Source organism: Desulforamulus aquiferis (assembly GCF_030577015.1).
Taxonomy (GTDB): domain Bacteria; phylum Bacillota; class Desulfotomaculia; order Desulfotomaculales; family Desulfotomaculaceae; genus Desulfotomaculum; species Desulfotomaculum aquiferis.
Genome location: NZ_JARPTC010000006.1, coordinates 1 through 57671, shown reverse-complemented (window position 1 = coordinate 57671; position 57671 = coordinate 1). Strand labels below are relative to the sequence as shown.

The 57671-nt window shown below is 43.3% G+C and carries 54 protein-coding genes and 1 other annotated feature (1 of these 55 running past the window's edge); of the genes, 11 read left to right on the top strand and 43 right to left on the bottom strand.

The annotated features are described in order from the left end of the window. From P6N53_RS05065 to P6N53_RS05045, 7 genes are all read right to left on the bottom strand, one after another. Window positions 1-131: the 5' end (the start) of a helix-turn-helix domain-containing protein gene (locus P6N53_RS05065; protein WP_304541659.1), read on the bottom strand. Its footprint begins 451 nt before the window's first position; the window shows 131 of its 582 coding nt (coding positions 1-131); the start codon lies at window positions 129-131; its stop codon lies beyond the left edge, outside the window. Window positions 132-200: 69 nt separating this feature from the next. Further along, window positions 201-389: an aspartyl-phosphate phosphatase Spo0E family protein gene (locus tag P6N53_RS18715; RefSeq protein ID WP_315988659.1), complete on the bottom strand. Its 189-nt coding sequence runs from the start codon at window positions 387-389 to the stop codon at window positions 201-203. A gap of 200 nt (window positions 390-589) precedes the next feature. After that, window positions 590-883, bottom strand: coding sequence for a cytochrome c biogenesis protein CcdA (locus P6N53_RS18815; protein ID WP_441315719.1), 294 nt, complete (start codon window positions 881-883; stop codon window positions 590-592). Next, window positions 883-1260 carry a cytochrome c biogenesis protein CcdA gene (locus tag P6N53_RS18810; RefSeq protein WP_441315718.1) on the bottom strand — a complete coding sequence of 126 codons (378 nt, stop codon included), beginning with the start codon at window positions 1258-1260 and terminating at the stop codon, window positions 883-885. Before P6N53_RS18810 ends, P6N53_RS18815 begins: the two co-directional genes overlap by 1 nt. A gap of 1 nt (window position 1261) precedes the next feature. Beyond that, window positions 1262-1522: a thioredoxin family protein gene (locus P6N53_RS05055; RefSeq protein ID WP_304541658.1), complete on the bottom strand. Its 261-nt coding sequence runs from the start codon at window positions 1520-1522 to the stop codon at window positions 1262-1264. Window positions 1523-1531: 9 nt separating this feature from the next. After that, window positions 1532-1795 (bottom strand): hypothetical protein, encoded by a 264-nt coding sequence (locus P6N53_RS05050; RefSeq protein WP_304541657.1) that lies wholly within the window; start codon window positions 1793-1795, stop codon window positions 1532-1534. Between the two features lie 132 nt (window positions 1796-1927). Beyond that, on the bottom strand, window positions 1928-3604 hold the full coding sequence (locus P6N53_RS05045; protein WP_304541656.1) for a Na/Pi cotransporter family protein: 1677 nt from the start codon (window positions 3602-3604) through the stop codon (window positions 1928-1930). A 666-nt stretch (window positions 3605-4270) separates the two neighbouring features. Here P6N53_RS05045 and P6N53_RS05040 point away from each other — a divergent pair. After that, entirely contained in the window at window positions 4271-5734 is a 1464-nt protein-coding gene (locus tag P6N53_RS05040) for a catalase (protein ID WP_304541654.1), read from the top strand. An 87-nt stretch (window positions 5735-5821) separates the two neighbouring features. On the opposite strand, the gene P6N53_RS05035 is transcribed toward P6N53_RS05040, so the two are convergent. Genes P6N53_RS05035 through P6N53_RS05025 form a run of 3 tightly spaced genes read right to left on the bottom strand, consistent with a single transcriptional unit; the run spans window position 5822 to window position 9126 of the window. Beyond that, complete coding sequence (locus P6N53_RS05035; protein WP_304541652.1) at window positions 5822-7267, bottom strand: DEAD/DEAH box helicase; 1446 nt, start codon at window positions 7265-7267, stop codon at window positions 5822-5824. A gap of 22 nt (window positions 7268-7289) precedes the next feature. Beyond that, on the bottom strand, window positions 7290-8603 hold the full coding sequence (locus P6N53_RS05030) for a DUF4179 domain-containing protein (protein WP_304541651.1): 1314 nt from the start codon (window positions 8601-8603) through the stop codon (window positions 7290-7292). Beyond that, on the bottom strand, window positions 8587-9126 hold the full coding sequence (locus P6N53_RS05025) for an RNA polymerase sigma factor (RefSeq protein WP_304541650.1): 540 nt from the start codon (window positions 9124-9126) through the stop codon (window positions 8587-8589). Before P6N53_RS05025 ends, P6N53_RS05030 begins: the two co-directional genes overlap by 17 nt. 328 nt (window positions 9127-9454) lie before the next feature. Between P6N53_RS05025 and P6N53_RS05020 the strand changes: the two genes are divergently transcribed. The 3 genes from P6N53_RS05020 to P6N53_RS05010 all read left to right on the top strand — a co-directional run bounded on the left by P6N53_RS05020 (window position 9455) and on the right by P6N53_RS05010 (window position 10915). Beyond that, a complete protein-coding gene (locus P6N53_RS05020; RefSeq protein WP_373322984.1) occupies window positions 9455-9847 on the top strand; it encodes a DUF2089 domain-containing protein in 393 nt (130 codons plus the stop codon). Between the two features lie 26 nt (window positions 9848-9873). Further along, window positions 9874-10290, top strand: a complete 417-nt coding sequence (locus P6N53_RS05015; protein WP_304541649.1) for an SHOCT-like domain-containing protein — start codon at window positions 9874-9876, stop codon at window positions 10288-10290. Window positions 10291-10567: 277 nt separating this feature from the next. Continuing rightward, window positions 10568-10915 carry a phage holin family protein gene (locus tag P6N53_RS05010; RefSeq protein WP_304541648.1) on the top strand — a complete coding sequence of 116 codons (348 nt, stop codon included), beginning with the start codon at window positions 10568-10570 and terminating at the stop codon, window positions 10913-10915. Window positions 10916-11306: 391 nt separating this feature from the next. Here the strand turns inward: P6N53_RS05010 and P6N53_RS05005 are convergent, their stop codons facing one another. From P6N53_RS05005 to P6N53_RS04995, 3 genes are all read right to left on the bottom strand, one after another. Then, entirely contained in the window at window positions 11307-11642 is a 336-nt protein-coding gene (locus P6N53_RS05005; RefSeq protein ID WP_304541646.1) for a YmaF family protein, read from the bottom strand. 72 nt (window positions 11643-11714) lie between these two features. Then, window positions 11715-11981, bottom strand: coding sequence for an EscU/YscU/HrcU family type III secretion system export apparatus switch protein (locus P6N53_RS05000; protein ID WP_304541735.1), 267 nt, complete (start codon window positions 11979-11981; stop codon window positions 11715-11717). Between the two features lie 34 nt (window positions 11982-12015). Further along, window positions 12016-13455 carry a hypothetical protein gene (locus P6N53_RS04995; protein ID WP_304541645.1) on the bottom strand — a complete coding sequence of 480 codons (1440 nt, stop codon included), beginning with the start codon at window positions 13453-13455 and terminating at the stop codon, window positions 12016-12018. A 298-nt stretch (window positions 13456-13753) separates the two neighbouring features. Here P6N53_RS04995 and P6N53_RS04990 point away from each other — a divergent pair, with 298 nt between their 5' ends. Then, window positions 13754-14266: a GNAT family N-acetyltransferase gene (locus P6N53_RS04990; RefSeq protein ID WP_304541644.1), complete on the top strand. Its 513-nt coding sequence runs from the start codon at window positions 13754-13756 to the stop codon at window positions 14264-14266. Window positions 14267-14556: 290 nt separating this feature from the next. Here the strand turns inward: P6N53_RS04990 and P6N53_RS04985 are convergent, their stop codons facing one another. Continuing rightward, entirely contained in the window at window positions 14557-15483 is a 927-nt protein-coding gene (locus P6N53_RS04985) for a DMT family transporter (RefSeq protein WP_304541643.1), read from the bottom strand. 129 nt (window positions 15484-15612) lie between these two features. Between P6N53_RS04985 and P6N53_RS04980 the strand changes: the two genes are divergently transcribed. Both P6N53_RS04980 and P6N53_RS04975 read left to right on the top strand, forming a co-directional pair. Further along, entirely contained in the window at window positions 15613-16278 is a 666-nt protein-coding gene (locus P6N53_RS04980) for a GntR family transcriptional regulator (RefSeq protein ID WP_304541642.1), read from the top strand. Window positions 16279-16318: 40 nt separating this feature from the next. Next, window positions 16319-17017 carry a polysaccharide deacetylase family protein gene (locus tag P6N53_RS04975; protein ID WP_304541641.1) on the top strand — a complete coding sequence of 233 codons (699 nt, stop codon included), beginning with the start codon at window positions 16319-16321 and terminating at the stop codon, window positions 17015-17017. Window positions 17018-17140: 123 nt separating this feature from the next. Here the strand turns inward: P6N53_RS04975 and P6N53_RS04970 are convergent, their stop codons facing one another. The 5 genes from P6N53_RS04970 to P6N53_RS04950 form a co-directional block, all read right to left on the bottom strand. Next, the gene (locus P6N53_RS04970) at window positions 17141-18460 is read right to left on the bottom strand and encodes an FtsW/RodA/SpoVE family cell cycle protein (protein WP_304541640.1); all 1320 of its coding nucleotides are present in this window, start codon (window positions 18458-18460) and stop codon (window positions 17141-17143) included. Next, window positions 18451-18792, bottom strand: a complete 342-nt coding sequence (locus P6N53_RS04965; RefSeq protein WP_304541639.1) for a PadR family transcriptional regulator — start codon at window positions 18790-18792, stop codon at window positions 18451-18453. The genes P6N53_RS04970 and P6N53_RS04965 overlap by 10 nt, the downstream gene beginning before the upstream one ends. Window positions 18793-19082: 290 nt before the next feature. Continuing rightward, window positions 19083-19229: a hypothetical protein gene (locus tag P6N53_RS04960; protein ID WP_304541637.1), complete on the bottom strand. Its 147-nt coding sequence runs from the start codon at window positions 19227-19229 to the stop codon at window positions 19083-19085. Window positions 19230-19466: 237 nt separating this feature from the next. Next, window positions 19467-20489, bottom strand: a complete 1023-nt coding sequence (locus P6N53_RS04955; protein ID WP_304541636.1) for an arsenic resistance protein — start codon at window positions 20487-20489, stop codon at window positions 19467-19469. A gap of 223 nt (window positions 20490-20712) precedes the next feature. Further along, window positions 20713-21258, bottom strand: coding sequence for a GNAT family N-acetyltransferase (locus P6N53_RS04950; protein ID WP_304541635.1), 546 nt, complete (start codon window positions 21256-21258; stop codon window positions 20713-20715). Window positions 21259-21535: 277 nt separating this feature from the next. Here P6N53_RS04950 and P6N53_RS04945 point away from each other — a divergent pair, with 277 nt between their 5' ends. Then, window positions 21536-21781, top strand: a complete 246-nt coding sequence (locus tag P6N53_RS04945) for an NAD(P)-binding protein (RefSeq protein WP_304541633.1) — start codon at window positions 21536-21538, stop codon at window positions 21779-21781. A gap of 309 nt (window positions 21782-22090) precedes the next feature. Here the strand turns inward: P6N53_RS04945 and P6N53_RS04940 are convergent, their stop codons facing one another. The 4 genes from P6N53_RS04940 to P6N53_RS04925 all read right to left on the bottom strand — a co-directional run bounded on the left by P6N53_RS04940 (window position 22091) and on the right by P6N53_RS04925 (window position 26593). Then, window positions 22091-24034 (bottom strand): FtsX-like permease family protein, encoded by a 1944-nt coding sequence (locus P6N53_RS04940; protein ID WP_304541632.1) that lies wholly within the window; start codon window positions 24032-24034, stop codon window positions 22091-22093. Next, the gene (locus tag P6N53_RS04935; protein ID WP_304541630.1) at window positions 24027-24794 is read right to left on the bottom strand and encodes an ABC transporter ATP-binding protein; all 768 of its coding nucleotides are present in this window, start codon (window positions 24792-24794) and stop codon (window positions 24027-24029) included. Before P6N53_RS04935 ends, P6N53_RS04940 begins: the two co-directional genes overlap by 8 nt. Before the next feature lie 112 nt (window positions 24795-24906). Continuing rightward, the gene (locus P6N53_RS04930) at window positions 24907-25920 is read right to left on the bottom strand and encodes a sensor histidine kinase (RefSeq protein ID WP_304541629.1); all 1014 of its coding nucleotides are present in this window, start codon (window positions 25918-25920) and stop codon (window positions 24907-24909) included. A gap of 1 nt (window position 25921) precedes the next feature. Continuing rightward, window positions 25922-26593: a response regulator transcription factor gene (locus P6N53_RS04925; protein ID WP_304541628.1), complete on the bottom strand. Its 672-nt coding sequence runs from the start codon at window positions 26591-26593 to the stop codon at window positions 25922-25924. Between the two features lie 967 nt (window positions 26594-27560). On the opposite strand from P6N53_RS04925, the gene P6N53_RS04920 reads away from it, so the two are divergent. Continuing rightward, window positions 27561-28088, top strand: a complete 528-nt coding sequence (locus P6N53_RS04920; protein ID WP_304541627.1) for a hypothetical protein — start codon at window positions 27561-27563, stop codon at window positions 28086-28088. Window positions 28089-28740: 652 nt separating this feature from the next. Here the strand turns inward: P6N53_RS04920 and P6N53_RS04915 are convergent. The 16 genes from P6N53_RS04915 to ilvD form a co-directional block, all read right to left on the bottom strand. Next, complete coding sequence (locus tag P6N53_RS04915; RefSeq protein ID WP_304541626.1) at window positions 28741-29040, bottom strand: hypothetical protein; 300 nt, start codon at window positions 29038-29040, stop codon at window positions 28741-28743. Continuing rightward, on the bottom strand, window positions 29021-31045 hold the full coding sequence (locus P6N53_RS04910) for a histidinol-phosphatase (RefSeq protein ID WP_304541625.1): 2025 nt from the start codon (window positions 31043-31045) through the stop codon (window positions 29021-29023). Before P6N53_RS04910 ends, P6N53_RS04915 begins: the two co-directional genes overlap by 20 nt. Before the next feature lie 582 nt (window positions 31046-31627). Then, complete coding sequence (glmS, locus tag P6N53_RS04905; RefSeq protein ID WP_304541624.1) at window positions 31628-33457, bottom strand: glutamine--fructose-6-phosphate transaminase (isomerizing); 1830 nt, start codon at window positions 33455-33457, stop codon at window positions 31628-31630. 342 nt (window positions 33458-33799) lie between these two features. Beyond that, window positions 33800-35134, bottom strand: coding sequence for a phosphoglucosamine mutase (gene glmM / locus P6N53_RS04900; protein ID WP_304541623.1), 1335 nt, complete (start codon window positions 35132-35134; stop codon window positions 33800-33802). Window positions 35135-35340: 206 nt separating this feature from the next. Continuing rightward, complete coding sequence (locus P6N53_RS04895) at window positions 35341-36336, bottom strand: CdaR family protein (protein WP_304541621.1); 996 nt, start codon at window positions 36334-36336, stop codon at window positions 35341-35343. Further along, on the bottom strand, window positions 36333-37157 hold the full coding sequence (cdaA, locus tag P6N53_RS04890; protein WP_304541620.1) for a diadenylate cyclase CdaA: 825 nt from the start codon (window positions 37155-37157) through the stop codon (window positions 36333-36335). Before cdaA ends, P6N53_RS04895 begins: the two co-directional genes overlap by 4 nt. Before the next feature lie 306 nt (window positions 37158-37463). Next, the gene (gene cimA / locus P6N53_RS04885; protein ID WP_304541619.1) at window positions 37464-39044 is read right to left on the bottom strand and encodes a citramalate synthase; all 1581 of its coding nucleotides are present in this window, start codon (window positions 39042-39044) and stop codon (window positions 37464-37466) included. A 22-nt stretch (window positions 39045-39066) separates the two neighbouring features. Continuing rightward, complete coding sequence (gene leuB, locus P6N53_RS04880) at window positions 39067-40137, bottom strand: 3-isopropylmalate dehydrogenase (RefSeq protein WP_304541618.1); 1071 nt, start codon at window positions 40135-40137, stop codon at window positions 39067-39069. Further along, entirely contained in the window at window positions 40130-40630 is a 501-nt protein-coding gene (locus tag P6N53_RS04875; RefSeq protein ID WP_304541617.1) for a 3-isopropylmalate dehydratase small subunit, read from the bottom strand. The genes leuB and P6N53_RS04875 overlap by 8 nt, the downstream gene beginning before the upstream one ends. Beyond that, window positions 40630-41892, bottom strand: a complete 1263-nt coding sequence (leuC, locus tag P6N53_RS04870) for a 3-isopropylmalate dehydratase large subunit (RefSeq protein WP_304541615.1) — start codon at window positions 41890-41892, stop codon at window positions 40630-40632. Before leuC ends, P6N53_RS04875 begins: the two co-directional genes overlap by 1 nt. A 21-nt stretch (window positions 41893-41913) precedes the next feature. Further along, the gene (locus P6N53_RS04865) at window positions 41914-43440 is read right to left on the bottom strand and encodes a 2-isopropylmalate synthase (RefSeq protein ID WP_304541614.1); all 1527 of its coding nucleotides are present in this window, start codon (window positions 43438-43440) and stop codon (window positions 41914-41916) included. Window positions 43441-43460: 20 nt separating this feature from the next. Beyond that, window positions 43461-45131 carry a biosynthetic-type acetolactate synthase large subunit gene (gene ilvB, locus P6N53_RS04860; RefSeq protein ID WP_304541613.1) on the bottom strand — a complete coding sequence of 557 codons (1671 nt, stop codon included), beginning with the start codon at window positions 45129-45131 and terminating at the stop codon, window positions 43461-43463. Between the two features lie 24 nt (window positions 45132-45155). Further along, window positions 45156-46148: a ketol-acid reductoisomerase gene (gene ilvC / locus P6N53_RS04855; RefSeq protein WP_304541612.1), complete on the bottom strand. Its 993-nt coding sequence runs from the start codon at window positions 46146-46148 to the stop codon at window positions 45156-45158. Between the two features lie 3 nt (window positions 46149-46151). Continuing rightward, entirely contained in the window at window positions 46152-46664 is a 513-nt protein-coding gene (gene ilvN / locus P6N53_RS04850; RefSeq protein WP_304541611.1) for an acetolactate synthase small subunit, read from the bottom strand. 15 nt (window positions 46665-46679) lie between these two features. After that, window positions 46680-48341: a biosynthetic-type acetolactate synthase large subunit gene (gene ilvB, locus P6N53_RS04845; RefSeq protein ID WP_304541610.1), complete on the bottom strand. Its 1662-nt coding sequence runs from the start codon at window positions 48339-48341 to the stop codon at window positions 46680-46682. A 34-nt stretch (window positions 48342-48375) separates the two neighbouring features. Then, a complete protein-coding gene (ilvD, locus tag P6N53_RS04840) occupies window positions 48376-50034 on the bottom strand; it encodes a dihydroxy-acid dehydratase (protein ID WP_304541608.1) in 1659 nt (552 codons plus the stop codon). A 57-nt stretch (window positions 50035-50091) separates the two neighbouring features. After that, window positions 50092-50346 (bottom strand) — a binding site (T-box leader). A 165-nt stretch (window positions 50347-50511) separates the two neighbouring features. On the opposite strand from ilvD, the gene P6N53_RS04835 reads away from it, so the two are divergent. Together P6N53_RS04835 and P6N53_RS04830 are read left to right on the top strand one after the other, a co-directional pair. Next, window positions 50512-50904, top strand: coding sequence for a YueI family protein (locus P6N53_RS04835; RefSeq protein ID WP_304541606.1), 393 nt, complete (start codon window positions 50512-50514; stop codon window positions 50902-50904). A 103-nt stretch (window positions 50905-51007) separates the two neighbouring features. After that, the gene (locus P6N53_RS04830) at window positions 51008-51556 is read left to right on the top strand and encodes a DUF3231 family protein (protein ID WP_304541605.1); all 549 of its coding nucleotides are present in this window, start codon (window positions 51008-51010) and stop codon (window positions 51554-51556) included. A gap of 67 nt (window positions 51557-51623) precedes the next feature. Here the strand turns inward: P6N53_RS04830 and argH are convergent, their stop codons facing one another. The 4 genes from argH to carB form a co-directional block, all read right to left on the bottom strand. After that, window positions 51624-53000 (bottom strand): argininosuccinate lyase, encoded by a 1377-nt coding sequence (gene argH, locus P6N53_RS04825; protein WP_304541604.1) that lies wholly within the window; start codon window positions 52998-53000, stop codon window positions 51624-51626. Between the two features lie 30 nt (window positions 53001-53030). Continuing rightward, window positions 53031-54236, bottom strand: a complete 1206-nt coding sequence (locus tag P6N53_RS04820) for an argininosuccinate synthase (RefSeq protein ID WP_304541603.1) — start codon at window positions 54234-54236, stop codon at window positions 53031-53033. A 168-nt stretch (window positions 54237-54404) separates the two neighbouring features. Continuing rightward, window positions 54405-55346, bottom strand: a complete 942-nt coding sequence (gene argF, locus P6N53_RS04815) for an ornithine carbamoyltransferase (protein WP_304541602.1) — start codon at window positions 55344-55346, stop codon at window positions 54405-54407. Between the two features lie 21 nt (window positions 55347-55367). Further along, window positions 55368-57671: carbamoyl-phosphate synthase large subunit (gene carB / locus P6N53_RS04810; protein WP_304541601.1), on the bottom strand; the 2304-nt coding region annotated here is incomplete at its 5' end.

Sequence of the window (57671 nt, the reverse complement as noted above, 5' to 3'; positions counted from 1 at the left end):
TCTCCTACTTCCCAATGACTAATCGCTCCCCTAGAAACATTCAACATAGTAGCTAGTTTTTCCTGAGTTAATTTTCTTTCTAATCGTAGCTTTCTTAACCTCTTAATAAAAAGTGATTTATTAAAAAACATAGGGTTTTTCACCAACTTTAATCTATTATTACTGATTATTGTTGATTTAACAACCGAGATTCACTAATGCTATATTTGAACATTAGTTCTGTTTTTATGTTTATAATACTCATTTATTAGTTTCATTAGTTTGGTACTTGCTTCTATAAACTGGGGATCTTTAATATCAATATTTTTTGATATTAGCAGATACAATTCATCCTTTAGCCTGTTTATTTCATCTAATAATTGCTCAGGTTCTTTATTAATTTTTATCACTTCTTTCAAGAAAAGTAAAACAACAAATATTTACTGACAATATAAATATTAACATAACCTAAAGACAATAATTATTTACTTTAACTAATATATACAAAATGGATCATAAAATGGTATTTGCCCCATTATGTTGTATCACTGTCTGGAAATAAAAACAGGTTACCCTTAGGGCAACCTGTTTTTTATTACCAGTAGCAAAACTAGTTAACTATGGTGTAAAGAAGGTAAAAGCCTAGAATAATCAGAGCTAAACCACTAATCTTTTGTATTGACCGAGTTAACACACCAAATCGTGAATAATTCTTTAAAATTGATGTAAATGTTCCCGCAGCCAATAGTGGTATACTTCTTCCCATTGCAAAGATAAAGAGAAGTAAAAATCCGTACCAGGCACTACCTTTAGCAGCAGCATATGCCAAAACTGTTGCGGTTATAGGGACGGTACAAGGGGAAGCTATTATGGCAAAGGGAATTCCAAGCAAAAAAGCACCCACTACACCGCTGCCCTTTTTGATCCCGGTGGGATTAAACCCCAGACTTGGCAGCTTATAAAGCCCAGCAGGTTGGCACCCATCAGCACCGCTATAAGTGCGGCCAAGTACCACACCAGCGTGTTTTCTAAAAACAAACCTCCTATAGCTGAAACAACTGCTCCCACGGTGGCCAAGGTCAGAGACAATCCCAGCACAAAGGCCAGTGACAGGGTAAAACCCTGGTAGCGGGAGCTATTATCATATCCCCCAACATAGGCAACCACCATAACCGCAGTAGGTAGAGTACATGGGCTAAGGCTGCTCAACAAGCCGGCTGATAGGGCTGCCAGCAGGGAAATAATTAGAGAACCACCCAGGAGGGCTTCAAGAGAAGGCATATTACTTCAACACCTTTTCGATAATTTTGTTCACCTCGTCTTTATCCACTTCTCCATACCAGGTCTGCACCAATGTACCCTTATTATCCATCAGTACTAGGGCAGGAATAGTTTGAACCTTCATTTCTCTAGCCGTTTTCATTAAAAGATCAGCTTCCGTCTCCTGGTAGATTGAAACATCAATCCAAGCAAAGGTCACTTGAGCACTATATTCCCTCTCAATTTGCTGCACCACCGACCGGTGGGCGGAAATATATTCCATGGTGCTGGGTCAACAGTCCGCATTGTATGTATAGACAACCATTACCGGCTTACCCGTGGCAAAGCTGTCATCAAGCAATTGAGCCAAGGATTTTATGCCAGCTTTATTGCCTTCTGGAAGCTCTTTTATAACTGGTTCTCCCTGTATGCTTTCCATTTTTGACACTTCCTCAGCAGTTTCTAGACCATTCCCAAGCCATAAAGGTTTGGTTCCTAGTGCTAAAAAGGCTAGAATAATGAATGCCAGTACTGCTGTCTTGACGCCTTTGTTCATGACATATCCCCTTTTGACACCTAATTTATTGCTTATATTATAAATTTATTATAGATTACCACTTATATACCTAAGCATCAAGTATTTGTTAAAATTTTACATTTTAACCAGGATTGTTAGGGTCTTAGCCATTTACCTAAACCTTAGCCCTTGCTTATAAGTCAAGAAATTTGCTTCCTTATGCCAGGTGCTAGTTGAGTCCTGGTTGATGTGCAGGATAATTTGATTTAAATGCTCACTTATTCTTAGATAGGAATTTATTAAATCCATATGGATGAAGCTGGTATTCTCAGTCTTTGGAGTTCCCTTTCGCATACGGGCTATGTGGCTCATTCTCAAACGGAATTCTAAATCAACAATATCCTCATATGATAACTTGGCCTTATCTACCAGGGTGTTGCTATTAGTAGCTACAGCAGTGTTAACAATTTGTAAATGCTCCACCACTTTTCCGTGTAATGTCCTAATCTCTTCTCTACCAGAAGAAGAAAATTCAAGATTTCTTATATTCAAATTTTCTGCCTTACTCAAGATGTTCCTTTCCACAATGTCACCTATAAATTCGTATTCACGAACAATGTTTACTAAGCTCATGGTTCTATTTAAATCACCTTTTACTAATTGTTGCCTTAATAATTGGGTTAGGTATTTATTCGTAGCTCTAGACAGCAGGTCAACCTGCTCCTCTTTCTCCCTCAATGCATCAGCATGGTCCTGATTGTAAGACTCAAAAAGCGTATATATAGGTTTAATCATATCTGACACAAAATCTGATATCCTTACTGCTTCTTTTGTTGCCATACCAATTGCAATTTCAGGACTTGATAAAAGTGTTTCATCTAAATATTTTGGTACCATACCCACCCCTGCATTATTTTTATTTGGAATTATGAATTCAAGTAGTTTAGCAAACTGCCGTGTAAAAGGAAGAAATAGTATTGCTATCATTATATTAAAAAATGTGTGGATGTTGGCCACCTGAAAACCCCTTGACTGTGTGATTAGCTGCATAATATTACCTATGCGCGAAATAAACGGCAAGAATAATAATACTCCGGTTACCTTAAACAGTAAATGAGCCAGTGCAACCCTTTGTGCTTCTTTTGATGAACCTAAGCTTGATAGTATCGCCGTAAAGGCGGTTCCAATATTGGCCCCTAATATCATATATAAGGCCGCTTCAAGGGTAATAAGATTTTGCATAGCAAGTAACATTATAATTCCTATAGTTGCAGCACTGCTGGCTATAAGGAAGGTAAACACCGCCGCAATCAATATATCTAAAGCCGGGTAGGAGCTAACCTTAAGCAGCAATGCACTGACCGAAGGATCATTCTTTAGCGGGTACATTGTGTCGGCCATTAGTTTAAGTCCTAGGAAAAGGAGACCAAATCCTAAAAATATTAAAGAAAAACGTTTAATCCTAGCCGTTTTCGAAAAAACAAACGCAAAGGCACTAACACATATTATTGGTAATGACAATTCAGTTGCCTTTAATGCTATGAGTTGTGCTGTTACGGTACTACCAATGTCAGCACCTAAAATAACAGGAAGGGTTTCTATCAGGGTAATTATTCCAGCACTAGTTAGCCCTACCAGCAAGACCATGGTTGCTGTACTGCTTTGGAAAAGCAGCGTAATTGAAGCTCCCAGAGCTACACCCATGAGTTTATTTCTAGTGACCCATAGCAGTATTTCACGTAGCTTTTTTCCTGCAACTTTTTGAAGGTTATCTTTAAGTAAAGACATACCATAAAGCAATAACCCTACTCCACCAATCATACTTAAAATTGCCTCGCTCCAGTTCAATTCGGCTCACCTTCTTACTTGAAGACTTTTAGCTAATGTTAACGTTTCTTTACAAATAAATAAAGTGGTTTATTTGCATACAATTATTTAATATTATTTAAAACAATTCTCTTCAGAAATAAAAAAACTGTTAAATCTCCCTCTAAATTTTTCATTTCCAGCTCTATTGTTCTTATATAGCCCCCAAAGAGTTCCCTGTAAAAACGTTGGAATCCGCCATTACTCTAGCTTTAGTAAGAATATATTTAAATAATGTTAAATTCTTACTATTTCAGTAAATCATATCCATATTATGGTTTGTTCTGCTGAAATTGTCTTTGAGGTCAATGTCGTAGGTGGTACAATGTGGTCAAGGGTTGAATCAGCTTTAAACCCTTTTTGGCAACACGTTAGAGGATATAAAGCTCTGACCTTTTCCTTTCAACTGATTTATTAATCAGACCTCCTTACCCCTGTCATTTGTAGTGTATGCCGCTCCATCCATACATCTATGTGTAAATCATCATCTCTTAAATTAAGTTGTAGGTATGCCAGAGTGTAATAGCTAATAGTAATAAGAATGAATTATTAAAGGGGATGTAGCAGTCCTCTTTATCTATATATCTGACACCAAAGGTGCCTATCCAGGATCTTTTTGATAAAAAACAAATCTAAGGAGGTACAACCATGGTTCAGGAAAATAAGAAAGGGCTGACTACTGTTGCCGGAGCCCCAGTCGCAGATAATCAAAATGCTATGACTGCCGGTTCAAGAGGCCCGATGCTGCTGCAGGATGTATGGTTTTTGGAAAAGCTTGCCCATTTTGACAGGGAAGTGATCCCCGAAAGAAGAATGCATGCCAAAGGCTCCGGTGCCTATGGCAGTTTTACTGTAACAAATGACATTACAAAATATTCAAAGGCCAGGATCTTCTCCGAGATAGGTAAGAAAACTGAGCTGTTTGTTCGTTTTTCAACCGTCGCCGGCGAGCGTGGTGCTGCAGATGCTGAGCGTGATATCCGCGGCTTCGCTATAAAGTTTTATACAGAAGAGGGCAACTGGGATCTGGTCGGGAACAATACTCCCGTGTTTTTCCTTCGTGATCCTCTAAAGTTTCCTGACCTAAATCATGCTGTAAAGCGTGACCCCCATACAAATATGAGAAGTGCCAAAAACAACTGGGACTTTTGGACTTCCCTTCCGGAAGCACTCCATCAGGTCACTATCACCATGAGCGATCGGGGAATCTCAAAATCTTACAGGCACATGCACGGTTTTGGCAGCCATGCCTACAGCATGATCAATGCCAATAATGAGCGTGTATGGGTCAAGTTTCACCTTGTTTGCCAGCAGGGGATCGAAAATTTGACTGACGCTGAAGCAGAAGCCATTATTGCCAAGGATCGTGAAAGTCACCAAAGAGATTTGTTCCAAAGTATTGAGTCTGGTAACTTCCCACGGTGGAAGATGTTTATCCAGGTAATGACTGACGAGCAGGCAGCCAATATGCCCTACAATCCTTTTGATTTGACAAAGGTATGGTACAAGAAGGACTTCCCCTTAATAGAGGTTGGCTATCTTGAGCTCGATCATAATCCCGAAAACTATTTTGCAGAGGTTGAGCAGGCAGCCTTCAACCCTGTTAACATTGTTCCTGGTATAGGTTTTTCCCCTGATAAAATGCTCCAGGGGAGATTATTCTCCTATGGGGATGCTCAGCGCTACAGATTAGGAGTTAACCATCACCAGATACCTGTTAATGCACCTCGTTGTCCAGTTAACAGCTATCACCGTGATGGTCAAATGAGGGTTAATAACAATGCCGGCAGCACTATAGGGTATGAACCTAATAGCTATGGTAAATGGCAAGAACAGCCGGAATTCAGGGAACCCCCACTTGCTTTAAATGGCGCCGCAGACCATTGGGATTTTAGAGAAGATGACAATGATTACTACACTCAGCCAGGTAAATTATTTAGACTGATGAATCCTGAACAGCAAAAAGCCCTATTTGAAAATACCGCCCGTGCTATGGGAGATGCTCCAAAGGAAATCAAAATCAGACATATCGGGAATTGCCTTAAAGCTGATCCTGCCTATGGCAAAGGAGTGGCAGACGCCCTCGGAATTTCCCTTAATGAAGTGGAGTAAACACATTATTAAAGGAGTGGCACTTGCTGCCACTCCTTTTTTTATAAGAGCTAATTGCCCGGAATTTAAGGTTCTGCTCCCGTCCTTTTACTTGGATGCTTTATGAACCTTTAACAGCTTACCTTTAATTGTGGTATTCTTCATAGCCTTAAGAACTAGGGGGCCTTTACCATTTAAGATATCAACATACGAAATATTGTCTTGTATTGTAATAATTCCAATATCCTCTGCAGTTATCCCTTCAATTTTAGCAAGGGTCCCAACAAAGTCAATTGCTCTAATCTTCTTTTTCTTGCCACCATTGAAATAAAGCTTCATGATCTTTTTATTTAATTGCTCACCTTTATCCTTTTTGATAGTTGGCCTAAGGTTCATTTTTTCTTCAAAGGCAGCCTTACCAATAGCCACTTCTTGTTTGGTGGGTATGTCCCTTCTAGGGATTTTAAACCCGATGTATTTTTCTATTTCACTCAAGAATTTTTCTTCCTGGGGTGTAACAAAGGTAATGGCCTTTCCTCTTTTACCTGCACGTCCAGTTCTTCCTGTCCGGTGGACATAGCTTTCCTTCTCTAATGGAAGGTCATAGTTGATTACTAGTGAAATGCTATCTATATCAATCCCCCTAGCAGCCACGTCCGTTGCCACTAAGTAACGGAATTCACCCCTCTTAAATTCATTCATAACATTAAAACGATCTTCCTGAATCATCCCCCCATGAATTTTGTCACAATTATAGCCAAGACGATCTAGCTGTGCAGCCATATGGTCTACTTGTTCTTGAGTTCGACAGAAAATAATGCAGCTATCAGGATTAGCAGTAATAGTCACATCCTTAAGCAGCTCAAATTTATCGTCTTCATTTACCATGATAAGAGAATGTTCAATTTGCTCCATCGTATGTCCAGTTGCCTCTATCTCGATGTTGATTAGGTTCTTCATGTATTGCTGACATAGATTTTCTACACCCTTGGGTAAGGTTGCAGAAAACAACATTGTAACTCTATCTCCCGGCAGTTCCCGGATAATAGCCTCAACTTGATCAATAAAACCCATTTTCAACATCTCGTCAGCTTCGTCTATAACAAGATATTTCACTCGTTCTAAGTTAAAGGTTGCTTTTTGGATATGATCCAGAACACGTCCTGGTGTGCCAATTACAACATGGCACTTTTGCTTTAATTCTGCTTTTTGCCTGGCAAAGGGTGCTTTACCATAAATGGCTGTGGCCTTAATTCTTTTTATTCTTCCAATATTTGTTATGTCTTCCTTCACTTGAGCAGCAAGCTCTCGGGTTGGTGTTAATACTAAAGCTTGAGGTTTATTCTCTTCCCACTGAATCATTTCACAAAGAGGGATACCGAATGCACCTGTTTTACCGCTTCCCGTTTCTGCTTTGACAGCAACATCTTTGTGTTGAAGGACCATGGGTATTACTTCAGCCTGAACTTCTGTTGGATGCTTATAACCCAAACTTTCCAGCGCTTGAAGGATTTTTTCACTTAATTGATAATCTTTGAAGCTTCTAATGCTCATATATGGCTCCTTTTATTTTTACCTATTCATTAACAGGGATATCAATAATCTTATTATAGCTTTTCAAAAAGGTCATTCTCTCGATTTCTAGCTTATAGTCTTGGCCTGTTGCTGGGAAATTTAATGTTCTAGTATGCAAAACTCTACCATCACCTAGTTTGCTGTAGTCATCCGTTATAGTTTCCTTTAGCTCGACTTTTTTTCCATCTATCATCAGGTACACCCTTGTAAGGGTAGTTGTTTCGTCCGTAGTAATCGTGACATAGGTGCTTTCTTGGGATTGGTAGAGTTTATTTATCTCAATCTTTTGATCTAAGACCTCTAGATTTAGCTTCTCCATATCTTTCTTTAAACTAACTTCCTCTTTAACATCATAGTCCGCAGAAATGCTATCAATCTCTATTTGAACTGATTGTATATTTTCCGGCAAAGGCTCGAAATAATATTCAAATGTTATCCCTTTCATATCTGTACTCATCCCTGCCCCTTGCTCCGGTACATATTTACCATTTGCAATTAGCTTAATAGATAAGTTTTTAGGCCTTATCCGCTCGTCCCTAAGCTGGTCGATGGCTAATTCTAAAATGTTTTGTATGGTTCCGGTTATGGCAGTGCGGGTAGGGGAAGCTAAGATAGATTCAAGATGAATTTTAGTGCCATCTACCTTTATAGTTTGGTTGATATTCTTTTTTAATGTGTTCTTCATAGCCTTATCCCTATCCAAGTGAAAGACTATCTCACCCTCTTTGGTCATACCACCCTCCGAAATCCCAACCTTTAAGTGCAGCTTTTTTTCAAAGAATTGTGGAACCTCGAAGCTTGCCATCCATTTCATATCTCCTGTTTCCTCATCTAATTCCCCTTGGCCACTTTTCATATAATATCGACCCAAAAATCCTTCGATTTCGATATGATGATGTAGTTGCTGCAAGTCTACTTTCTCAGTTGGGTCCTTAATACGATAAAAGGCTAGTAATTGGTTGTCATCCAGCATAATTCCATCTAAGGTGATAGTTAATCCATTTTCGAAAGTAAAGCTGGTTCCAATTATCTGCCCCTTGCCTAACTCGTTAAGTTCCTTTAAAGCTCCGTTCATAACGTTATCATATCCTACAAGGTTTTTACCATAGTAAGCGAATGTACTGAAATTATAGCTAATAACCAAAACCGCAAGGCAGGCAACAGCTACCCTAATGGCCCAGCCCCTTATCCTTGGTTTTTTTGATTTCACTAAGGCACTGCGCAGTTTAGTTTCTAATTCTTCCGGAACCTCTAATTGGTCTAGCTGATCTTTCCTTTTTTTAAGAAGTTCTTCAATGTTATTCAGAAGTCTCACCTCCAAAACATTCCTTTAATCTCTCGATTCCATAGGCAATCCGGGATTTTACCGTTCCCAAGGGTATCTTTAATATATCTGCGATAACTTGATATTCCAAGTCTAAAAAATACCGTAATCGAATGACTTCTTGGTGCTTATCACTTAATTGCGACAGATATTTTTCTAACAATATTTGATTATCTTTATGTTCAATGCCATCTTCAGCCACAATTTCTTCGATGGTTTCTATTGATACTGTTTTCCTATTATTTTTGAGTATCTTTTTACAGCAGTTTACTAATATGGTTTTACTCCAAGTGGAAAAAGCTTCGTCTTTTTTTAACCTAGAAATGTTTTCGTATAAGATTACAATCATATCTTCCATGGCATCTAAAGCATCTTCTTTATTGCCTAGAAAGACATAGGCCAATTTATAATATTCCTGCTTCCGCAGCATAACCAACTCAATTAATGCATCCCTATTCCCTTGTTTTGCTTTTCTGACAAGTTCGTCTACTCCCACCTCAGCACCTCTCTTCACTTATAAGAGTATATCACCATAGGAAAAGTTCATTTAACTATACAGTTTATTTTAAATGTTTTCAGCAAAGGAATAATCGGAGTACCTTAAAAAAGAAAGTCTACCCCCTTTGTCAATGATAATAAAAATGGCAGCATAAATGCTGCTCAATGGTATATTCGCCCTATAACTATATGCTTTCTTCTCGCCTGGCAGGTGGGCTGCCTGATTTTATAATTTATATCTTTAAGCTTCTTATTAATAAAATTAATTATTTTTAATTATTTCTTTGATTTGTTTAAAATATAAATTGATTTATTTCAATAGGCCTGATATATTAATACTCGAGGTGATAATTATCAACAATAAAATATTAAATCGGTGCCCCGTCTGTGAACATGAAATGATTGTCACTAACTTAGCTTGCAATCACTGTCGTACCAAAATCGAAGGTGAGTTTCTACCTTCCAAGTTTTGCCGTTTACCACAAGAGCAGCTAGAATTTATTGAAGTCTTTCTTAAGTGCAGGGGCAGTATTAAAGATGTAGAGAAGGAACTAGGCATATCCTATCCCACTGTCCGTAATCGCCTGGATAATGTTTTACAAAGTCTGGGTTACGGAGTCGACAGAACCGAAAACCTTCCGGAATCAACTGACCGCCAAAAAATATTGGACGCTCTGGAAAAAGGGCAAATTACCCTTGAAGAAGCTACCCAGCAAATAAGAAGAGCAAAAAGGTAATATAAAAATATTAGGACGGTGTACACATGAATAATGAGAAGATTAAGATCTTGGAAATGGTCCAGAATGGTACCATAACAGCCACTGAAGGTTTAGAATTATTAAAGGCAATCGAAGAACCCGATGTTAAAGCAGTTAACCCTTCAAATACGAGCGAACGTTTCTTAAGAGTTCGTGTTACCAGTGGCGATCATACCAAGGTAAATGTTAATGTCCCCTTAAGCTTATTAAAAGTAGCTACAAAATTAGCGGATGTTGGGTTAAAATTAATCCCTGAGGAAGCTCGCAATCAAATGCAGAAAAATGGTATTAACCTGGATGAGATTAATATCGAGGAAATGGTGCAATTGATTGACGCCGGCTTGGTAGATGGCAAATTGGTGGATGTAGATACCGATGACCCGAAGGAAGGTCACACTAAGGTAGAAATATATGTGGAATAAGCACAAGAGTAATTTCGCTTTATTTAAAATTAATCATCTGAACTGGCATTTTACTCTCCCCGTACCTTTATATATTTTTGATGATTTACTTAGATCCTTATTAGATTTACTAATCGTTGGAGAATGTTTAACTACCCGTCTGAAACTACCCAGAATAGCAATTAGTACACTTTTACAATTACTAACCGAATTACGTCAACTTGGCCGCTGGCAAATGGCAGACATAACTCTAGGCAGAGATTACATCAGTATTTCATTTTATTAATAAGGTGAAATCATGAAAAACTATATTCTCATTACATTGACCAACGCCTTAGGCTTATATATTGCAAGTTTACTTTTCCCTGCCATAACTTTATCCTCAATAGCGGCCGTGCTTTGGGCTGGTTTGCTCCTAGCTACGATATCATTATTTTTAAAACCATTACTACTTCTTATTTCACTGCCTATAAATTTTATAACTTTTGGTTTATTTACATTATTGATTAATGCCTGGCTTATACAGTTATCAGCATACCTTGCAAAAGGTGTCAGTATTCCTAATTTTAAATATGCACTTATCCCAGCTATTATTATATTTGCCCTTAACAGAGCCAGACTTTCATTAATACATGACAAGTCTTAGATGCTTAACTTATAAAGATGGCAAAGACCAGTGGTCCTTGTTCTCACAAAATAAAGATAATTACCCGGCTAAATGCGAACAGGCGCAAAAAGTACAAGCTTTGATACCCCAAATCCGTTGTGCCGGGCCATATAGCTAAAGACAATTGCTCCCACCCACAGAGTGGCCTGCAATGTAAAATTCTGTACTCTAAGTGATTCCAAATCACCTGCCAGTAGATAATTGGTCACATAAAGACTAAGGCCCGGTACTAAGACCAGGCCTCAACGGAGAGAGTTATTTTCCAAGCTGGCAATATTATTTTCTCCATTTGGAGAAGTTACATTCTAATTTAAATTAACATACCACATAATACCAAAACAATATCTTGATGTCTAAAGAATTTGTCATTTTAATAACCAATGTCATCAGGGGCCTCTGCAGTTAAAGCATTAAATGTATGAGTGTGGGGAGTTCTTCCAGCGATTGTAACTCTACCACTATACCTATGTACGTGGTAGCCTGGTCTTGTTGGTATTGCTGGGCCGGTAACCGTTCTGTAATTATGACTGTGACCTTGGTCAAATGTAGTGACTCCATTCAAGCTATGCACATGACTTGTTCCAGTCCTTATAGTAGGACCAGTAATACCATTCATTCCATGTTTATGTCCGACATCAAGGCTAGTTATATTATTATAACGATGAACATGAGTTCTTCTTCCTATTCCTCCATATCCAAAGCCCATTGTTCTCACCCTCCTGCATTTTTAGTATTATATGGTAATTTAATCCATTTAGTTACAGGAGTAGTTATTGATTTATTTATCCCTGGTCTCTTTGTCAAGGGAGTATACGAACGTTAGTACTTCGGCGATTATATTATATAGTTCCGGTGGGATTTCTTCTCCAACATTTAAATGTGAGAGCATTTCCACTAGAACAGGATCTTTATAAACAGGTACAGATTTCTCTTCGGCAATCTGCAAAATTTTTTCTGCTAGATAACTATGACCTGCAGCAATAACCTCCGGGACATGGTCTTCTTCTTTGTCGTACCGAAGTGCTACCGCTTTTTTTCTTGTTATCTCCTTTGTAATTGTTGCTCACCTTCCCTTATCTCTAAACAGTAACATCAACTGATTGCAAGTAACCCTCAGAGTTGTCATTCATGAGTCCCTTTGGTTGAAGATCCACCATAAAGGAATCGACTTTCCAGGAGCACAAGTGTAAATTATATCCCATTTTCTCAAAGGTTTTTTGAAGTTTTGGCCATGAAGCTTTAAACAAATCCGATACCCACTCTTTTGTGACTTTACCCCCTGCCATAATATCCTTGTTTCTTACCTTAAGCTCTAAAAGCACCGGTCCAAAACTTAGGGTATTTAGCATTAATGACATACTAAAATGATTAAGATCAATAGTTTTCTGCTCACTATTATCCTTTATAATTTTTAACTGCCCCCAGGTCTCAGTTTCATCTTGTTTAATAAAGGGTAGATTAAAATAAAGGTAATCCTGTTGTTCAGCTTTATTCAACATTTGGAATATTTGATGCCCTGCTATTTGCCGCTCGATCAATGTACCTTCCTGAGTTAATTGTCTAGCTGGGCTAGATTCACTTGCACCTCTAGCTGACTCTCGTAAGTTTTCAAGGAGTTTGCTAAATAGCTCTAGTATATTTACAGAGTTTCTATGTTTAAAAGTCAATCTACTCTGTTTTTGATTGTTTTGTAGAGATATATTGTTTTGGGCCAACTGGGAATTTAAAAGGACTTCTAGTTGTGCTGCTACTTTGGCCACACCTTTTGGGGTGTCAATACTAATATTTCTAAAATAGTCCTGTATTTTTCTAATAAGATCGTATCCTTCTTGTGGTAGTACAACACTACGTAGTTCTTGCACCGCATCAGGTGCCTTGATTTGCTCGCCAATAGGTTCCTGTCCCAAGATGGCCATTAGCCTATTCATAAACATAAACAGCTGTGGATCGTTGCCATGCTTGAGATTGTTTGTGTTTTTTAGAAAGGAGTAAACCATATCAATTATTGGGGGCTCTTGGGGAATCCCCATTTTAATAGCCAATAAGGTCTTTCCAATATTTTCCGGAGTGTCTCCACCTAAACGTTGGACCAGTCTCTCTGCCAGTTCTAACGTTTCGGCCTTTAAGGGTATTTCCTGGTTTATGAAACCTTGGATTAAACTCCTACTTAATGGTGTATCTTTAATTTGTAATTGGTTTATGATTCTGGTTAATAGTTGTTCCTGGCTAACTTGATCAGGTTTAATAGGCTCCACAAGCTTTACCACAAATTTACCATCTTGCACTCCTTGCAACTCCAGTAAAATCCTACCTTCCGTAGGGAGGGCTTCGTTACACCGGACCGTAATATCCCTATTACCTAACTGGATAAGATACTCGTTGCCCGAAACATTACTTCTAACAAAACCCTGACGAATTTCCCCCTTCTGCCAATTAACCCCTTGACTTATCATCTTCCCAAGGGACAGATTAATCATGATATCATTCATTAGTTTTATGTTTATCGGTTTAATCTCCATAGCCATCGCCTCATTATATAAGCATATTATTTATATTAATCGGTAGAAAGTTAAACAAGTTTATCATACTTCGCAATAAATGCCGGCAATCTGTTAGCGGGAAGTTGCCGCAAACTGGTTAATTATTGCATAGGTTGTAAATCGTAGCTATAATTTATCTAGTAATATATAAAGGAGTTGATGAGGTGTCGGTAATATTAGAAACACTCAGAAGGGATTACGGGAATCCTTCATAGTAGTCGAATTGCTGCTTGTAAGGATTCTTCCGTAACAATAAATTTTAGGAGGAATCCAAAAGATGCTCAAAATTCGTCCCGAGGACAAAGACGATTATCCAGCAGTCTTTAACGTTAATCTAAAAGCATTTAATAAGTCTATTGAGCCAAATCTTGTAGAAGCTATTAGAAAATCCGAGAATTATATCCCCGAATTATCCTTAGTCGCCATTCTTAACAACATGATTGTAGGGCATATACTGTTCAGTACCATTGCTATAGAAACTGATAATGGGAATATACCGGTTCTAAGTCTTGCACCGTTAGCGGTACTTCCAGAATATCAAAACCGCAGAATCGGTAGTAAACTTATTGAACAAGGTTTAGAAAGTTGCAGGAGATTAGGATATAAGATTGTAATTGTAGTTGGTCACCCGAATTATTACCCACGTTTTGGTTTCTTACCAGCAAGGTCTTTAGGATTGGAAGCCTCATTTGATGTACCAGATGAAGCATTCATGGTCCTCGAACTTAGCCCTGGGGCATTGACCAACATCAAAGGGACAGTTAAATATCCACCAGAGTTTGGTGTATAAGCTTAAAAACATTTCATAAATAACAAAGAAAACTTGGCTTGCACCAAGCCTTAAGGCGCCGGCGGAAGCCTTAGTTGCCCTTGTGCACATCAAAAGTATTTATACTTGCTGATACGCCCAAAAAAGAAGGTCCCTGGTTTGTCCAGAGACCTTCTCTTAATAAATTCAGTACCCTTTATTTCTGCTCTAATCTGATACAATAGTCCCCAAAAACTCTATCCACACAGTTGAACGAAGTATCACCCACTCTTTACATTCCAACTGCAGCCGACCCTTTAGGTTCCTTTACCTTAAATATTTTTAGAGATACATCTTGTTCCATCGTCCAGTGTCTCCTGTGCCTGTTTGACTACTTTATTAGATAGGTAAACTCCAACAAAAACTAAAACTCCACCAAGAATCTGTACTGAGCTGATAGGCTTACCCAACAGCAGACTAAAAATAGCTGTAAACACTGTAATTAGGTTAAGGTAGATACCTGCCCGGCTTGCTCCTATTTGCCTAATAGAAATATTCCAGAAAATAAAAGACCCCACAGAAGGAAAAATCCCTATATATAAAATACCTAGTGTAGCCTCTTTACTGAGGTGAAAATTTAAATCTGAAAATAATACAAAAGGAAAAAGTGTTAATAAGCCTAAAGATACAGATACGGCTGTAGCCGATATTGGGGGGATATCCCTTATTTTTCTTCCTAAGATTGAATAAATAGTCCAAACCAGGATTGCTAAAAGCATTAACAGATCGCCAAAGTTATAATGAACACTAAATATTTGCTGCAATTGCCCATTAGTTAAGACGAGTATAACTCCTAATAGTGATATTATAAGCCCCAAGCCATTTATCGAGGATATCTTCTCTTTTAAGAAAACCGCTGCAAATAGCACAATAACCGCAGGATTAATGGCATTAACCAGTGCCGCATTCAGTGGAGTGGTAAACTGCAAAGCCTTGTATAAAAGCAAGTTATATCCCATAACCCCTAGCAAGGACATCACCAAAAGAACTTTCCACTGCCGCCAGACTTTTTTCCAACTTGGACGTTCAATCCATGTGGCTATTGGGTATAAGAACAATAATGCAATCAGCCATCGCGAGAACGTCATTTGTAGGGGAGACATTTCAGCTACAACATATTGCCCAATTATATAATTTCCTGCCCAAAACATATTAGCCAAGATGAGAAATAAAACCACATATTCTCTTTTCACTAACACACGCGCCCTTCTTTCTAGCGATACCGTTTTGTAATATGCAATATATTACAAACAATATATCATGCTTGAAAAAAATGAGCAATGCATTAAAATAATGTATAAAGAATTTGAGTTAGGATGGAAACAGCTATGCCTATACCCACCAAACTACCGATATTTACAAGAATTTCTGCTAAGGATTATGTGTTAAATCAAATACAAGAATGGATTATTGATGGTACTTTTCAACCAGGCGAGAAGCTTTATGATGGTCAGTTGGCAGATGCTTTGGGTGTTAGCCGAACACCCGTTAGAGAAGCTCTCAAGACTCTGCAAGATCAGGGCTTTATTGAGATGTTACCGGGTAAGGAAACTAGAGTAACAAAAATTAAGGATGAGGATATATTTAAGATATTTGCACCCCTTGGTGCGCTGCAGTCTCTGGCAGCAGAACTGGCAACCCCTCTCATAGACCAGAAAACTATTATTTATTTACGTGACTTAAATTCTAAGATAGCCCTGGCTATCAGTGAGGAAAATTCCTTTGATGCTTTAAAGCTGGATGAACAGTTCCACCAAAGAATTGTCGAGCTTACTGACAATCAATATATCTTTTCAATGAACTCCATTCTACAGGCCCATGGACGCCGCTTATATTTTCTAAAGTCGGTTGTTCTTGCCCATACGTGCACCAAGGATCATGAAGAAATAATCTGCGCTTTCGAACGTCAAGACAAAGAAGCAGCCGGCAGAATTATGAAACAAAATTGGCTGCAAGCTGCCGAGAATTTTTATGGTTTGAACAAGGATAAATAAAAAAGACAATGCAAATTTCTAAGTAAGAAAGGAAACATTAGTGAAAAAGAAATTAATATTTATCGGGTTCTCAATTTTGTTAGTTTTCCTTCTATCGTTTGGTGCAAATAAATTAATGAATTCTAGAACATACCAGTTATTCGGAGGTTTAACTTATCAGGTAGAGACAAACCAAAAAGTGGTTGCTTTGACTTTTGATGATGGTCCAACTAAGAACGTAAATCAGGTATTACAATTGTTGGATAAATACGATGCAAAGGCTACTTTTTTTCTAATTGGTGAAGAAATAGAGCAGTACCCAGAAGGTGCTAAAAAAATTGTAGAAGCAGGACATCAAATTGGAAATCACACTTTTTCTCATAATCGAATGGTTTTTAAAACACCTTCCTATATAAAGAAAGAAATTGAAAAAACAGACCAATTAATTCGAAGGGCAGGGTATAATGGTGAAATTGATTTTCGACCACCAAATGGAAAAAAACTTGTTGGATTACCCTATTATCTAAAAAAACACAATAGAGATACCATTACCTGGAATATTGAACCAGATAGCTTTTACGTCGCTGCTTTAGACAAAGTTAATTATGTGATGGATAATATAAAGCCAGGTTCAATTATCTTGATGCATCCAATGTATGATGATACTGGTAAAGAACTCCAAGCAATCGAAGGGGTTTTACAAGCACTATCAAACGAAGGATATACGTTTGTAACCATCAATGAACTTCAGGAATTATAAGGTTATAAATATCTTAAACAATAGAAAGCTGTCAATTGTGGTGATTTTTCTGGAAACTAAAGATTAGAAGTTTTGCTTCGCACATTTTTTATTAGTCATAATTTTATTAACTTCTCACAAAGATTAGCTGCAATTCGTATGAATATTGTTAGGATCTGAAAGATTTTTCCGTCTGTAAACACTTAAAACTATACCCATTATGGCTAAGTTAATAACCATTTGAGAGCCACCATAGCTGATAAAGGGTAGATTAATTCCACTGATCGGGGCAAATCCTACAGTCATGAAAATATTCCAGATAAAATGCAGTGCTAGAATACTCGTTAGGCCACTAACTAGCAAGAAACCATAGGAATCTTTAACTTGTTTTGCAACACTGGCCATAATGATAAGTAAAGCAAGGGCTGAAATAATCACCACTGCACCAACTACCCAACCAAAGGTATAGACTAAATAAGAAAAAACTAAGTCTGTATGAAATTCGGGTAAATTTCCCGAAAAGGTAAACCCCTGGCCCCATAGACCGGCGGACTTTATAGCTTCTAATGATTGAATATAGATATACCCACTACCATCGGGGTTCTGGTAAGGATTCATAAAGGCAAGCAACCTGTCCAATTGATAAGGACTCTGTAATAAAGCAACTCCAAACAAAAAGATTGGCAACAACATGAAGTAACCTAACAGTTTTCTGCTAGCTCCAGCCAGGAACAATAGAATTAAAAAGACCAAGGTATAGATCAATGCCGTACTCAAAGAATTACTTATGATATAAAAGACATTAGGTACCGTAAATAGAACAAATGCCTTTATAATCCCATGCCCCTTTAACCCAGCTTGGTTGAAAAAAATCCCCGCCAGTGAAACAGAAAGCAGAAATGGTGTAATACCTATATAATCTATGTTAATAAAACCCGGGGTCCAATAGGGCTTTCCGTTAACTACTGTCCCACCCACCCCTAGTAGCAATAGCCAAATCAGCATTGTACCGATAAATATGTGCCAGCCATAAGCCTTTAGCCTTCGATAATCAAAAAACGTGATTGCCAAAAGCACGGCAAAGCCAAGAACAAGGTGAATAACGCTATTAGTAAAAACAGAAAATGAAAGTTTACTCATCAACGTTCCCTGTAACTCTACTGATAAGAGAGTAATTAATCCCATCCCCGTTAAGAAAGCCACTACCCAACACAACTTCCAATTAATCGGAGGTTTATGGGTCTTATGCAATTGCCTCCCCAGCTCTTTTGAATCTCCCATCCTATGGATCGCCTTTTCGATGGCCTCTGACTCTGGAATATCCTCGGCTAAATACTCCCCCACACAATCCTCGATATGGGTAAGTAGCTCTAACTTAACCTGCTCATGCACCTCGGCCCATTTAATCTGGGCACAAACAAGATTTAAGTACCCCTGCACCCTTTGGTTTTGCTCTAACCCCATACAATAGCCTCCCCTAAAACTCTATCCACAGTAGAACGAAATACCACCCACTCTTTACGTTTTTCTTCCAACTGCAGCCGGCCCTTTTCAGTGATTCGGTAGTATTTTCTCTGACGGCTTCCGTTGTCATCCGACCAGTAGGCCTCAACCATTCCATCTGACTCTAAAGCATGAAGAATGGGATATAGTGTTCCTTCTTTAAAGGCAAACACCCCACCGGAGACATTTTCTATTTCTTTAATCATTTCATAACCATACATGGTTTTCCGCTCCAGTAGTTTTAGGATAAGAATAGTTGTACTTCCTTTAAGGAGCTCTTTGTTAACCTTCAAAACATCGCCACCTTTCACCAAACATCGTTTTTCGATGCATTGTATATCTAGGTATTATTATATTTAATTACCTCTTAATCGTCAATACAAAAAGCTAATCCAAAAGAGGACAGTACCCCGAAATTTTAAAGCTTAGCGATCGTTGCCCAGGCCAACGATGATGATGAGTTATGTTCATCCTGTAGATTTGTGTTCATAATAAACGTCCTTCCTCATTTATTGCGGAGAGGACACAAAAAAAGACGCTAGAAAACTCCACCGCCTTTAAAAAAATACTAACTTAATGATTTCTAAATAAGGTTAGTATAAAGATGTGTCTTCTCCGGAAGTTCACTTTGAAATTTATTTAAGTGGGCAAATCTATCCCTGTAGGTAAAATCATACTTGCCAAGCATACAGATAGTTGCTACCATTTGCATTCCAGCGAGTACCCACATCTTTTTACACCTCCTTTGAAGAAATCATATTGACGGCAAATGACCCAACAGGATTCATTAGCACCAGCAATGCTGAAATGATAAACATTAGAACAATTTTTCTTTTCATTAAACTATGAACTCCTTTACTATAATATTGCGAATATATCCACCTAACCCATGTTTTCAGCAGCTTGCAATATTTTGTTACTGATTTCGTCTTTAAGAACCTGCATAATAAGGAGCTCCCGTTCCTTATTACGATAAGCGATGATAATTTAATGACTCATTGTTTTCTTCCTTTGTCGTGGGAATTTTCTTCTCCCAGTAACCATTAAGTATAGGTGTCAAACGGTAAAAACCAGCCATAAATGTAACCTGAATTAAAGGTTTTATTGCAATAATCATAACAGTTAAAGGTGAAAAAAACATAACTGCCAGCGCCAGTGCGATGGAAATGTTTTTACCACTTACCCCATAGGTAAAAGCCACCATATCAGGGTAGCTTATTTTAGCTAAGCGTGCATATAACACTGAACCACTAAAGAGTAAAGTGTAAAATATTACGAGAGGAACTGAGATGCGAAACAAATATTCTGGATGACTAACTAACGTAACAGATTCCGCACACATCGAAATAAAAAAGACTGAGTACATACCAATGGCTGAGATGCCTGGGAAAATACCTTTTAGTTCCACAAATCTTTGTGACCCCAACTTTTTCACTAACCATACACGTGTAATATTGCCCAAAATAAGTGGTAACAAAATTGTCAAGAAAATGGTCTTGAACATTTTAAAAACATCTATTGGCACATAAGTTCCAGCTAGGTTTAACATCCAAAATGGGATTAAAAAGATACCAGCCAGCAGGCTTACCACGGTAATTACCAATGTCATTGGCGCATTCCCCTTGGCCAGACCAGTCCAGGCAACAATCATTCCAGCACAGGGTACTACGCCGGTTAATATAAGTCCAACGGCAAAGTCAGGGTAATCAGTTAAAAAAAGCTTTGCTAAAAACGCCCCCAGCAAGGGAGAGACTAGATAATTAAATAGCATCACTACAGACATAAAACCTATCCGTCTAGTTGCCTCTTTAACCTCATTTATCTCAATTCCTATCATCATCGGGTAGAGCATAATAAATAAAGATATAGGATAAAAAAATTGCATCTCTTGACCCAGTCCAGGGAAAACATACCCAATTATAAGTCCTAAAATTATAGCCAAAAGCAAAAATTTAATCATGTGTTTACTGATAAACTTGAAAAATTTCATTATATATCGTTCCTCTAAAAACCCATATATTAAGAGTATACGCTTTAGTAAATGACATTTCCAGGCAGAATCCCAAGATAGTTGCAATCACAAAATTGCCCACCGTGACAATCAAAAAATAACCACCCTCGGGGTGGTATATTAATACGAGAGGATTCCCCCACAAACTACATTTATTCCTATTGCTCTTTAAGGAAGTTTGTCGAAATAAATTGGTCAAATGCTATCTCACCCTGCTACGCATAACAATACCATCTTGGTGCTCTAGATTAAGAGGTTGAAAGAAGTTTGGTATAGTTGCGACCTCCCTAAAGCCGTTCTTTCGATAAATCCTTTGTGCCGACAACCAATTTTTAGAAACTATTAATAAAATGCTTTTAATCTTGGGATATGTTTTCAATAATTTATTTGATAGGGACTCAAACATCAACTCTCCTAACCCTTTCCTCCTAAATTCCGGCAAGACACCCATAGATGAAATATATAATTCCTCACCTGCAGGATCATGGATTGTCTTAATACTGTGACCTAGTTTAAGATCTAACAAATCTATGTTTTCCTGATACTCCCAGATTTCTGAACATATATAGCCAATGACCTTATTCTTATATTCCAGCAGCAGGAAACCGTTGGGGAATGTAATTATTCGTTCTAGAAAAACATCTTCTTCTTCTCTAATACCTTGTTCAAAGGAATTATCCTCAATAAACATAATATCTTTAATATCTTCCGGTGTGGCTTCCCTATATTTAAGCTCAGCTTGATTCATTTATATCACCACCTGAAACGTATTTTTTCCGTTGTGATTTATAACAACCATAAAAGCGGCCCAACATCTTGATTTATATGGAAACTTTCTACAAATCTTAACCATGCCTGCATAGAATTTTTTTCAAAACGTATCTTTATTGTAATTTGAGGTGGCCACCCAGTAAAGAGATGGTAAATTTAGTCTACGTTTAAGCAGGCAGATTTAGTTGAATAAAACCCTGATAATGCTCTAACAATAGTAAAAGATAAGCCAGATAAATATTCGGAGGTTTTAAATGAAAGTAGCAATATTAGGTGCTGGTATGTCAGGCCTTGCTGCAGGGGTAGTGTTAGAGAGGCATGGCTTTGTCCCAGATATTTACGAGCAAAATTCTTTTATATCTGATCATTATTCACATATTGGTGTTTTATTTAATATGGCTTACCGGGGTACTACCAAACAACCTTTAAAATACATAAAAAAAACTACTTTCTGTGGAGATATCCCCCCTGGAAAAGATAACCGAATTAATTATTCATAGTAATAGTTATCACGTAACAATAACTAACGAAATAATTGGCTACAGTTTTATTCATGGCCAAGAGCCAATATCCTTGGGCAATCAGCTTCTAGGTCATATTAAAAAGTCAAAATTTCTGGCCCTTCTGGCAATGATGAATGTCCATGCCCTCTTACAGAGAGAGACCATAAAAAACACCTCTCGAGATTCCGGCTCGAAAGGTGATTTGATGGAGCAATTTTATAATGGATTGTCGGGGGTTAGGGGGTGTACAAACTCTAAGCTTATTGGATATATTATTAACTTAGACAAACAAAACTGTTATTAAATTTAATCATTTACAATTCTGTAATACTCACGTGCAGTTAATGAATAGATAGCTGCATAAATTGCCGCAAAAACCAAAATAGTCATTACAGTTGATAACCGGAACAATGCTACATTATTCAGATTAAGAACTGCCAGTAACTTTGTGATAATGGGGAAGGCGAAGGTTATATGAAGCACCGTTGAAGCAAGGGGCAGAAAAAATACCGTTAAAATTTGGCTTTTTATAGTTCTCTGAATTTCGTTTTTACTCATACCAACTTTCTGCAAAATTTCAAACCGGACCTTATCATCATACCCTTCCGATATTTGCTTGTAATAGATAATTAACACTGTCGCCATCAGAAATAAGGATCCTAGAAAAATTCCGATAAAGAATAATCCCCCATAGAGCATATAGAAATGTTGTCTGTTGGCAACAGGACTTTCAATCCGAACAGTTAGTCCGTTTTCCATAAACTTTTGATTTAAGTTGTTAGCAAGCAGCAAGATATTTTGATCTGAACTTTCAACATCGAAAGAAACTAAGTACTTTCTATTATCGTTACTTCCAATAAGATTAATATCTTTTAAGAACACTACATATGACTCTACTATATCCGTCTCACTGGCCATTCCTAAGACAGGCAAATCAAGTTCTTGCTTAACCTTAAAAGTTTTCTCATCAATAGTGATAGTATCTTTGCCGTATTTCTTTGTTGGAGAGAAAATGATCACCTCATCATCGGAGAGGGAAACACCCTTTCCTTCTAAGCGGTTGTAGTCTGAAACAGGAATAGCCGTAAGCATACTCATGTTGGGATTATAACCAACTTCCTTCATTAATATGAACTTATCATCTTTGACTTCAGCGCCAAAAGTAATGTTCCAGTAGTTTAGCTTATCTTTTATATTCAATCTGTTGTTTTTTATTTCGCCCTCTAAAATCTCCTCTAACTTTTGCACTTCACTGGAAGTGATATCTGAAGCCGCCATAATGATATCCCTCGGAAAGCGGGACTGCAAAGCGTCCTCTACACCTATATATAAAGCAACTGTAGAAGAAAGTGTCACAAGGACTGCGGTACTAAGAATACAGATATTGGCAAGCCCAACTGCATTTTGCTTCATTCTGTATAACATTCCTGAAATCGAAATGAAATGTCTTGTTTGATAGTAAAAACTTTTGTTTTTTCGAAGAAGTTTCAAAAGGGCAATACTTCCTGCTGTAAAAAGGGCATAGGTACCTATCATGACTAAAATAACAGCAATGAAGAACTGATTTAAGGCTGCAAGCGGTGACTGGACACTTAATGCTATTCCATATCCGGTGCCAAGGGCTATCACACCAACAATAGTCATGGCCCACTTCATTTTTGGCTCCCTTTCTCCATGTTGCGAGCCTTTCAGTAGATCTATGGGCTTTAGCATTCTGATCTGCAACAAATTTGATAACAATATGAGTATAAAAATGCCCAGAAAAACAATTAAAGTCATTAGCATGGATGGTACTGATATAGAAAAACCAAAGGCTACCTCAAAGTTAAGCAACTTAAGAAGTATAAGAAACATCAGTTTGTTTAATACAACTCCACCTACAACACCTAACGTTATGCTAATTAGGGAAGTAATAATACTTTCAAATAACAACACCCTTGCAATATGCTTTTTCTCCAGACCCAATACATTATACAAACCAATTTCTTTTTTTCGTCTCTTAAGCAAAAAACTATTAGTATAATAAAGAAAAATAGACGAAAAAATTCCAATGATGATTGTTCCAAGCCGAAGCAGGGTTTTTAGGCTCTCTGAACCACTTTCACCCTCTAACCCCTCATTGATAGAAATTGCATGCATAATATAAAACATCATGATTGTACAAATACAAGTGATTATAAAGGGTATATAGGTCTTGCTGTTCTTTTTAATATTAATCATTGCTAGTCTTAAGTAAAATAGGTTATCCATTTACCCCACCTCCAGTGGTAATCACTGTAAGTGTATTAGAAATTTTCTCGAACATCGCCCCGTTAGACAGGGCACCTTTATAAAGCTGATGAAATACCTCCCCATCCTTGATAAATAACACCCGCCCAGCATGACTTGCCGCCTTGATACTATGGGTCACCATAAGTATGGTTTGCCCATCTTGATTAATCTCAGTAAACATCTTCAAGAGCTGATCAGTAGCTTTTGAATCAAGGGCTCCTGTTGGTTCATCGGCCAAAATTAGTTGAGGTTCTGTGATCAGTGCCCTCGCTACAGCCGCTCTTTGTTTTTGGCCACCTGATACCTCATAAGGGAATTTCTCCAAAATGTCTTCTATGCCCAGCTTGGCAACTATAGGGTTCAACCTCTTCTCCATTTCTTCATAGGATTTTCTGGTCAAAACCAGCGGTAAAAAAATGTTATCTTTAATTGAAAAAGTATCCAACAAGTTAAAATCTTGAAATACGAAACCCAAATTATCTCTACGAAAGACTGTAATCTCACTTTCTTTGATGGCTACTATATTTTTCCCCTGTAATAAGACCTCACCACTGGTGGGCTTGTCTAATGCTGCCAAAATATTAAGTAGCGTTGTTTTGCCTGAACCCGACTCCCCCATAATTGCTACATATTCGCCCTTTTCCACAGAAAAGGTTACATTACTTAGGGCCTGTACCTGGTTTCCACCAAACCTTGACGCATATATCTTTTTTAAGTTATTCACCGCTAATAATGGCATGTTTCTTCCTCCTCATCTAACCTTGACCATAATAAGAGTATAAGAAAAAAAGAAATGCCCCACCATAACTATGGCTTACATTTCTTCTTCTAACCTTACAGTTTTGTAAGATCTATTCAAATATGGTTTTCGTGGAAGAAAAATCAATCTCTACCCTCGTACCAACATTAACATTAGAAGTTATAATAATGGTGTGTGACAGTTTGTCCAAAATTTTTTTACACAGGTACAGGCCGATACCAGTGGCCTTTTTATCCATCCGCCCGTTGTAACCTGTAAAGCCCTTTTCAAACACTCTCGGCAAATCCTCTTCGGCAATGCCGATTCCCGTATCCTCAATCACCAACAACTTTCGTTCCTCATCCACTATGTATATAGATATCTTACCCCCATTTGTATATTTTAGTGCATTAGAGAGTATTTGTTCTATTACAAAAACCAACCACTTTTCATCTGTTAGTACTATACAATCCTTTTCTTGCAACTCAAGAACGATATTTTTTTTAATAAACAGATGTGCGTATTTACGGATACTCTGCTTCACAAGTTCTAAAAGATTATGCCTTTCCAGTACTAAATCTGACGATGAGTTGTCTATTTTGATGTAACCTAGAACCATCTCCACATACTGCTCAATTCTTAAAATTTGTTCTAGCAATTCTTTATATTGTTCTCTGTGTTCAGACTGAACTAACAATCTCATGGCTGCAATGGGTGTTTTAATTTGGTGGACCCAAAGGGTAAAGTAGTCTACCATTTCCGTTTGCTTGCTATCTACTTTAGAAATCATTTTTTTCTTCTCATCATAAATTGCTAGCAAAATGTCCTGGTAATTAGCTTCAATTAAATCGCTAGTTGAAGGCACCCTTTGTAGATCTGCTCTGATATGTTTGGCAAGATTGCGTAGTTCGCTATGTTTTTTATAGTATTTGATAAAATCATACACCATAAAAACGGTTGCTATGCAGGCTGATAAAAGGAAAGCATAAGCAAGGGCTTCAAATTCCAAGGAATACAAGTAAAAAATCACAACAAAGATTATGTGAAAGACAAAGCCTAGGCCGATGGCTTCCTTGCGACTCCTAAGATAATATAGCGCAACCCACAAAAACGAATTCTCTTTCATATTATTCCACCATATAGCCAAGGCCTTTCTTTGTTTTAACAACGTCACTAAGGCCCATATCGGCAAGCTTTTTTCTCAATCGGGTAACATTAACAGTTAAAGTATTATCATCTATATAGCTATCACTTTCCCACAGCCTAGTCATGATGGTTTCACGGGAAATTGCTTTACCAATGTTCTCCAGTAAAATTTGGAGAATTTTAAACTCATTTTTCGTCAGTTCAATTTTAGCATTATTGAATTCTAAAGTTGCATCACTTAGGTTTAACACCATTCCGTTATGTTCAATTATGTTCATAGCCCCACCAAAGGAATATGTCCTTCTCAAAAGTGCTTGTACCTTGGCTAGAAAGATATTGAGGTCGAAGGGCTTGGCAATAAAATCGTCCCCTCCCATGTTTACAGCCATAACAATATTCATATTGTCGGACATCGAAGAGATAAAAATTATTGGGACCTTGGATATTTTACGTATTTCAGTACACCAATGATAACCATTGTAAAAGGGTAAGGATATATCCAATAGCACCAAATGTGGTTCATAGTGCACAAACTGGGTAATAACCTCTTTGAATTCAACTACTGTTTCTGTTTTATAATTCCATTGATTCAAGCAGTTCTTCATTGCATTTGCAATAACCATATCGTCTTCAACAATTAAAATTCTAAACATTTAATTTCTCCCAATTCATTATCTACCTTTTACTTATTTTTTCCTCTTACTATACAGGTATATAACCGCTCATTACTTCATGTGCGTAACATAAATATATACTCCCTCTGCTAAATCTATTCCTGCTGGCTTTACTGTGCAAGGGAAACTAACATGTGTTCTTTACTATAGTGAAAAATATAGAATGACTCCCCTCAATATTGCTATATTTAAAAATTATTTGCTTTTTTGCATTGTAGACATCTTGTCACCATTTTATCGAGGTTTTAGTTTAGCTACATCATTAATTAAAAAACAAAAAAGTCGTACACATAGTCATATTCCTCACCCAATTTAAAGTCTGCAAAAAAGTATTTTTATTATTTCATCTCTTTTACTCTTTTCTAACTGTCTCAATTCTCTCGAATCTATTACAGCCTTTGCATCTCTTGTCAAATCCCTAACCTCAAAAAAAGCATATCAAATAAAAAAAGGAGAGGAACAGGAACCTGTCTTTTGTCTTCCCTACCCCATCCCGCCTCTTTAAATTGGTATGTTTAGGAATAATCACCCCGCTTAGATGTAATGATTTTGTCGATACTTGTGTTAATATTTTACTTTGTAAAAAAAGGTTTTTTATAAAACTTATAGAAAGGTATGGCAACAAATACATGGCATTAAGTTGGTGGTAGCCGTTGTTTTCTGTTTGTAGTACTCCTTCGCGGCCTAATGAAGTATATTCAACAAAGAAAAGATGGTTTTTATCTCAAGGGTGTATATATGCCTGACAAACAGGATTTTGCACCAGTGGAAGGTAGTGCTGGCAAGACTTACTTAAATAAACACAAACCACATTACTTATTGTACCACTACCTCTTGTGCAACTTTCAACGAGTGACAAGATGCTCAATTAAGTTTTCAAGGATATTAAGGAGGCCGATTATAGTTGAAAAAAGCATTATCTTTTTTGCTTACGGTGATTTTTGTAATGTCTTTGAGTACATTGGTTTATGCTAATGAAGAAAAGTCTACCGAACAGGTACCTTCATCGGAATATTCCAATGAAATAAAGTCTGCCGAAAAAAGTGTTTATGATTTTTTTACGGCAGTTAACAAAAAAGATTATGACACTTTGAATAGAGTTTCCAAGAACAAAAGGATGAGCGAAGATGTGCTAAGAAATACTATCGAGCTGCAACATGAACAAGGAATGCTTCCAGAAAAGGTAACTATACTATCTAGTGAGAAGTGTGGCAAAGACATGGTTAACGTTAAAGTTAGTTTTGTTTTGGCTGGTGAAGAGTGCATAATGACCTACCCCGTAGTGTTGGTTAACAACGAGTGGATAGTAAATGTTGGTGATGGCGTGGAGCCAGGGGTAGTTGTTATGGAGATAGCTGGAATTCAGGTGCCCGATTATTCCACGACGGGGTTAACTGGTAACGACGAGTTACTCGGGTACTTTAAATATGGGTGTGCGTTATTACTTTCCCTGCTATATGTCAGATGCTGCTAAGTCAATAACAGTATTAGGACATCAAAGTGATTCTTCCAATGTCAATGTTACTTATGGAATTTTCAGCTATCCACAGTTTTGGATAAACGAGCCGAAAATGCTATCCGGCCACTTTTCATAGGCAGAAAGGGCTAGCTATTCTCAATACTACAAAGGGAGCAAATGCTAGTGCAGTGGTTTATGGCATTTAGAAACAGCAAAGACTAATATACTCAACGTATTTATATATCTTGTACATAGTTTTAGTAAAATTCCAGGGTCAGACTTTAAGATCGACCCGACTCTACTTGAGGAATTTATGCCATGGTCAGAAAAACTACCGGGATTACTGCCGTAATATTAAAAGTTGAATCTGAGGACGCAAACCCCGGTTTCAACAATTAAGTTGTACCGTGGTTCATTATGTCAATGCACCTGAATATTAAGCGCTTACAATCCTTCGGCAAAACTGATAAGCATAAATGACAGTAAAACAATGGTTTACTGTTTTTCTAACATCATAAAGAGTGGCCAAAGAGTAGTGTTTGAGGAATGGCAGGTAAGGTACCCAAAATATTTACAAATGAGAAATGGTCCCTAAAATACTGTTTTATTACATATTCCATATTCCTTCTTATTCTTACATTCTTATGCATGTGTTTTATCTAATTTATTAAGAAGACTTGGCACTATATTTTTCTATTGCATTTTTATACATTCTTTCGCTTTCATCTTTAAATCTGCTTTTATTGGTAAGTATTTCCTTGAACTTTTCATGGATATTATTATAGATAACCTGATGAGCTTGATTACCCAACTTTTCTTTATCATACTCATCCATTTCAAAATCGGATGTCAGAGCAATATCTAGTAATCCCAGCAAATCATTTTTACTAATTTTATCAATCATGAGCCAGTTCTCACCATCTATACTATAAAAGCCTTTATTATCCTCAATCTTTAAGCACTTCATAGGATTCACCTCTTTCTCTATAAGCAGATTCACCGGCTTCAAGGCTATTAAGTACTACATCGTGATTACTGATGGTTTCACCATCTAAGCTTTTTAGTTGTTTATCTGAAGGATAACCAGAATAAACCTGATATTTAACCTCGTTTTCTACTACTTTTTTCTTTGTGTAAACAACATAGTCTGGTTTGATCGATGCTCCAACAGTGCTATTATGTGTTACAACTACGACAGGAATAGTTTTAGAAATGTCTTTTATTAACTCGTTAACATCATTCATTAAAAACATGTTATCGAACGAAGATTCTGGTTCATCTATTAGAAGCATGTCGTATTGCAGTGCATCGTTAATTTCTTGAAGCAAATTGAATTCAGAACGCTCTCCCCCGGACACCTCATATCCATACTTATTTAATATCTTGTATTCAATTCTAACAAAATATTTGTAATACTCGGTTGGATCAAGACCTTCAATAGCTTTGAGTTCCTGAAGGAATTTATATGAATCTTCATAATTTTTATAAGCATCACTAAAACCAATCATTTTACCGCTTGTTTTTTTAAGTTCACCAGCACCTGTATATTTTTTTGAACTTGCTACTATTTTAAAGCCCTGCATATCTTTTCTTAAAATTTCGGTTTCTTGTTTTACCAAATCTGAAACCATAGTAAATTTATTAATTTTTTCTTTATCAGTAGCAATTTTAATTAGATTAATATCTTCAATATGTGTAGCAGCGGTACGCATTTGTAATCCTCTTTTAATGCTAGATACTAAGTCATTTACCCATCTTTTTCTAAGATTCTGTTCTGTTTCTTCAGTATATTTGACCATTAATTCGATAACTAACCGTTTCAAATTTTCTTCTGGAATATAGGCATTAATTAATTCTTTGTACTCTGTGTTCTCAATTAATAGTCTAACGGATTCTATCAGTTTATTAAGGTTATCCAGAGTAGATTCTGTAAATTCACTTTCACTAAACAAGATTGCTTTTGAAAATAAATCAGCTTTTTCAATTTCGGTCGCATTTTTAATTAAAGATTCAATATACTTTCCTACACTAACTTCATTCTTTCTTATATCAATTTTTGCAATTTCATCAACAACTTCTTTGAATTCTTTTAAATAACCTTGTGTAATAGAACTCTGTTTCGTACTTAATAATTTTTCAAAATTTCGTTTATCGGCATCTTCATCTGTCTCCAATAGAGAGAACTGTTTGATATATTTTGTACTATCAGATGTTTCGTATATCCTTTTTAACGTATATGTTTTCCCAGAAGATCTCTCTCCCAATATCACATTTAATCCTGTTGAAAGTACCAGTCCATTATCTAATACTTGAAATAATTTATTTCCTTCATTTTCAGAAAGAGCCACTTTATTCTTATCTCTAAAACAGAATTTTATACCATTTAAACTAATTTCATCTAAATCTATATATGTTTGTCTAGTCGGAAAGCTTAGAATATCTTCTTTAACCCGGACATCACTAAAAATAACAGGCACCAAACTATCAGAATCATTGATACAATATATAAACTTTTTAGGACTATTAACTTCACCCGCTGAAATGAACTCTATTAATTCAGATAAAGTTTTATCACCAATAACTGGTTTCTTATCATAATGTGGAATTAATAGATACTTAGATAAATCTCCAAATATATCTTTAAGTTGTTGTATTGTAATAAAGTCATTACAAGTTTGAATCAGGTCCTGAACATTTTTACACCTTTCGCTAAAATCATGCAATTCCTTATTGTCAGATATTAAAAGCAGGTGACCTTTTTCCAGATTTATCTCAATCCCCGGAAGAACATAAACATCTAGATTCTCTGTAATGGTGTTGAACTGTTCCAGATCGAATACATTGTGATTTGTTATCGCAATACAGTCGATTTTCATTGATTCAACATAGTATTTTAATTTTTCAATGTTAAAAGTAAATGCTGAATCGCTGATAGTTGCAATTGTATGAATATGTAAATCAATTTTTTTCACTTACTCCACCTCTATCAAACTAGGATTCTGGCATTACACCCTAAATAGTAATGTATAAAGAAATGTTAGGATGCCGTACTTTATATCTAGATAAGTTATAACAATATGAATATTATTAGAGATAATAACATCATTTTACTATTATTCATTTGAAGAAGTTTAAAAATTTTGTCGAATATAAAAAATTCTAGGCTATTCTTGTCTTGATTATCTTAAAAACTATAAACCAGAAAATGCGAAGTAAATAGGTACTTTGAATCACCTACCATAGTAGTAGGTTGGCAAGTACCAGCAGTATTACTATTTTAATTAACATTTCTTTTAAAGATAACATGTAACCAACAAATTTATATATTTTTGGCATTTGTTAAATACAATCATAGGCTCCAAAAGGCACTTCGGTGACTTTCAGGTTTAAAAAACAGACACCACCTCCCTTATCTAAAAGGTGGTGGTGTTTCTATTCTCAAACTATAAATGAGATGATTCTCAAACTATATTGCAACATTCTCATACTTTAATGAAAAAGACAATATTCTCAACATATAGTAAAACCTACACAAAAATCCACCACCACTCCCCCTACTCCACAGTCACACTCTTCGCCAAATTCCGCGGCTTATCAACATCGCAATCCCGGTAGACTGCCATATAATAGGCCAGCAGTTGTAGAGGTATCACCGTTAAAATGGGTGCTAAAACCGGGTGAGTCTTGGGTATATACAGCACCTGGTCGGCTACCTTCTCTACTTCGGTGTGGCCTTCCATGGCTAGGGCGATGACTGAGGCGTCTCTGGCTTTTACTTCCTTGATATTGCTGACCATCTTTTCGTAGAGGCTTTGCTGGGTTGCCAGGGCAATTACCGGGATGTTTTCTACGATTAGGGCCAGGGTGCCGTGCTTTAATTCGCCTGCGGCGTAGGCTTCGGCGTGGATGTAGGAAATTTCTTTTAGCTTTAGGGAGCCTTCCAGGGCCACTGCGTAGTCTAGGCCACGGCCGATGAAGAAGGCGTCTTCGCATTTGTGGTATTGCTGGGCGAATTCCTTGATTTGTGATTCGTTGTCCAGCACCTGTTGAGCTTTGGCGTAGATGGCCTTTAGCTCATTTAGGATTTCTTTTATATTCCCTGCTGCCAGGGTATTGCGCTCCTGGGCCAGGTATAGGGCTAGGAGGTATATGCCTACCAGTTGGGTGGTGTAGGCCTTGGTGGAGGCCACTGATATTTCTGGGCCTGCCCAGGTGTAGATGATGTCGTCGGCTTCCCTGGCCACTGAGCTGGCTATTACGTTGGTGATGGCCACTACTCTGGCACCCCTGCGCCTAGCTTCCCGGAGGGCTGCCAGGGTGTCTGCTGTTTCACCGGATTGGCTGATCACTACCACCAGGGTATCCTTATCCACGATGGGATCACGGTAGCGGAATTCGGAAGCTACGTCTACCTCTACGGGTATCCGCACCAGTTGCTCTATAACATATTTACCCACCAATCCTGCATGAAAGGCTGTGCCGCAGGCGGTGATGATTATCTTTTTGATACCTTGAATTTGGTGGGTGGTCATTTTGATTTCATCTAAAACCACCTTATCCCCCTGGTGGGTGGTGCGACCCTTGAGGGTGTCCCTTAAGGCCCTGGGCTGCTCGTTGATTTCTTTGATCATGAAGTGTTCGTAGCCGCCCTTTTCGGCTTCCTCTGCGTCCCAGGTAACTTCGAAGATATCCTTTTCCACAACCTGACCCGTCAGATCCCGGATAATCACTTGCTCTGCCCTGAGTTCCACTACATCTCCGTCATTTAAGAGGTAGCACTGTCTGGTGTATTTCAGCAGGGCCGGTATATCTGAGGCCAGGAGGTTTTCATTCTCTCCGAGTCCCACAACCAGGGGCATATCCTGACGGACGGCAATAATACGATCCGGCTGATCCTTGGAAATGGTCATAATGGCATAGGAACCTTCCAGGTGGGAAACTGTTTGTTGTACCGCTTCAATGAGGTCTCCCTTATAGAAATGCTCTATCAGGTGGGGAATTACCTCTGTGTCGGTTTCCGATTTGAATTCGTGGCCCATGGAGCTAAGCCATTCCCTGAGATGCAGGTAGTTTTCAATAATGCCATTGTGAACCACGGCGATTCTTCCATCATTGGAAGTGTGGGGGTGGGCGTTTACATCACTGGGGCGACCGTGGGTGGCCCAGCGGGTGTGTCCGATGCCGATGGTGGCATCCAGTTCCTTGCCTGTAAGAGCCTTTTCCAGCTCTGCCAGACGGCCCATTTTCTTTTCCACCTTAAGACCGTCCCTATCTAGGACTGCTACTCCAGATGAATCGTAACCTCTATATTCAAGCTTTTTAAGACCTTCTACAATAATTGGTGTGGCGGGCTTTAAGCCCACGTAGCCGACTACTCCGCACATATTTGGTCGACCTCCTTAAAATAATTCATGCCGCGACCTGTTCCGGCCACGGCACAATAATATCACTGTGTAGATTACCCCGGTTATGGCAATAAAATACCCGGGCGTGAAACATTTGTGGTAATGCCGCCTAATGGTCACCTGCAGTCTTTGTCTCCAGAGTTACCTCCGGGTTTTATGCTGCTTTCTCGGCCGTGACCGGCCGGAGGGCACCCGCCGAATACTCGATACTCCCTCTCCTCGTCAACCCTTATGATAGGGTTCTGGCGCTTTTTATTTAGTTGTCCTGGAGTGATTGCTTGCCTTTAACCACCTCCTTTATTTTATACCAGTGGGCAACAACTAAATGTCGCCCACTATATCAGCCATTTTATCTACAATTGCCTGAAGCTGCTCCATATCTTTCCCCTCAACCATGATTCTGACCAGGGGCTCTGTACCCGAGGGGCGCACCAGTATACGTCCCTGACCCTCCAGCTCCCGCTCAAAGCGGCGGATAGCCTCGGTAAGGCTGGGGCTATGCATGACGTGGGTTTTATCCTTGACCCGGACATTTTTTAATATCTGGGGGTACTGCTCCATCTGGGCAGCCAGCTTCTTTAGGGATTGACCGGTTTCTTTAATTACCGCAAGCAATTGTAATGCAGTAATTATACCATCTCCTGTGGTGTTGTGCTCAAGGAAAATTATGTGGCCGGACTGTTCTCCGCCAAAACGGGCTCCCGTTTCCAGCAGTTTTTCAAGGACGTAGCGGTCTCCCACCTTGGTTTCCACCACATTTATCTCGGCCTCTTCCAGGGCTTTGTGCAGTCCGATGTTGCTCATGACTGTTGTTACCAGGGTATTTTTCCGCAGCCTGCCCTTTGCCTTAAGGTGTTTGGCGCAGATAACCATAATCCGGTCTCCATCCACCAGCTGGCCCTGGCTGTCTACAGCCAATACCCTATCTGCATCACCATCGTGGGCCAAGCCCAGGTCTGCCCCCTGCTTTAGCACCTCTTCCATTAATGCTTCGGGGTGTGTTGAGCCGCAGCCGGCATTGATGTTGACACCATCCGGCATATGGAAGATGGGAATAACCTCGGCCCCCAGCTCCTCCAATACCCTGGGTGCCACCTGAAAGGCAGCTCCGTTGGCGCAGTCTACGACCACTTTAATCCCGGAAAGATCAGTTTTTATGGTACTCTTGGCATAATTAATATAGCTGTCCAGGGCACTTTCTACATAATATTCTCTACCCAGCTCCCCGCCCGTGGGTCTAGGTAAATCCGGATTGTCTTCTAATACCAGCTTCTCAATCTTTGCTTCCAATTCATCGGGCAGCTTGTAGCCGCTGGGTCCGAAAAACTTGATACCATTGTCATTAACCGGGTTATGGGAGGCTGAGATAACTACGCCCGCTCCCGCCCCTAGTTTCTTGGTCAAATATGCGATTGCCGGTGTGGGCAGCACACCTACCTTATAGACATTTACCCCAACGGAGCATATGCCTGCCACCAGGGCTGCCTCCAGCATATCCCCTGAAATCCTTGTATCCCGGCCGATCACAACCTTTTTGGGGTGTCCTTGCCTGGTCAACACATGGGCACCCGCCCGGCCCAGCTTAAATGCCAACTCGGGGGTAAGCTCGGTATTGGCTACACCCCGGACTCCGTCAGTGCCGAAAAGTTTTGCCATTATAAGTTTTATTTCCTCCTTTTCCTTGAGGAAGATAATTTTACCAAGGTAATTATATCGTCCCGGTGATTTTCAGTCAATTTTTTTACATATACTATGCCCTTCGCCCAGCCCTTTGACCTTGTCCACCCTTTGGTAATAATTGAAGAAAAAGAACCTGACCCCGGTTAGTATTGCCGGGCCAGGCCCATTTGTTACTGCTGTTGTTAATTTTGCTGATCCTGAGTCACCGGTTCCGTGGCCGGTGGAGGTTGCTGTGTCGTAGGAGGCGTGGTCGGTGGTGGATCAGTTGCCTGAGGTTGTTTAGGACGAACTTGAATAGATACCTCCACTCTGCCCGGGATCATATCTATCACACCCTCGGGCAGCAGCAGGCGTGCTTCCTTAAGAACATTATCTGTAATGCCATCCAGCCTAATATTCTCGGTGGTAATATTCTCCAGGTTATTTAGCACCTCCACCGGGGCATAGACCTGTACCGTGGCAGGCTGAGGAATGGCGCGTACCAGTTGATATTGCTCGGGTAATGTTCCCGTGGTTTTCACTACCACTGGCAGCACCTTATAGGGTTGTGCCTGGGTAACGGGAACAAGTACCTTTACCCTGTCAGGCGAGGAGGTTACTCCCTCGGGCAGGGGAACCATTAAGGTTTGGTCCACATTTTGTGAAGCTCCACTTATATTGGCCGTAACCTCAAGGCTCTTTATTTCATTTATTATCCGGGCAGGCCCTCTAATCAATACTGCCGTGGGCTGTATAGCCGGTTCTAAGGCATAGTAACCCGTTACAGGCTCACCCCTTATGGCCACAGTTACTGGTACCTGCTTCTGAATGATACTTTCAAGCTCCAAATTGACCCTGGCAGGATTAACCTGAACTACCTGCAAGCCGCTGGGGGCTGTTATTTGAACTGTCCTGGTGGTCTCCCCTTCCTCCAATGGGCCAAGCTCCACAATAGCCTGAAAGTCTGCCGCCTGAATTCCGGTGAGCTGGGCATTTTTACCCTGTACCCTGACGGTAACGGTCTTGGGCATACCTGCCATGGTTAGTCCCTGGGGTACTTCCCCCCGGACATCAAGGTTTACCCTGAATTCCTGCTCCTTTACCGGATTTTGCACGTTGGTGACATAAATCCAAAGTAAAATAGCCAGCAGAACAGAAAGAAGCATCATGGAGTTGTTGCTCCATTTAAGCCGAATCATGGCTCGTTCCTCCTAAATACGCCGCCCAATGAGTTCAGTGTTTTGGGTTCCAGGGCTTCGGTGAGTTTCTTCTTTAAGGTTGGCTCGTCCAGCATACGGTCTAGGTTTCCATCCGAGGCCAGAGAAATATCTCCCGTCTCCTCAGATACGATTACCGCCAGGGCATCTGAAACCTCGGTGACACCTATGCCGGCCCGGTGCCTGGTACCCAATTCCTTACTTAGGTAGGGATTTTCCGATAGGGGAAGAAAGGAGGCAGCGGCCACAACCCTATCTCCCCGAATAATTACCGCACCATCGTGCAGGGGTGTATTGGGAATAAAGATATTGATCATAAACTCCGCCGATACTATCCCGTCGATTTTAACACCCGAGTCTATATATTCTTCTAGACCTGTTTGCCGCTCAATAATTATGAGGGCTCCCATTTTATTCTTGGTAAGAACCTGAACTGCCCTGACTACCTCATTAATCATGCGGGTCCTGTCAGCTTCCTTGATGGTGCTGATGGTCTTAGCAAAAAACTTGCCCCGTCCCAGGGTCTCCAGTGCCCGCCTCAGCTCAGGCTGAAACACGATGGGCAGGGCAACCACCAGGGCGGTCATTACCTGTTGCAGCAACCAGTTAATGGTGTATAAATGCAGCCAACTGCTGACGGTGTTGGCCACCAGCAGAACCACCAGACCCTTAATAAGCTGAACCGCCCTGGTTCCTTGGATAATCCGCATAAATCTATAAAAAACAAAGGTAACCAGGATTATATCCAGAATGCTGGTAATATTTAGGATGTCAAGGTTCAGCGCCTTTAGTTGTTCCAGCAACCGGCACTCCCCCTATTATTTAGATATTGGTAGTATATCTCGAATATATTATTAAAATTTCGATATTGGCCTTAATTAAACCTTCAAACTTTCATAATTAATTATTTCACTAATATGTACGAACGAAATAAACTCCCCTAGACAGTCTTCAACCTATCTAACAGCTTTATACTTCCCCGACCCCTTCATTTCAATTTTATCAAGACCTCCTGCAAAATTTAGGTGGTAAAGGGTTGTGACAACTTCTGTGCTTTTATAATTAAAGAAGACCCGGCCATAGCCCGGATCTTCTTATAAAGAATAATATTATTTTTCACCCAACAACCCGTAAGCCATACTGTCAGCCAGGGCTTGCCAGCTGGCCTCAATGATGTTGGTGGATACTCCTACTGTGCCCCAGGTTTCTTTACCGTTGCCGGTCTCGATCAATACCCTTACCTGGGCCTCGGTGCCGGCCTTCTCCTCCAATACCCGAACCTTGTAGTCCAGCAGTCGCAGGGCCGCCACTTCCGGGTAGATGGTTTCCAGGGCCTTACGCAGGGCATTATCCAGGGCGTTTACCGGGCCGTTACCCTCGGCAGCAGTGTGTACAATCTCTTCTCCCACCCGCATCTTGATCACTGCCTCGGAGTGTATAGGCTGCTGCTCCCTAACCTCCAGTATCAGCCTCATGCTTTGCAGCTGGAAGGGTTCCCGGTAGCCGTTCATGGCCTTGCGCAGCATAAGCTCCAGGGAACCTTCGGCTGCCTCAAATTGGTAGCCCTTATGTTCCATCTTCTTAAGCTGCTCCAGGACCTTGCGGCCTTCGGGGCTGGTCTTATCAAGGTTAAGTCCCTTGTATTTATATAACAGGTTGGAAAGCCCCGATAACTCAGACATCAGTACCCGTCGTACATTGCCCACGGAAGCAGGGTCCATATGCTCGTAGGTTCCTGGTTCCTTCATCAGCGCACTGACATGAATGCCACCCTTATGGGCAAAGGCGCTCTCCCCCACAAAGGGCTGATTAGCCACTGGGTTTAAATTGGTTATCTCATAGACAAAGCGTGATAGCTCCGTCAAAAAGGATAAATTATCCCGGGGGATGGTGGTATAGCCAAGCTTCAGGGCCAGGTTTGGCACAATGGAGCATAGGTTGGCATTGCCGCACCGTTCACCCAGCCCATTTACCGTGCCCTGTACCTGGGTAACCCCGGCCTGAACCGCCATGATGCTGTTGGCAACTGCCATTTCACTATCATTATGGGCATGGATACCCAGCTCCACACCTGGCAGCTCAGCCGCCACCTGTTCTACCGCCTGTTGTATTTCAAAGGGCATACTGCCCCCGTTGGTATCACAGAGGATAACGGCCTCAGCCCCACCCAAAACGGCAGCCCTGAGAACTGCCAGGGCATATTCCTCATTGGCCTTAAAGCCGTCAAAAAAGTGTTCTGCGTCAAAAAACACCCTGAGCCCATTGCCCTTTAAGAAAGCCACCGATTCTTCAACCATGCGTAGGTTTTCTTCCAGTGTGGTATTAAGGGCTTTGGTTACGTGGAAGTCCCAGGATTTACCGAAGATTGTGGCTAGCTTTACACCGGAATCCAGCAGGCATTTTAGGTTAGCATCCTGCCCCGGCTCTACTCCTGGTCGGCAGGTACTGCCAAAAGCCGTTATTACGGCATTTTTTAGCTGGTGCTTTTTAATCCGGTCAAAGAATTCCATATCCTTGGGATTGGAACCGGGCCAGCCCCCTTCGATATAGTGGAAGCCCATCTTATCAAGGCGCAGGGCGATCTTGACCTTGTCATCTGCAGATAGGCTTACCCCCTCACCCTGGGTGCCATCCCGTAGGGTGGTGTCATATATTTTAATGGTAGGCTTTAAATTCCCAATTGGAGTCACACTCCTTTGCATTTCCTGGGGGTTACCTCAATTCTTTCAGAATAGCTTCGGTCATTTCCACAGTTCCCAGACTGGTCATGCCGGGCTGCATAATGTCGCCGGTACGGTAACCCTGCTCCAGTACACTGTTAACTGCAGCCTCAATGGCCTGGGCCTCCTGCTCCAGTCCAAAGGATACCCGCAGCATCATGGCTGCCGATAAAATGGTGGCAATGGGGTTTGCCAGGTTCTGACCGGCAATATCAGGTGCCGAGCCGTGGATGGGCTCGTAAAGGGCCACTTCTCCGCCAATGCTGGCCGAGGGCAGCATACCGATGGAGCCGGTAAGCTGGGAGGCCAGGTCGGTAAGGATATCGCCAAACATGTTCTCGGTAACCATTACGTCAAACTGTTTGGGGTTGCGGACCAGCTGCATGGCAGCGTTATCTACATACATATGGCTTAACTCCACGTCGGGATATTCTTTAGCCAGTTCCTCTACAACTTCCCGCCAGAGACGGGAGCTTTCCAGAACATTGGCCTTATCTACTGACATCAATCTATTATCCCTTTTACGGGCCATCTCAAAGCCCAGGCGAGCCACCCTCTCCACTTCAGCGGTGGAATACTCCAAGGTTTCCACTGCCTTTTGGCCGCCCTCAGGCAGGTCCTCCCGGTGCTTTTGGCCAAAATAGAGGCCCCCGGTAAGTTCCCGGATAATCATTATGTCCAGGCCGGACACAATATCCTCCTTTAGGGTTGAGGCATCTGCTAAAGAAGGCTTAACTGTGGCAGGTCGCAGGTTTGCATACAGTCCCAGGGCCTTGCGCAGGGGCAGCAAGGCTCCCCGCTCCGGGCGCAGGTGAGGCTCTAAGCTATCCCACTTAGGTCCGCCCACGGCACCAAGCAAAATAGCATCACTGCGACGGCACAGTTCCAGGGTTTCCTCGGGGAGAGGATGACCTGTGGCATCATAGGCAGCTCCACCAATCAGAGCAGTCTCAAACTGAAATTCCCGGTTATATTTCTCCCCCACGGCCTCTAAGACTTTGACTGCCTGGGGTACTATTTCCGGCCCGATGCCATCACCGGGCAAAAGAGCTATTTTATACACCTTGGTTCACCCGACCTTTTACGTAACTTATTAATCCCCCGGCATCAATGATTTGCCGCATAAAATCCGGAATTGGTACAGCCTGATACTTTTTACCCGTGGTTTCGTTAATGATTTCTCCGGTATCAGCGTTAACGGTGATTTTGTCACCTTCATTCAATTCCTCAATGGCCTCGGGGCATTCAAAGATAGGCAGCCCAATATTAAAGGAGTTACGGTAGAAAATCCGGGCAAAGGATTTAGCCACTACGCAGGATACCCCGGCAGCCTTAATGGAAATTGGGGCATGCTCCCGGGAGCTGCCGCAGCCAAAGTTTTTACCGGCCACGATGACATCACCCTGCTTAACCTTGGAAGCAAAGGTGGCATCGGCATCCTCCATGCAGTAGCGGGCCAGTTCCGCCGGGTCTGAGCTGTTCAGGTAGCGGGCAGCAATAATTAGATCCGTATCCACGTCATTACCAAACTTCCAAACATCACCCTGCAGTAACATTACAGCACCTCCTCTGGATGGGATATGTGGCCGGTTATGGCACTGGCCGCAGCCACAGCGGGATTGGACAGGTACACTTCACTCTCCACGTGACCCATGCGGCCTACGAAGTTCCGGTTGGTGGTGGAGATGCAGCGCTCACCCTGGGCCAGAATTCCCATGTAGCCTCCCAGGCAGGGGCCGCAGGTGGGGGTGCTGACAGCTGCTCCGGCATCTAGGAAGATATCAAAGAGACCTTCATGCATGGCCTGGCGATAAATCTCCTGGGTTCCGGGGATGATGATTAAACGTACCTTCTTGTTTACCTTATTACCCTTTAGCACATTAGCGGCCAGCCTCAGATCCTCAATACGACCGTTGGTGCAGGAGCCGATAACCGCCTGGTGTATTTCTATGCCGCCGGCCTCACTGACCGGGCGGGTATTTTCCGGCAGGTGGGGGAAAGCCACCTGGGGCTCAATCTTAGCTACATCAAATTCATATACCTTGGCATAGTGGGCATCGGGATCGCTGGTATAGAATTTATAGGGCCTTTTGGTTCTGCCCTCGACATATTGCCTGGTAATCTCGTCGGGCTGGATAATGCCGTTTTTGCCACCGGCCTCAATGGCCATATTAGCCATGGTAAACCGGCCATCCATGGAAAGCTGGCTAATGGCTTCGCCGCAGAATTCCATGGCCTGGTACAGGGCACCATCTACGCCGATTTTGCCAATGGTGTAGAGAATCAGGTCCTTGCCGCCAATCCAGGGTCCCAGCTGGCCATTGTACACAAACTTAATGGTCTCGGGAACCTTAAACCAGGTTTCACCCAGGGCCATGGCTGCTGCCAGGTCGGTACTGCCAACGCCGGTGGCGAAGGCACCCAGGGCTCCGTAGGTGCAGGTATGGGAGTCGGCACCGATGACCACATCTCCCGGCCCCACCAGACCCTGCTCAGGCAGCAGGCAGTGTTCAATACCCATGCGTCCCACTTCAAAGTAGTTAGTAAGCTCTTGACTATGTGCAAAGTCCCGCACCATCTTAGCCTGCTCGGCGGACTTAATGTCTTTATTAGGCACAAAGTGGTCTGGCACCAGGGTAACCCTTTCCTTATCCCAAACCTTTGCTACACCGATTTTCTGAAACTCCTTAATAGCCACCGGTGCTGTAATGTCATTGGCCAGCACCAGGTCAACCTTAGCATTAATCAGCTCGCCTGGTTTGACACTGTCTTTACCTGCTGCTGCAGCCAATATTTTCTCCGTTATTGTCATTGGCACGGTAACTTCACCTCTCTTAGTTTAATTCTTTGGCTGGTGATCAAATATCAGTTTATTCACCGCATTGACATAGGCCTTGGCACTGGCCTCCAGGATGTCGGTGCTGACACCCCGGCCAATATAGATTTTCTCGTTTTCCTGACACTTCAGCTTAACTGTTACATCACCTAGGGCGTCCTTACCCCCGGTGATAGCGTTAATGGCGTAGTTTACCAGTACACACTGGAGACCTGTGATTTTATCCACGGTTTTGTAAATGGCATCAACAGGGCCATCCCCACAGGCGGCCTCTTCCTTTAGCTCTTCGCCCTTCCTGAGTCCCAGGGTGGCAGTTGGCACCACGGTGCTGCCGCTGGAAATGTGCAGGTATTCCAGCAGATAGGTTTCGGGAATATGTCTGATTTCGTCCTCAACAATGGCCTGGATATCTTGATCAGCAATTTCCTTCTTTTTATCCGCCAGTGCCTTAAAACGGGCAAAGGCTAAGTTTAATTCTTCATCGGACAGTTCATAACCCAGTTCCGAAAGTCTATCCCTAAAGGCATGGCGGCCTGAGTGCTTGCCCAGAACTAGGTTGCTGGCTGCAATGCCAACCATTTCAGGGTTCATAATCTCATAGGTGGTCCGTTCCTTCAAAACACCGTCCTGGTGGATGCCGGACTCATGGGCAAAGGCGTTTTTGCCCACCACAGCCTTATTGGGCTGCACAGGCATGCCGGTAAGGGAGCTCACCAGACGGCTGGTGCGATATATTTCCTTGGTATTGAACCCGGTGGTGAGACCATAGCGGTCCTTACGGGTGTAAAGGCCCATTACCACCTCTTCCAGGGCGGCATTGCCTGCCCTTTCGCCTATGCCGTTAATGGTGCCCTCAACCTGGCGTACCCCATAGCCAATGGCAGCCAGGGAGTTGGCCACCGCCAGACCCAAATCATCGTGGCAGTGCACGCTGACCACAGCCTTTTCAATGCCGGGGGTCTTTTCCATAATGGCCTTGATAAAGAGGCCAAATTCCTCTGGAGTGGAATAGCCCACTGTGTCCGGTACGTTAATAACGGTGGCACCGGCCTTAATGACTTCTCCGAAGACCCGGGCCAGATAATCCACATCTGACCGGGAGGCATCCTCGGCGGAAAATTCCACATCCGAGGTATATTTCTTAGCATGCTTTACAGCTGCCACCGCGGCCTCAATTACCTGCTCCCGGTCCTTGCGCAGCTTATATTTGAGGTGGATATCCGAGGTAGCTATGAAGGTGTGAATACGGGCCTGCTCCGCGTCCCTTACTGCTTCCCAGGCACCGTCAATATCTTTAAAGTTGGCTCTGGCCAGACCGGCCACGGTAACCCCCCTAACTTCCCTGGCCACCGCCTGGACGGCGGCAAAATCTCCTGGTGAGGTTATGGGGAAACCAGCTTCGATGATGTCTACTCCTAGTCGGGCCAGTTGTCTGGCTATCTGGAGCTTTTCATTTATGTTCAAACTGACACCAGGGGACTGCTCTCCATCCCTCAGGGTGGTGTCAAAGATGTATACCCGGTTACTCAAACCCATCCCCCCCGATCTATTTACTCGTTATCAATGGCATCACAGATGTCTTTTCCTGCCAATACCATGGGCATAACATTTTCCTCCGGGTCCACCTGGCAATCAACCAGCACCGGACCAGGGAAGCTAAAGGCTTCCTTTAGGGTTGCCTCCAATTCCTCCGCCGTCTTAACCCGGAAGCCCTTAAAGCCGTAAACCTGGGCCAGGCCGGCAAAATCCGGTACAAAGGAAAAGTCCACCGCAATATAGCGTTTGTCACAGTAAAACTCCTGCAACTGACGAACCATACCTAAGCGGTTGTTGTTCAGCACAAATATCTTAAGGGGTAGCTTTTGTTCTGCTGCAGTGCCCAGCTCATTGATGGTCATCTGAATACTGCCATCCCCAGTTACCAATACCACAGTTTCATCCGGCTTGCCAAACTGGGCACCAATGGCACCTGGCAAACCAAAGCCCATTACTCCCAGTCCCCCGGAGGTAACAAATTTGCGCGGCCTCTTCATGGGGAAATGCTGGGCCACCCACATTTGGTGCTGCCCTACATCCGTGGCCATTATGACATCTCCGCCGGTATGGCGGTAAATCTCTTCTATTACATATTGGGGCTTAAGGATCTCTCCGCCCTCATTATATTTAAAGGCCAGGTCTTTTTTCCAAAAGCTCACTGTTTCGATCCAGGAGGGATTCTTCCTTTTCTCTAGGCGAACCAGCAGGCTCTCCAGTACCTTCTTTGTATCTCCCACGATGGGAAGATGTGACTTCACATTTTTGCCAATCTCCGCCGGGTCGATATCCACATGAATCACCGTTGCCTCCGGAGCAAAGCCCGCAATCCTGCCGGTAACCCTGTCATCAAACCTGGCCCCCAGGGTGATCAATAAATCACACTCGGTTACTGCCTGGTTGGCAGCCCTGGAGCCATGGAGGCCCAGCATACCAAGGAAAAGTGGGTGATCCCCTGGGAAGGAGCCCAGGCCCATCAGGGTGGATACCACGGGAGCATCGATGGTGTCAGCCAGCCATAACAGTTCCTCTGAGGCGTCTGCGTTTACAACCCCGCCACCTATGTAGATAACCGGCCTCTCGGCCTGCATCATTAACTTGGCGGCCTGGGTTATTTGGGCTGCGTGGCCCTTAACCGTAGGCTTATAGCCCATAAGATTAACAACCTCTGGATACTCAAAGTCAATGCTGGTATAGGCCACATCCTTGGGTAGGTCAATCAGTACCGGTCCTGGGCGGCCTGTTCTGGCTATGTGGAAGGCCCTTTTAATGATCATGGGCAGCATTTTGGCATCTTTGACAAGGTAGTTATGTTTAGTTATCGGCATGGTAATGCCGGTAATATCTACTTCCTGAAAGGCATCTGTACCCACTTGAACCGTAGGAACCTGCCCGGTAATGGCCACCAGGGGTATGGAATCCATATAGGCATTCGCCAATCCCGTTACCAGATTGGTGGCACCGGGTCCTGAGGTGGCCATGCAGACCCCCACCTTGCCAGTGGTCCTGGCATAGCCGCTGGCTGCATGGGTTGCCCCCTGTTCGTGCCGGGTTAATATATGCTTTATCTTGCTGCTGTTTAAGGCATCGTACACAGGGAGGATAGCTCCGCCGGGATAACCAAATATTAAATCCACGCCCTCTAATTCCAGACAGCGAACCAAGGCTTCCGCACAGGTTATTTTCAAAGCATATCCCTCCCGATTTTCAAATTATTTCTTCAACCAGGGCATCATCCTGCGGAGCTCTGCTCCAACCTCTTCGATCTGATGCTCCTGCTCCATTTTGCGAATTGCATTAAATTGGGGACCCTTAACCTGGTTTTCCAGCATCCAGTTGCGGGCAAAGGTGCCGTCCTGGATCTCCTGTAGTACATATCTCATTTCCTGACGGGTTTCTTCGGTAATAATGCGTGGTCCAATCATATAGTCACCATACTCAGCGGTGTTGCTTACTGAATATCTCATGCGGGAAAGACCGCCCTCGTAAATGAGGTCTACAATCAGCTTCAGCTCATGGAGGCACTCAAAGTAAGCCATTTCAGGGGCATAGCCTGCCTCCACCAGGGTGTCAAAGCCGGCCTTAATCAGCTCACTAACGCCACCGCAAAGTACAGCCTGCTCCCCGAAGAGGTCTGTTTCAGTTTCTTCTTTAAAGGAAGTTTCAAATACACCTGCCTTGGTGCAGCCGATACCCTTGGCATAGGCCAGGGCGATGTCTTTAGCTCTGCCGGTGTAATCCTGGTGAACCGCCACCAGTCCTGGTACACCCTTGCCCTCTGCATACATACGTCTTACCAAATGTCCGGGGCTCTTAGGAGCTACCAGGAACACATCCACGTTTTTGGGTGGTACAATTTGACCAAAGTGAATGTTGAAGCCGTGGGAAAACATCAGGGCTTTACCTTCGGTTAGATAGGGCTCGATTTCTTCTGCATAGACACGGCCCTGGATCTCATCGGGCAGCAGGATTTGGATAACATCTGCCTGGGCGCACGCTTCGGGAACAATTGCTACCTGCAGACCATCTGCCTCTGCCTTGGCCCAGCGGGCGCTATCCTTGCGGAGACCCACCACAACATCAAGTCCACTGTCTTTAAGGCTCTGGGCCTGGGCATGACCTTGGCTGCCGTAACCCAGCACCGCAATTTTCTTTCCATTAAGTAATTCTAGATTAGCATCTGCATCATAATAAACTTTGACCATTTGTTAGTCCTCCTCTTTATTCCTATTGATATTGGTAAATTTGGCGCCACGCAGCATCGCAATTTTGCCGGTACGTACCAATTCTTTAATTCCAAAGGGACGGAGTGCTTCTTCAAAGGCATTCATTTTATCCTGGTTGCCTGTGCACTCAATTGTAAGGTTCCGGTGCCCATAGTCTACAATGCTAGCCCTGAATATCTGGGCAATCTGCATTATTTCTCCCCTGGTGTTGGCATCGGCGGAAACCTTGATGATTACCATTTCTCTATCTACATGGGGGGAGCCGGTAATGTCATTAATCTTAATTACGTCTACCAGCTTGTGTAGCTGTTTGCTGACCTGCTCCAGCACCCGGTCATCTCCCTCTACCACAATGGTCATGCGAGAGACGGCGGGATTCTCTGTGCGTCCCACCGTAAGGCTATCAATGTTGTAGCCGCGCCGGCTGAATAGGCCGGCCACCCGGGCCAATACCCCGGGGCTGTTTTCAACCAATACTGCCAGTGTACGGTACATTATGGCACCCCTTTTCTAACCCAACATCTCGTTCAGCGCCTTGCCCGGTGGGACAAAGGGCAGAACATTTTCTTCTCTTTCAATGACAAAATCCATTAACACAGGCTTTCTGGATTGGATGGCTGCCTGCAGCACCGGAGCCACCTCATCCTTTTTGGTAATTCTATAGCCCTCGGCACCATAGGCCTCGGCCAGCTTGACAAAGTCTGGGTTTGCCAGCTCTGAATGGGAATATCGGCGGTTATAGAGCATTTCCTGCCACTGGCGCACCATCCCCAGGAAGCCGTTGTTCATTATGGCCACATTTACCGGCAGCTCGTAATTCACTGCGGTAGCCATCTCCTGAATATTCATCTGGATACTGCCGTCTCCGGCTATGTCAAAGACCGTTTCCTCCGGGCAGGCCACCTGCACCCCGATGGCTGCGGGGAAGCCGTAACCCATGGTACCCAGGCCCCCCGAGGAGATAAAGGACCGGGGCTTGGAGTAGGTATAATAGTGGGCCGCCCACATCTGATGCTGTCCGACCTCGGTGCTGATCAGGGCCTCTCCGCCGGTCTGACGGTAGATTTCCCTGATAACATGCTGGGGTTTCAAGGTGTCTCCACTTTCATCAAATTCCAGGGGGTATTCCTTTTTCCAGGCGGTAATTTTATCACGCCAAGCTGTATCAAGCTTAGCCTCCAGCCTCTCTAACAGTTGATTGAGAACTGTTTTTACATCTCCCACGATAGGAATATCTACCTGGACATTTTTCCCCAGTTCAGCCGGGTCTATGTCAATGTGAATGATTTTGGCATCCTGGGCAAAGGCTTCAACCTTACTGGTAACCCGGTCATCAAACCTCACACCAACGGCAATTAAGAGGTCACAGTCGCAAATGGCGTAGTTGGCATATTTGGAACCGTGCATACCCAGCATGCCAAGGGCCAGGGGGTGTTCCCCGGGGAAGCCACCCAAGCCCATCAATGTGGTGGCCACCGGCGCCATTAGCGTTTCTGCCAGTCTCTTCAATTCCCCATGGGCCCCGGCGCTGATGATACCGCCTCCTGCATAAATCACCGGCCGCTGGCTCTGGGCAATGGCTTTCATGGCCTGGTTTACCAGGTCTTCCCTGCCCTTACGGGGAGGGTTGTAGCCAGGTAGGGCAAGAAAGCCGTTTCTCTGATAATCCATTGTTTCCGAGGATACATCCCTGGGTATATCAATGAGTACTGGGCCTGGACGGCCTGTGCTGGCTAAGTGAAAGGCTTCTTTCACAATACGTCCCATATCCCTAATGTCTTTAACCAAGTAATTATGCTTTGTTATAGGAAGTGTAATCCCTGTAATGTCAGCTTCCTGAAAAGAGTCCCGGCCTAACATGGCTGTTGGCACCTGGCCGGTTATAGCCACCAGGGGCACTGAATCCATGTAGGCATTGGCAATTCCTGTTACCAGGTTGGTGGCCCCTGGCCCCGAGGTGGCCAGGCAAACTCCCACCTTCCCCGAAGCCCTGGCATAGCCATCCGCTGCATGGACAGCACCCTGCTCATGTCTGGTCAGTATATGATTTAAGTCCGCATCATAAAGGGCATCGTAGATTGGAAGCACCTGTCCTCCGGGATAACCAAAGATATGTTCTACTTCCATCTCTTTTAATGCATCTATTAAAACTTGTGCTCCGGACATTTTCATTAGAAAAAACCTCCAGTTGGCTTATCAGTATTTCTTATTTAAGGACGGCTCCTTTTCCGGCGGAGGAAACCAGCTTGGCGTACCGGCCCAGATAACCACGGGTTACCTTTGGCTGCGGCGGCTGCCAGGCCGACATGCGCCGGTCAATTTCTGCCTGTTCAAGTTTTACCTCGAGTCGGAAGTTGGGAATATCTATTTCAACAATATCCCCGTCCTGAAGGACGGCGATAAGACCTCCTTCCGCTGCTTCCGGGGATATGTGTCCAATGGACGCACCCCTGGATGCCCCTGAGAAACGGCCATCTGTTAAAAGGGCCACTTCCTTATCTAAACCCATGCCTGCCAGTACCGAGGTAGGTCCTAGCATTTCTCTCATACCTGGACCTCCCTTAGGCCCTTCGCAGCGGATTACCACTACATCTCCCGGCTTGATTTGGCCTCCCATGATGGCTTCAATGGCCGACTCTTCACCGTCAAATACCCTGGCTGGCCCTGAGTGCTTCATCATTTCCGGGGCCACGGCGGCTCTTTTTACCACAGCTCCATCGGGGGCTAGGTTTCCCCTCAGGATTGCCAGCCCTCCTATGGGGCTGTAGGGCTCCTGGAGGCTTCTAATTACCTTTCTATCTGCAGTCTTGGCTTGCTCCAGCAGTTCACCCACAGTCAAGCCACTGACGGTTTTAATGTTCAGATTAATCAGACTCTTGCCGGACAGTTCCTTCATCACTGCCTGGATGCCACCGGCTACATACAAATCATCTATATAGTGGTCTCCGGCGGGATTAAGCTTGCAAAGATGGGGGGTTATCTGACTAAGTTCGTTAATAATATCTAAATCTATTTCAATTCCTGCCTCATGGGCGATGGCGGGAAGGTGTAAAACCGTATTTGTTGAACAGCCGAGGGCTAAATCCACCACCAGGCCATTGCGGAAGTTTTCCTCAGTTAATATATCCAGGGGCTTTAAATCTTCCTTAACCAGGTAGACCGCCCTCATGCCGGCCATCTTGGCCAGCCTGCGTCTGGCCGCCGATACCGCTGGAATAGTTCCGTTGCCCGGCAGGGCCATGCCCAGTACTTCCGTTAGGCAATTCATACTGTTGGCTGTAAACATCCCGGAACAGGAGCCACAACCTGGGCAGGCATTGTCTTCCATCACCGCCAGTTCCTCGGAGCTCATTCGTCCGGTGTGAACTGCTCCCACCGCTTCAAACATGTTGGTTAGGGAGACATTTTTATCCCCGTGCCTGCCTGGCATCATGGGCCCGCCGCTGACCACAATGGCGGGAATATTTAAACGGGCCGCAGCCATTAGCATGCCGGGAACCACTTTATCACAATTAGGAATTAGCACCAGTCCGTCAAAGGGGTGGGCCATGGCCATGGCCTCTATGGAATCTGCAATAAGTTCACGGCTGGCTAGAGAGTATTTCATGCCCGGGTGTCCCATGGCTATGCCATCGCATACAGCAATGGCGGGAAATTCCACTGGGGTACCACCGGCTAGGCGGACTCCTGCTTTAACAGCCTCAGCTATATCTTTTAAATGAATATGTCCCGGGACTATTTCATTAAAGGAGTTAACAACCCCAATCATGGGCCTATTCAGTTCCTCCTCCACCATACCCAGGGCCTTGAACAAACTGCGGTGAGGTGCCCTCTCCAATCCTTTTTTCATTACATCGCTACGCACGGCATACCCTCCTGTCTAGTTCGATAAAATAAAAAACCCCTCGTTCCTGGCATAATTGCCAGGGACGAGAGGTATAATCCTTCCGCGGTACCACCCTGATTGCTCCAATAGGAGCCACTCTTCCACCATCCATAAAGGCACGGTGGGGATTTTGATAACGGGTTTCCTTAACCCGGCCCCAATTACTTGTGCTGTGCACTTTCAAAGGGGCAACTCCAGGGTGAGCTTAGCCTGTCGTTAGCACCGGCTTGCACCTAATCCGGCTCTCTGTAGCTACCTGTATCAGACTACTATCCCTATCAACGCTATTTCCGTTTGGAATTACTACTTAGTATAAGTTTTTCGTCATACCCTGTCAAGAAATAGTTAGTTAAATTTCAGTTAAGCCCACCATGTTTTCTTTAGTAATTTTTTCCAAGGCATAAAGAGCCCCGGTGACAGTTAAAATATTGGCATCAAAAGGTTGGGGGCATTTAGATGACAGAAAATTGCGAGGTTGGGATGACCCAGAACTCGGATCTAGATTTTATCTTAAAGGTAGCCTTGAACGGTGCAGAATTCAAGCAGAGTGAGCGGAGATTATTTTTGGGGGAGCTTCGTGAAAGGGTCCTCAAGGTCCTCGATATAGCCCAGGCAAGATCTGACTTTGTTTACCCGGAATTCCTGCAGGCAATAAATGATCCCAGGGCAAATAACCTGCTTATTCACTATTGCATTTCAGTGAAGCAGGCTGCCAAATACGAGAAGCCTGCCAGAGAAAGGGGCCTGGAAGTATCCTATGTAAGCGACACTGCCTTTAAGGGCCCGGTGGGCCTGGTGGTATCATCAGATGATGCCGTTGATGTCGAGACCATTACTATTCAGGCTTAGGTAAACCTGGACGGGATGATCGAGTAAATGCATAAATTGTTTTAGGTGTACAAATTATATTTATATATTTATTAAATGTATACTTTAAATGGTGGTGATAATATTGACAACAATTATGGAGGCTGCTAAGGGCATTCTCTCAACCTATGTTGATGATGAACCCAAAAGCCCGATACATGTTGGGGAAGTAATGAATTTGTGGACCTATCATACAGTGTTAACAGAGATTAACCGATTTGTTGAGATGTCCTTGAATACCACAAGGGATGATGAGTTAGTCGTAGCTTTAAAGAATAGTTATAATGATTGCCGTGGCCACATTCAGGAAGTCGAAAGCTTATTTAGGGATGAAGGAATCCCCCTCCCCCCAACTTCCGAGAAAAAACCCCACTCCAACCCGGAAGATGTACCCCTTGGGGTAAAAATGACCGATGATGAGATAGCCAATGGAATTTCAGTAAAACAAGTGTCGACCCTTACTTTATGTGCCACCGGGCTAGCCCAGTCAATCCGCAGTGATATAGGGGAAATGTGGCTGCGTTTTTTAACAGATCGGGTAAAATTTGGTGCCTATTTTATGCCCCTATTGAGAAAGCGGGGCTGGATAAAGGTGCCGCCCTCATATTACCCTCCCGGCGCGCCGCAGCATTAGACTCTAAATCAATATAATAATTCATAAAACTGCCCCGGAGGATATAATTACTCCGGGGCGTCATACTTTAGATAGTTTTCAGCATGTCCCTAGCCGCGGCAATGGCCTTAGTCACAGCCTCAGGAGCCGGGCCACCCCTTACTTTTCTGGCAGCGGCGCAATATTCTACACCAATGGCCGTATAAATATCCTCGGTGAAAATCGGTGATAGCCCTTTGTACTCCTCAAGGGTGAGCTCTTCCAGGTTTTTACCCTGCTGGAGGCAATAGAAAACTGCCTTACCCACGATTTCATGGGCCTCCCGGAAGGGTACATTCTTTTTCACCAGGTAGTCGGCCACGTCTGTGGCGTTGGTAAAGCCACCCCTAGCAGCCTGGGCCATATTTTCCTTACGAACGGTCATGGTGGCCACCATAGGCTTAAACACCATTAGGCAGCCCTTGACTGTATCAATGGCGTCAAAGAGGGCCTCTTTATCTTCCTGCATATCTTTATTGTAAGCCATGGGCAAGCCCTTGAGGACCGTCAGCAGCCCCATCAAATCTCCATAAACCCGCCCGGTTTTACCTCTTATGAGTTCAGCCACGTCAGGGTTCTTTTTCTGGGGCATGATGCTGGAGCCGGTGCTGTAGGCATCGTCCAGCTCAATAAAGGCAAACTCCCCGGTGGCCCAGAGAATAATTTCCTCACAAAACCTACTTAAGTGCATCATAATGAGGGCTGCATCGGCACAAAACTCCACGGCAAAATCCCGGTCACTCACTGCATCCATGGAATTATTCTGGACAGAGGCAAAGCCAAGCAGCTCCGCAGTATATTCCGGTTCCAAAGGAAAGGTGGTTCCAGCCAGGGCGCCGGCACCCAGGGGCATAACGTCGGTGCGACGGTAGCAGTCCGCCAGACGATCCATATCCCTGAGGAGCATCTGAACATAGGCCATCAGATGGTGGGCCAGGGTCACGGGCTGTGCCCGCTGCATATGGGTGTAACCGGGCATGACAGTGCTCCGGTGCTGTTCCGCTAAGTTCAGTAAAGTCTCCACCAATTCCTTAAGCTGGGCCCTTATTTCTTTAAGCTCATCCTTCAGGTACATTCTAACATCCACAGCCACCTGGTCATTACGGCTGCGGGCTGTATGGAGTTTTTTACCCAGGGCACCTATTTTTGCTGTGAGCAGCTGCTCCACATTCATGTGGATATCCTCGGCAGCCACGTCAAATTCTACCTTGCCGCCTTCAATATCCGCCAGAACCTGGCGTAGTCCCTCTGCTATTTGCTCAGCCTCTCCTGGGGAAATGACCCCCACCTTGCCCAGCATGGTGGCATGGGCAATGCTGCCCTGAATGTCATGGCGGTAAAGTCTCTGGTCAAAAGAAATGGAGGAATGAAAATCCTCCACTAGGCTATCGGTTGTTTTTTGGAAGCGACCGCCCCAAAGTTTCATAGTCTTACATCTCCCACTGGTGTTTTGGATTTATCTTAAACCTGCTTTTTTCTCCATTATTGCCCGAACTTTTAAGGGCAGGCCAAATAGGTTGATGAAGCCCTCAGCATCAGCCTGGTTGTACACCTCATCCTTGCTGAAGGTTGATAGCTCTTCATCGTACAGGGAGTAGGGGGAACTGGTTCCCGCTGGGATAATGTTGCCCTTATAAAGCTTGAGCTTTACAGTCCCTGTGACGGTGCGCTGGGTGCTGTCCACAAAGGCATCCAGGGCCTCCCGGAGGGGGGCAAACCAAACGCCGTCATATACCAGCTCCGCATAGCGCAGGGCCATCTGCTCCTTGTAATGCAGGGTTGCCCGATCCAGGGTCAGGAGTTCCATTTCCCTGTGGGCATATACTAGAATGGCACCACCTGGTGTCTCGTAAACTCCCCTGGATTTCATACCAACCAGTCTGTTTTCCACCATGTCTACAATGCCAACACCATTGGCCCCACCAATTACGTTCAGCTTTTCCAGCAGGCTAACCGCATCCATTTTCTCGCCATTCACGGCTACGGGAATACCCTTTTCAAAGCCTATTTCTACAAAGGTAGGCTTATCGGGAGCCTTTTCCGGGGGCACGGTGAGCATGAGCATGTCATTAGTGGCAGGGTTGGCGGGACTCTCTAATTCCCCGCCCTCATGGCTAATATGCCAAATGTTGCGGTCCCGGCTGTAGATGCTTTTTTTGGTAACAGGCACGGGAATACCCCTGGCCTCAGCGTAATCTATTGCGTCTTCTCTGGAGCGAATATCCCACTCTCGCCAGGGTGCAACCACCTTCAAATGGGGGGCCAAGGCTTTTACTCCCAGCTCAAAACGAACCTGATCATTACCTTTGCCGGTGGCTCCGTGAGCCACGGCCACCGCCCCTTCTTTTTCAGCTATTTCCACTAGCTTTTTAGCAATTAATGGGCGGGCAAAGGAAGTACCCAGGAGATATTTACCTTCGTAAACGGCCCCGGCCTTCAATGTGGGGAATATGTAGTCCTCAACAAATTCCTTACGGAGATCTTCAATGTATAGCTTGCTGGCCCCGCTCTTGATGGCCTTTTCTTCCAATGGCTCTAACTCTTCCCCCTGCCCTAGGTCAGCAGTCATGGCTATTACTTCGTAACCATATGTTTCCTTAAGCCAGGGAATGATAATGGATGTGTCCAGGCCGCCGGAGTAGGCCAGTACAACTTTTGGCATATTTAAAAAGCTCCTTTCCTTCAGCCCGGTATTGCTTAACCCTGCCCCTCCCTTTCACGGAGGCAGCAGGGCTTGTAATGTCAATAATCCCGGGTGGTTGTTGTGTATTTGATATAAGGTTAGTATTTTCGACAATTGAATGGATATTCCTACCACGGGTGAAAAATTTTAAACCAACATCGCCAGCACTGCCTTCTGGGCATGCAGGCGGTTCTCTGCTTCGTCCCAGACCACCGAGTGGGAGCCGTCGATGATTTCAGCGGTTACTTCTTCGCCCCGGTGGGCCGGTAGACAGTGTAGGAAGATGAAATCCGGCTTGGCATGGGAGCATAGCTCCTCATTTACCTGATAAGCGGCAAAGGCCTTTTCCCGTATTTTTTGCTCCTCTTCCTGGCCCATGCTGGCCCAAACGTCGGTGACAATAACATCGGCATTTTTAACTGCCTCTATGGGGTCGGAAACCACTTCTATGCTGGTTCCTGTCAAAAGGGCATCCTGCTTGGCCAGTTCTACTACTTTGGCATTGGGCTTATAGCCGTCCGGTGAGGCAATGGCTACTTTCATGCCCACCTTGGCACAGCCATACATCAATGAATGGGCGATATTGTTGCCATCACCAATGTAGGCTAGTTTTAAGCCTGACAGAGTACCCTTATGCTCTTTAACGGTCATTAGATCGGCAAGAATCTGACAGGGGTGTGTCAAATCTGTAAGTCCGTTGATTACCGGGATGGTGGCGTAGGTCGCCAGCTCCTCCACCTCATTCTGGTCAAAGGTCCTGATCATTATGCCGTCCACAAACCGTGACAGGGCCCTAGCCGTATCAGCCACCGATTCCCCCCGGCCCATCTGAATATCCCTGGGGCTTAGGAACAGGGCGTGACCACCCAATTGAAACATGGCCACCTCAAAGCTAACCCTGGTGCGGGTTGAACTTTTTTGAAAAATCATGGCCAGGGTTTTGCCCTGTAAATAGGGGTGAGGAATACCTGCCTTTTGCAGGGCCTTGATCCGTGCCCCCTCCTCCAGCAGGAGATTAACCTCCTCCACCGTAAAGTCATGCAGGGTCAATAAATCCCTGCCCTTTAAACTCATATTCGGGCTTGTCATTTGCGTTACCCTCCAGCAAAATTATCCCACGTTCTTTGTGGGCTGTTGATCTTTAAGAAATTCCGTAAACTGGTCCAACGGCACCGGCATTACTTCATCACCCTGGAGTAAATCCTGCAGTACGCCGGCCATGGCCCTGGCGGTATCCAGGGACGTTAGGCAGGGAACCTTATATTCAGCCGCCAGCCGTCTCAGACGGAACCCGGCCCTGCCGGTTACTTTACCCTTGGTTGGTGTGTTAACCACCATCTGAACATTTCCGGAGCGCACCATGGTGATAGGGTCCTCGGTACCTACCACCAGCAGCCCGGCAGCAGCCAGGGCTGAGGCAGTATTGAGGGTGGCGTAAAGCTTAAAGCCCAGGGCGGCATATTGCCGGGCCACCGCCACTGCTTCAAGCTTGTCACGGTCCGCCACCGAGAATAGCACCGCTCCACTGCGGGCCACCTTCAGGCCGGCCGAGGTAATGGCTTTATAAAAGGCATGGGAAAAGTTCTTATCCACTCCCATTACTTCCCCGGTGGATTTCATTTCCGGTCCCAGGGAGGTTTCCACCAGGCCTAGTTTCTCGAAGGAGAATACAGGCGCCTTGACGGTTATATGGTCGGACACCGGCCCCAGACCAGGCTTATAGCCAAGTTCACCCAGGGTTTTACCCATCATGCAGCGGGTGGCAGTTTGAACCATGGGTACACCTGTTACCTTGGATAGCACCGGAACAGTCCGGGATGCCCGGGGGTTAACCTCCAATACATAAACGGCTCCCTCACCAACAACATATTGGATATTCATAAGACCACATATCTTAAGGGCTGCACCAATACGGGTTGTATAATCCACCACCAGTTCTATTTCTCTCTTGCTCAGGCTTTGGGGCGGGTACACCGCAATGCTATCCCCCGAGTGAACTCCCGCCCGCTCAATATGTTCCATAATACCCGGTATAAAGAGATTTTTGCCGTCACCAATGGCGTCAACTTCTACTTCTTTACCACGGAAATATTTATCCACCAGCACCGGGTGTTTAGGAGATACCTGCACCGCGCTGGACATGTATTTTAACAATTGGTCGTCGTTATATACTATTTCCATGGCCCGGCCCCCTAAAACGTAGGAGGGGCGAACCAGCACAGGGAAGCCAAGCTCCGTGGCAATCTTGCGGGCCTGCTCCACCGTGAAGGCAGTCTTTCCTTCGGTTTGGGGAACACCCAGGCCCTTCAGCAGTTTTTCAAACTTCTCCCTGTCCTCGGCAGCGTCGATACCCTCCACAGGTGTACCTAATATCCTGACACCCATCTGGGCTAAATCCCCGGCCAGGTTGATGGCAGTCTGACCACCAAACTGAACAATAACACCCAGGGGCTTTTCTTTATCAATGATGTTCATGACATCTTCCACCGTAAGGGGTTCAAAATATAATTTGTCCGCAGTATCAAAGTCGGTGGAAACAGTCTCGGGGTTGTTATTAATAATAATGGCCTCGATGTTCTCTGTCTGCAGTCCCCATACTGAATGTACCGAGCAGTAGTCAAACTCCACACCCTGACCTATCCTTATGGGACCAGAGCCAAGTACAATGACCTTTTCCCGGTCAGATACGGACACTTCATCCTCTAAATCATAGGTGGAGTAGTAATAGGGGGTGGTGGATTCAAATTCCGCGGCACAGGTATCTACCACTTTATAGGTGGGAATTAGGCCATACTCCTTGCGCAATTCCCTAATTTCCCGCATGGGCTTGCCACATAGTCTGCCTATATGGGCATCGGACAGGCCGTAGGTTTTAGCCTTGCGCAGCAATTCCTCGCCAGGTGAGCCCCCGGCATTGCGGATCTGCTGCTCCAGCACCACCAGATCCTTAATTTTTTCCAGGAACCAGTAATCAATGGCAGTTAGCTGGGCCACCTCTTTAAGGGTCCAATAACGACGGAAGGCCTCTGCCACCACAAAGAGCCTCTCGTCATCTGGCCGGTTAAGCTTACTTTCCAGCTCCATCTCGGTCCAACTTGCACTGCCCTTCATTTGCAGGCTGTCTACACCAATCTCCAGGGAGCGAACGGCCTTCATCAGCGCCCCCTCAAAGGTACGGTCGATGGCCATAACTTCCCCGGTGGCCTTCATTTGAGTACCCAGTATCCTGTCACCGCTGGCAAACTTGTCAAAGGGCCAACGGGGTATTTTTACCACCACGTAATCCAGGGTGGGTTCAAAGCAGGCTGTGGTCTTGCCGGTGACCGGGTTGATGATCTCATCCAGGTTCAGGCCAATGGCAATTTTAGCGGCTATTTTAGCAATGGGATAGCCAGTGGCTTTAGAGGCCAGAGC

Coding starts and splice junctions, on each gene's coding strand:
- P6N53_RS05035 (WP_304541652.1), bottom strand. CDS start 7,267: ATGAGCATTAGAAGCTTCAAAGATTATCAATTAAGTGAAAAAATCCTT.
- P6N53_RS04960 (WP_304541637.1), bottom strand. CDS start 19,229: ATGTGGGTACTCGCTGGAATGCAAATGGTAGCAACTATCTGTATGCTT.
- P6N53_RS04970 (WP_304541640.1), bottom strand. CDS start 18,460: ATGGGGTTAGAGCAAAACCAAAGGGTGCAGGGGTACTTAAATCTTGTT.
- P6N53_RS05050 (WP_304541657.1), bottom strand. CDS start 1,795: ATGAACAAAGGCGTCAAGACAGCAGTACTGGCATTCATTATTCTAGCC.
- P6N53_RS05010 (WP_304541648.1), top strand. CDS start 10,568: ATGAAAAACTATATTCTCATTACATTGACCAACGCCTTAGGCTTATAT.
- P6N53_RS18810 (WP_441315718.1), bottom strand. CDS start 1,260: ATGCCTTCTCTTGAAGCCCTCCTGGGTGGTTCTCTAATTATTTCCCTG.
- P6N53_RS05055 (WP_304541658.1), bottom strand. CDS start 1,522: ATGGAATATATTTCCGCCCACCGGTCGGTGGTGCAGCAAATTGAGAGG.
- P6N53_RS05040 (WP_304541654.1), top strand. CDS start 4,271: ATGGTTCAGGAAAATAAGAAAGGGCTGACTACTGTTGCCGGAGCCCCA.
- argH (WP_304541604.1), bottom strand. CDS start 53,000: ATGAAACTTTGGGGCGGTCGCTTCCAAAAAACAACCGATAGCCTAGTG.
- P6N53_RS05005 (WP_304541646.1), bottom strand. CDS start 11,642: ATGGGCTTTGGATATGGAGGAATAGGAAGAAGAACTCATGTTCATCGT.
- P6N53_RS04955 (WP_304541636.1), bottom strand. CDS start 20,489: ATGAAATTTTTCAAGTTTATCAGTAAACACATGATTAAATTTTTGCTT.
- P6N53_RS04875 (WP_304541617.1), bottom strand. CDS start 40,630: ATGTTACTGCAGGGTGATGTTTGGAAGTTTGGTAATGACGTGGATACG.
- ilvN (WP_304541611.1), bottom strand. CDS start 46,664: ATGTACCGTACACTGGCAGTATTGGTTGAAAACAGCCCCGGGGTATTG.
- P6N53_RS04835 (WP_304541606.1), top strand. CDS start 50,512: ATGACAGAAAATTGCGAGGTTGGGATGACCCAGAACTCGGATCTAGAT.
- P6N53_RS04980 (WP_304541642.1), top strand. CDS start 15,613: ATGCCTATACCCACCAAACTACCGATATTTACAAGAATTTCTGCTAAG.
- ilvB (WP_304541610.1), bottom strand. CDS start 48,341: ATGAAAATGTCCGGAGCACAAGTTTTAATAGATGCATTAAAAGAGATG.
- P6N53_RS04990 (WP_304541644.1), top strand. CDS start 13,754: ATGCTCAAAATTCGTCCCGAGGACAAAGACGATTATCCAGCAGTCTTT.
- P6N53_RS04920 (WP_304541627.1), top strand. CDS start 27,561: ATGTCTTTGAGTACATTGGTTTATGCTAATGAAGAAAAGTCTACCGAA.
- glmM (WP_304541623.1), bottom strand. CDS start 35,134: ATGGCAAAACTTTTCGGCACTGACGGAGTCCGGGGTGTAGCCAATACC.
- P6N53_RS04915 (WP_304541626.1), bottom strand. CDS start 29,040: ATGAAGTGCTTAAAGATTGAGGATAATAAAGGCTTTTATAGTATAGAT.
- P6N53_RS04925 (WP_304541628.1), bottom strand. CDS start 26,593: ATGTTTAGAATTTTAATTGTTGAAGACGATATGGTTATTGCAAATGCA.
- P6N53_RS04935 (WP_304541630.1), bottom strand. CDS start 24,794: ATGCCATTATTAGCGGTGAATAACTTAAAAAAGATATATGCGTCAAGG.
- P6N53_RS04820 (WP_304541603.1), bottom strand. CDS start 54,236: ATGCCAAAAGTTGTACTGGCCTACTCCGGCGGCCTGGACACATCCATT.
- P6N53_RS04930 (WP_304541629.1), bottom strand. CDS start 25,920: ATGAAAGAGAATTCGTTTTTGTGGGTTGCGCTATATTATCTTAGGAGT.
- P6N53_RS04940 (WP_304541632.1), bottom strand. CDS start 24,034: ATGGATAACCTATTTTACTTAAGACTAGCAATGATTAATATTAAAAAG.
- P6N53_RS04995 (WP_304541645.1), bottom strand. CDS start 13,455: ATGGAGATTAAACCGATAAACATAAAACTAATGAATGATATCATGATT.
- P6N53_RS04945 (WP_304541633.1), top strand. CDS start 21,536: ATGAAAGTAGCAATATTAGGTGCTGGTATGTCAGGCCTTGCTGCAGGG.
- ilvC (WP_304541612.1), bottom strand. CDS start 46,148: ATGGTCAAAGTTTATTATGATGCAGATGCTAATCTAGAATTACTTAAT.
- P6N53_RS04950 (WP_304541635.1), bottom strand. CDS start 21,258: ATGAATCAAGCTGAGCTTAAATATAGGGAAGCCACACCGGAAGATATT.
- P6N53_RS05015 (WP_304541649.1), top strand. CDS start 9,874: ATGAATAATGAGAAGATTAAGATCTTGGAAATGGTCCAGAATGGTACC.
- P6N53_RS04895 (WP_304541621.1), bottom strand. CDS start 36,336: ATGATTCGGCTTAAATGGAGCAACAACTCCATGATGCTTCTTTCTGTT.
- argF (WP_304541602.1), bottom strand. CDS start 55,346: ATGACAAGCCCGAATATGAGTTTAAAGGGCAGGGATTTATTGACCCTG.
- glmS (WP_304541624.1), bottom strand. CDS start 33,457: ATGTGCGGAGTAGTCGGCTACGTGGGCTTAAAGCCCGCCACACCAATT.